This window comes from Bradyrhizobium sp. CCBAU 51627, from assembly GCF_028128765.1.
Lineage (GTDB): Bacteria > Pseudomonadota > Alphaproteobacteria > Rhizobiales > Xanthobacteraceae > Bradyrhizobium.
Genome location: NZ_LBJG01000024.1, coordinates 624670 through 682340, shown reverse-complemented (window position 1 = coordinate 682340; position 57671 = coordinate 624670). Strand labels below are relative to the sequence as shown.

Here is a 57671-nt window from a genome sequence, read left to right as displayed (position 1 = left end):
GCCCGACGTCACCGGCGCTTCACCGGACATAACGCTGAGCAATGTGGATTTGCCGGCGCCGTTGCTGCCGATGACGGTAACGAACTCTCCGGCAGCGATGCTTAGCGAGATATCGCGGAGTGCCCTCGTCTCTAGAACCGTGTCCCGGTTGAATGTGCATTGGACGTTGGAGAGCCGAATCACGCGCCGCTCCTTTGAGTAGCAACGGCCTTCTGATTGAAGCGCTGCATCAACTTCCTCGAAAGAGCTCGGAAGCGCGGTATTCTCAGCATCATCGCGACAGCCACCAGAACCGCGGTCACAAGGTTGAGATCGCCGGCGCTTAGTCCGATCCATTCCGATTCCAAGGCGATCGAGACCGCAAATCGATAGAGCACCGAGCCGATCACGGTTCCGACGATCACCCACACGATGTTGCCGGAGCGAACCAAGGCTTCTCCCAGGATGACGGCGGCAAGGCCGGCCACGATAGACCCCACGCCGACCGTGATATCCGCAAAGCTGTTGCTTTGAGCAAATAGACAGCCACCCAGCGCGATGAACCCGTTGGCAATCGCCAGCCCCACATAAATATGCAGGCTGGTCGAAGAACGCGCCATTCGCGGATTGGCACCTGTCGCGCGCATCGCGAGCCCAAACTCGCTCTTCATGAACCACGCAAACAAGGCGGTAAGCACGGATACGCCCACGAAAATCGCAATCGGATTGCCGAGCCAGGCCGGCCAGCCGAAGGTCGTGCCTAGAGGCGTGAAAATCGTGTTCTTGCCGAGCAGCGCAACGTTTGGCGCACCCATGATCCGCAAGTTAATCGAGAACAGCGCCGTCAGCGTCAGCATGCTGGCGATCAGGTTCACGATCCTAACGCGGATGCTGAGAAAGGCGGTGACAAGGCCTGCCGCAAAGCCAGCAAGCACAGCTACGACCGTCGCGGTCCACGGATTATAGCCAGCAACGATCATTGTTGCTGCAACGGCAGCGCCGAGAGAGAAGCTTCCATCCGCCGTCAGGTCCTGAAAGCTGAGGACCTGAAAAGCCAGGAAGATTCCAAGCGACACGAGCGAATAGATCAAACCGACTTCAACCGCACCCGCAACGGAGATAATGCTCATTTGAACCTGCGAGAGCAGTTAATTCATCACTTTGACGGCAGCGTTCTTGAGCAGGCCGTCCGGAATACCGATGCCCAGACGATCGGCAAGCTTCTTGTTGATGACCACAGCTGTTTCTTTGGTAGTCTCGGAATCGATCTTGCCGACGTTTTCTCCCTTGAGGATCCTCAAGACCATATCGCCGGTCTGACGGCCGATGCTCAGATAGCTAAATCCAAGCGCGGCGAGCGTGCCCTGATCGAAATTGGAATCGGCAGCGTTTCCAAACACTGGAATGTTGTGCTCACCGGCCACTTGCAAAAGTGTAGCTGACGCCGCCGTGACAGAATTGTCCGCAAGCGAGAAGATCGCGTCGACCTTACCAACAAGACTTTGAGTAGCGTTCTTTACAAAAGCAGTTCCGTTCGCGGGGGGCGCGACAATTTCAATCCCCATTTCTTCGCCATACTGCTTCAGGAGTTTTACGAGCACGACCGAATTAGCTTCGCCTGGATTGTACGGGGCTCCAACACGTTTCAGGTTTGGCATGATCTGCTTTGCCAGCTGGAGCTGCTCCTTGATGGGCGACATGTCCGAAACGCCGGCGATATTTCCCGTTCCCGACGCTTTGAAGGACTTGATCAGGCCTGCCGCCACGGGGTCTGTGACCGCGCTGAATACGATCGGAATGTCTTTCGTGGCCGAGGCGACCGCCTGCGCGGAGGGAGTGGAGATGGCGACAATTACATCGGGGCGATCGCCTGCGAACTTCCTCGCTATTTGCGCTGCGATGGCGGCTTGGCCTTGTGCAGACTCGTAGACGACCTGGAGGCGATCTTCGCCATAGCCAGCGGCTTTGAGCTTCTCGACGACACCGTCACGGACGGCATCGAGTTGCGGATGCTGCACAATGGCGGTGATGTAGACTTTAACTTTTTCTGCGGCGTGAACAGCCGGCGCCGTCGTTAAGGCCCACGCTCCGACGACGACTGCAAAAGCGCTTTTCTTCCAAGCGTAACCACCCATGATGTTTCTCTCCAGATGACTGCGCTCTGAGCACTCGAGGCCGGCACAATCTGCTCCTGGCGAGTAGATAGCTGAAGGCACTCGGGAGGGCTGTATCTGGCGATACAGGCAAGGGATGCTAGCGCGTTGTGCCCATGCTGCTTACCGTTAGGACACTGTGCTCTCGCTCCGCCGGAAGTATCCTCCCCTCGACCTCGCCAAACCCGACGCGATAGCCGTTGCCCTGGCACCAGCCGCGCATAACGAGGCTGTCGCCGTCTTCCAGGAACGAGCGCTTGGCGCCGCCGGGCAGTTCGACCGGCTCGGTGCCGTTCCAGCAGATCTCCAGCAAGCTGCCGCGCTGATTCTTCTCCGGGCCGGAGATGGTGCCGCTGCCGAGGAGATCGCCGACGTTCATCGCGCAACCACTCGACGCATGGTGCATCAATTGCTGCACCGAGGACCAATACATGTACTTGAAATTGGTACGGCTGATGTTGGCAGGCGCGTCGGCACCGGCGGCGCGCAAGGAGACATCGAGCTCGACATCGTAGTTCTGTGGCTTCGCCTGCTTGAGATAATCCAGCGGCACCGGCTCTTGCTCCGGCCCCTTCAGGCGGAACGGCTCCAGCGCCTCGCGCGTCACCACCCAGGGGCTGATCGAGGTCGCGAAAGCTTTCGCCAGGAACGGCCCGAGCGGCACATATTCCCATTGCTGGATGTCGCGCGCGCTCCAGTCGTTGAGCAGCACGAAGCCGAAGATCATCTCCTCGGCTTGGCTCTCGGTGAGCATGCCGCCCATCGGCGACGGCTGGCCGATCACGACGCCCATCTCCAGCTCGAAATCAAGCCGCTTGCATGGCCCAAAACTCGGCACGTCGACATTCGGCGGCTTCAATTGCCCGCGCGGCCGCTTCACCTTGGTGCCGGAGACCACAACGGTGGACGCACGGCCATTATAGGCGATCGGCATGTGCAGCCAGTTCGGCTGCAGCGCATTGTCCTTGCCACGGAACATCACGCCGACATTGGTGGCGTGCTCCTTCGACGAATAGAAATCGGTGTAGCCGGAGACCGCGAACGGCAGATGCAGTCTTGCCTCGCGCATCGGCACGAGCGCGCGGCTGCGCAGCTCCTCGTTATCGCGCAGCTCCGGATGATCCGCGCGCAGCAGCTCGCTGATCCGCGCCCTGGTCTTGCTCCAGACTTTTGGCCCGAGCGCCATGAAAGCATTGAGCAAGGGTCCGGAGAACACGCCGAGCGGTCCGACATCGAGCCGCGAGTCCTGCTCGAGCTCCCAGAGATCGAGCACGTAATTTCCGATCGCCACCCCGACCCGTGGCGTCGGATTCGCCGCGGTCGAGAACGCGCCGTAGGGCAGGTTCTGGATCGGGAAGTCGGAGGCGGGATCGACGTCGATGAAGGAGCGGAGGCTGGGGTCGTTGGGGTGGGGCATTGGTTTCCTGCCGGATGTTTTTGACAATCTATCCGCCGTCATTCCGGGATGCGCCGCGAGGCGCAGGCCCGGAATCCATACTCACGATCGTGGTTATGGATTCCGGGCTCGCCGCTATGCGGCGCCCCGGAATGACGAGCGGAGACACTACGGCTTGTTCGGATCGAACCGCTTCTCGAGCCCCTTCCAGCAATCCGCATAATCGTCCTGCAATGTCGACGACTTCGCGGCATGTGCCGTGACGCGCTGCGGGTAGCGGGTCTCAAACATGAAGGCCATGGTGCCCGTGAGCTTCACCGGCTTCAGCTCGCCATTGCTGGCGTGCTCGAAGGCGTCGCGGTCGGGGCCGTGCGGCAGCATGCAATTGTGCAAGGAGATGCCGCCCGGGACGAAGCCTTGCGGCTTGGCATCGTAGACGCCGTAGATCAGGCCCATGAACTCGCTCATGATGTTCATGTGGTACCAGGGCGGACGGAAGGTGTTGTCGGCCACCATCCAGCGCTCGGGGAAGATGACGAAGTCGATATTCGCGGTGCCCGCGGTCTCCGACGGCGAGGTCAGTACCGTGAAGATCGAGGGATCGGGATGGTCGAAGCCGATCGCACCGACCGGTGAGAAGGTGCGCAGATCGTATTTGTAGGGCGCGTAATTGCCGTGCCAGGCGACGACGTCGATCGGCGAATGGGTTAGCTGCGTCTTGAACAGCGAGCCGCCCCATTTCACGAACAGCTCAGTCGGCGTGTCCTTGTCCTCGTAGTTAGCGACCGGCGTCAGGAAGTCGCGCGCATTGGCGAGGCAGTTGGCACCGATCGGGCCGCGCTCCGGCAGCGTGAAGGCGCCGCCATAGTTTTCGCAGAGATAGCCGCGCGCCGGGCCATTTGGAATCTCGACCCGGAACTTGACGCCGCGCGGGATCACGATGATCTCGCCGGGCTCGGCGTCGATGCGGCCAAACTCGGTGACGAGGCGCAGATTGCCCTGCTGGAGCACGAACATCAGCTCACCGTCGGCATTGTAGAAGTGCTGGTCCACCATCGACTTGGTGATGAGGTAGACATGCGCCGCCATGCCGGCCTGCGTGTTGACGTCACCGGCCGTCGTCATGGTCTGCACGCCCTGCAGGAAGGTCACCTCCCCCTTCGGCAGCGGCGTCGGGTCCCAGCGCAATTGCGCGATCGGCAGCTCGTACTCATGGCACGGCGCCGAGCGCCACAGGCCGGCATCGACCTTCTCAAAGCGGCCGGAATGCTTCACCGAGGGCCGGATGCGATAGAGCCAGGAGCGCTCGTTAGTGCCGCGCGGCGCGGTGAAGGGCGAGCCGGAAAGCTGCTCGGCATAGAGCCCATAGGCGCAGCGCTGCGGCGAATTGCGCCCGATCGGCAGCGCGCCCGGCAACGCCTCGGTCTCGAAACTGTTGCCGAAGCCGGACATGTAGCCCGGCGTCACCTGGGCCGAGCTGCGGATGATCTGGTCAGGCGAGGTATTGATGTTCATGACTATCCTCCTCCTTGCAGGGCGGCCCACATTTCCTGGTCGCGCTTGTCGGTCCAGATCACGGGATCGTCGATCCCGGACGCTTCGTCATAGGCGCGCGACACGTTGAACGGCAGGCAGTGCTCGTAGATGGCGAAGCTCGAAAATTTGGGCTCCATCACCTCGCGGGTCGCGGCCATCGATTCCTTCAGCGTACGCCCTTTCGCGACCGAGATTTCGGCTGCGCCATAGAGCGAGGTGACGAAATCGCGCGTCATCGCGATGGCTTCGCGCACGGTGGCCGTGCCCTTCAGCGCGTCGCCGCGGCCCGGCGCAATCGCCTTGGGATTGAAGTTGCGGATCTCGTTCAGCGTCATTGGCCATTCGCGCAGATGCGCATCGCCGCAATAGCAGGCCGAATGGTATTCGATGAGGTCGCCGGAGAACATGACTTCGGCGTCCGGCACCCAGGCGACGATATCGCCGGAGGTGTGGCCGGCGCCAAGCTGCATCAGCCGGACCTCGCGCTTGCCGAGATAGATCGACATCTCGCCTTCGAAGGTGAGCGTCGGCCAGGTCAGGCCGGGGATGCTCTGCGCATCCTGGAACAGGCGCGGGAAACGGCCGTATTCGGAATCCCAATCCTGCTTGCCGCGCTCTTCAATGAGGCGATAGGTCTCCTGCGAGGCGACGATGCCTTGCGCCTTGTAGGCGGAAGCGCCGAGCACGCGCACGGCGTGATAGTGCGAAAGCACGACATATTTGATCGGCTTGTCGGTGACCGCGCGTACGCGCTCGATCACCTTGTTCGCCATCGCCGGCGTTGCCTGCGCGTCGAACACGAGACAGCCGTCGTCGCCGACGATCACGGCCGTGTTGGGATCGCCCTCGGCGGTGAAGGCGTAGAGATCGGTGCCGATCTCGGAGAAGGTGACTGTCTTCTCAGCGAGATCGCCGGTGGATGCGAAATTCTTCGCCATCGGGTCATCCTTTAATTCAGTGGTTTTTTTGCTGCCGAACGCTGAGCGACCGGTCGTTGACGCCCGCCCGGTTCGCCACGACCCAACTAGCGGCTCTATCGGTGTCCCCAGACAAATCTTTCTTGACCTTCTGCAATTTGCCAAGGGCTTACCAAGGCCTCTACCACCGCATTTGGCGTGTTTCTGTAGCACCGTATACCAGCGTCGCTTTTCGGTTGGTTCTAGTCTTCGGCGTCAATGAGCGACGATGTCCAACGGGGCATTGACGCCCGATTTGATCGGAGAGGGCCTTTGTATACGACGAGTACCGCGTTTCTGGATGCTTTGCAGGAAGCTGGCGTGTCATACATCTTCGCCAATTTCGGCAGCGATCACCCGGCCATTATTGAAGCCCTTGCGAACGCCAAGGCCCGAGGCCGTTCCCTTCCTCGCTTGGTGACCTGTCCCAACGAAATGGTAGCGCTGTCTGCCGCACATGGCTTCGCGCAGGTTACCGGGCGCGCCCAAGCTGTTGTGGTCCATGTCGAATGCGGCACCCAATCTCTCGGCGGCGCGGTCCACAATGCAGCCAACGGGCGGATACCTGCTCTGATTTTTGCTGGCGCATCGCCCTTCACGCAGCGTGGAGAGATGTTCGGAAGCCGCAACGAATACATCCACTGGATCCAGGACGTGCGTGATCAACGCGGGCTCGTTCGCGGCTATGTGAAGCACGACAATGAAATTCGGACCGGCCACAATGTGAAGCAAATTGTCCGGCGCGCGATGCAGGCGGCCCACAGCGATCCTCAAGGCCCAGTCTATCTTGTAGGGGCCAGAGAGGTGATGGAGCAGCCGCTGAACGAAGAGGAACGTGAATCTCACTCCATTCCGCTGTCGGCTTCGGCACTCGCCCCCGCGGACGCTGCATACGTGGCGAACATGCTTACCGACGCCAAGATGCCTGTCGTGGTCACCTCGTATCTAGGACGAAGGAAAGCCGCCGTTCCAGAACTGGTCGCGCTCTGCCAGCGTCTTGCCGTGGGCGTGATCGAGTCCGTGCCGTGCTGCATGAACTATCCGCAGAACGACCCCATGTACCAAGCCAATCAATGGAATGAGGCGTTGCAGAACCCCCTCCTCGCCGAGGCTGATGTCGTACTCATCATCGATAGCGATGTTCCTTGGATCCCGACCATCAATCAGCCTTCGCCGTCGGCTCGCATCGTTCACATCGACGTCGACCCGCTGAAAGAGCGTATGCCTCTGTGGTCGTTCCCGGTGGAGCGCAGTTATCGGGCCGATGCGGCGACCGCGCTTCGACAGATCAACGACATATTGCAAGCCATGCCCGTCAATCCGCAGGTGGATCGGCGACGATCCCGCCTCGTGACGGCACATAACGAGCGGCGTCGGCTTCTGCGCGCGAAGGAGCCCCTCGCCGATCCGGCCGGCGTCGTAACACCTGAGGCTTTGACCACCGCTGTTCGCGAACGGCTGGATTTGGATGCCCTCGTCGTGAACGAGGGCATCTCAAACTACAAGACCATCATCGATCATCTCGAGCTTTCTCGTCCCGGCAGCATGCTCTGCAGTGGAGCAGGCTCACTCGGCTATAATGGCGGAGCAGCGATCGGGGCGAAGCTCGCGCGGCCGGACCAATTCGTCGCGTGTCTGACGGGAGATGGGTCCTACATGTTTTCGGCGCCGTCAACCGTCCATTGGATGGCGAGGCACTATGAGACGCCCTTCCTTCAGGTCATCTACAACAATCGAGGTTGGAAGAGCCCGAAACTCTCGACGCAGGCGCTTCGGCCGAATGGGGCCGCCGGACGGCGCGACGGCATTGGTGTCGAATTCGATCCTCCGCCGGATTATGCGGGGATCGCTGCCGCCGCCGGGGGAGCGTTTGCGCGAACCATCAAGCGAGCTGGCGAACTTCATCAGGCACTTGATGAAGCATTTGACGTCGTTCGAACCGAGCGGCGATGTGCCGTTCTTGATGTTTGGCTGCAGGCACTTTGAGCACCACTCGGGCCGGCAGCAGCGGGATGAACCCATGCACGGGACAATCGATCTAGATTGCGACCAGGGATGGCAACGGCAACGCTATTTCCAATGGTGGACCGGCGCCAAGGCTGACATTGAGGTGCGTGAGCCTGGGAAGGGCAAGGTCGTCGCCGCAATCGGAATCGCCGGCCCCGATCTGCACTGCGAGCGGTAGGCTCCTGGTTCATCAGAAGCTCGCACAGGAGTTTGCGCGCGGAGCGTGGACCGGGCCTGCATGCCATCAACGCCGTGGGTCGCGATCAGGTCCCGGCCAACGTCGTTTGACTTCTTGCCCGCCAATTTGCCGAGAATCCTCTCTCGGCTCGACAAGCTGGCGCGCTGCTCGGTCGCGGAGAGGTCCGTCTTGCAACTGCCTTTGGCGAGTGCCAAGTTCTGCCCATGAGCCGAGAACTCACTGAAACCTGGCACCTGACGGAGGAGCTGGTTGCTCCATGGTTGCGCGTCGCCAACCGCGCCAAGAAAATCGATCTACGCAAAGGGCAACATCTTTACGATCAGGGAGAGGTTAGCCCCTACTTCTGGTTTCTGATCAAAGGCGAGATGAAGGTCTCTATGACTCGCCCGGACGGCGAAGAGATCGTGGTGGATGTCTTCGGTCCTACATCTCTCTGCGGCGATGGTCCGGCCTTGGATGGTAAGCCAAGATTTACCGCGGGACAGGCGACGCGCGATTCCAGCTTCTTGCGCTTCGACGCCCGTGACCTACCAAGCATTTTCAAACTGGATACTGATCTACCCCTTTCGCTCCTGCAAATTTCCAGCATTAAGCTGCGGGTCGTCGCGACTCGGCTTCAGTTCCTAGGAAGCTCATCAGTTCAGGATAGAATAGCGGAAACGTTGCTTCGTCTCGCGAACAATTTCGAGGACGGCGAACACAGCGATGGCCTGGTGCGAACGCGGCTCTCACATGCCAAGCTCGCTGCCATGACCGGAACAACGCGCGTATCCGTGACGCGTACGCTCAAGCGCCTGCGTGAGAGCGGCGTAATCGCGGTCGAGCCGGACGGCCTGTTGCGCATTGTAAATTCGGAAAAATTGCTAGCTCAGTGACCGTGTGTCAGGACGATCGTACGTTGCCCCTGCCGTTGTTCGTCCAAAGCGGCCGGGCTCGACAAGGTCTGTAACTCCGTATACCGGCGCCTGTCCCCCAATGTGCAAGCATCATTGCACTTACGTCAAAACGGGGGAAATCATGCGCAATTTTGCTTCAGAGCTGTGTTGTGCGAGCGCCGCGGCCGCAGCCATCTTCATCGTTCAGCCGGCTGTGGCCCAGGAAAAGCCGGAGCTTAGAATCACGGCAATCATCTCGTCGACGGGAGCTGCGTCTCCGATCGGTATCCCCGAACGCATGGCTGCCGACCTTTGGGAAAAAAAGTTCTCGGCCCGAACGGATTTACCTTACAGGCCCAAAGTGACGATCTACGACGACGCATCGGACCCAACGAAATCGTTGAGCATTGCGCGAAAAGCCATAGAAGAGGACCGCGCGCATGTCGTCATCTGCTGTACGACGACTCCTGCATCCTTGGCCATCATCGATACGGTAACCGCCGCGAAGGTTACGAACATCTCGATGGGCGCGGCGACAAGTGTCGCTTCACCGGCGTCCAGCAGACCGTTTACCTACAAGACGCCGATCTCGGACAACCTTCTGTTTCAGCAGATGCTCGGCTACATGAAGAGCCATGGCATCAAGCTGGTCGGCTTCTTCGGCGCCGAAGATTCTTACGGCGAAAACGGCCTCAAGGAGCTTCAGAATGTGGCCAAGGCGGATGGACTTGAGGTCGTCGCCACGGAGCGCTTCTCACGCCAAGATACGAACTTCACCCCGCAAGCCCTACGCTTGAAACAGACAAAGCTGGATGCGATCGTCGTCTATTCGACCCCTCCGTCCGCCAACCTCGCTCACGAGGCGCTCAGGCGCGTTGGGTACCAGGGGCCACTCTATCATGGTGGAGGCTCGGCAAATAACGCGTTTCTTGAACTAGGCAAGAGCTCAATCGAGAACGCCGTCGTCGCCGTCGGCGGCCTGAACGTTTACGATCAGATCTCCAAAGACAATCCGATGCGGAAGTCCTTGGAGGAATTTGCTGCGATTTACGATGGAGCCTATGGAAAAGGCAAGGTCGACTTGTTCGGTGGACAAGCCTGGGACGCAATGAACCTCGCCGCAACGGCGTTCCAGGACGCTTTGAAGACGCGGGTACAAAAGGACGATCTGCCGGCAATGCGGATCGCCGTTAATGACGCAATGCAGCGAATAAAGGAGTTTCCGGGCGTCGACGGCGTCTTCAATTTCACGTCCACGGATCACCTTGGTTTGGACGGAAGATCGAACTTCCTGGCCCAAGTCCGTGGTGGTCGATTCATCCTGTTAAGAGAAGGGACCGCCAAGCACTGACATGGCGCATGTTCTCTGCCTCTCGCGAGCTCGCGGTTTGCGAGAGGCGGCCGATATGGCACGTCCATTGGCTCACTCGGCAGGAACGCCGCATACTTTAATGTAATCCGACGCCGAGCAGCCGCTCGACCATCTTGGGGTCGTTGCGCAAGTCCGCGCATTCCCCACTCCAGACCGCCTTGCCCCGTTCAACCACCATGACCTGCTCGGCAAACCGTAGCGCTCGTTCGATCTGCTGCTCGACCAAAACGATGGTCATCTCGCCAGAGCTCGCTAACGCCGTGATGATGTCCATGATCTGATCGCAGATCACCGGGGCGAGGCCCTCAAGCGGTTCGTCCAAGAGGAGAACCGAGGGTCTCCCCAACAGCGTTCTGGCAAGCGAAAGCATCTGTTGCTCGCCGCCCGACAGTTGCATCCCGAAGTGGCGCCGGCGCTCAGCCAGCCTCGGGAACATCACGTAGACCTCTTCTAGCGCCTCTCGACCTCGATCTTTGAGACCTGCGACCAGGTTTTCTTCCACCGTCAGCGACCGAAAAATGTCGCGTGTCTGCGGTACGTAGCCGAGACCTCGCTGAGCGCGTGTAGATGCCTTGGAATCCGTGAGATCTGCTTCGCCCAGGAATACTTGCCCGCCATGATGGGTCGTCAGACCCATGAGCGATGCGAGCAAGGTCGTCTTGCCGACTCCGTTTCGACCAAGGACGCTGAGACGACCTCCGGGCAAGACCTCGAAAGACATGTCATCAACGACACGCGTGGGGCCATACCCAGCACTGAGACCTTTGACTTCAAGACGCGTGGCGGGCATCTGCGTAGCTACCTAGATAAGCTCGACGGACTTCCTGATGGTGCGTGACTTCTGCCGGATCGCCCTGGAAGATCAGCTTTCCGTTGGCGAGAACGAGCACACGGCGGGCAAATTTGAAGACCAGGTCCATGTCATGCTCGATCATCAAAACCGCGATATCAGATGGCAATCTGTCGATCGCCTCGATGATCTTGGAGGACTCCTCTGACGGCACCCCTGCCGCGGGCTCGTCCAGGAGCAGGACCTTCGGCTCGAGAGCAAGCCCGATTGCCAGGTCAAGAAGGCGCTGCTGGCCGTACGCCAATTTCGAGACCTGCCTGTCGGCCAGATGGGCGATACCGAGCGTTCCAAGGGCCCGCTCCCATTCCCGGCGAACGTCCGGCCGATCCATCGGCGAGGAAAAGATTTGTCTCGTGAGCCCCTTTCGTTGCATCACGGCGAGCGCGACGTTCTGTGCGACCGTCAGGCTCTTGAAGAGCCTCGTAATCTGAAATGTTCGAATCAAGCCAGCATCGACGCGATCGGAAATCGGTAGCCCGGTCACATCAACCCCGGCGAGCTGTACGGCGCCTTGTGAAGGGGTCAAGTCACCGGAGATGACGTTGACGAGCGTGGTTTTGCCCGCGCCGTTCGGGCCAATCAACGCGACCCTTTCTCCCTTCCCGATACTGAAGGAAATATCATCGTTGACCCTCATCCCGCCGAAGGACATCGAAACGTTTCGCAGTTCGAGCAGGGACTGGCTCACGGGCGCCTCCGCAGCACCGAGGCGGTGCGACCGGCAAGCAAGCCCCCCAGGGACACCAGGCCCTTCGGAGCGAACAACACGACCGCGATCAGCAAAGCACCGACCATCGTCATCCAGTGAAATGGATTCGCAGCCGACACATAGTGCTCAAACACTTGGAAGACGATGGATCCGATCAGCGCTCCCCAGAGACTTCCGGCGCCCCCCAGGACGAGCATGACAAGAGCTTCAGCCGAGCGTTCAAAGCCGACGCTATCCAGCCCCACGACGCCCGTGTTGATGGCGTTGAGAGCCCCGCCGATTCCGCCAACAACGCCCGACACGCCATACATCAGCACGAGCCGAGGATAAACGCGCGCGCCGATCATGCGTGCCCGAAGGCCATCATCCTTGATCGCCTGGCAAAGCAGGCCGAAAGGCGAGCGCACGATTCTAAGCAGCACCACGAAAACGATCAACAGAACCGCAACCGAAAATACGTAGCCGGTGCGGCCGTACATATCGAATGCATAGATACCGAATATCCGTCCTGGCGATATGCCGGACAATCCGTCGCTTCCACCGGTGAGGGTGGACAGTTTGTTGGCCAATGCTGCAACGAGCTGTCCGACGGCAATGGACAGCACGAGCTGGGGGAGGCCCTTGAACCTCGTGACAAGGGCCCCTGAGACCAGCCCCATCACGGCACCGGCCACTGCCCCCACGAGCAACAGCAGCAGGGGGTCGGAATGTCCGGCAAGGCAGGCGTTACCCACGACGTAGGCGCTCACACCGTAGATCGCCGCATGTCCAAGGCTGGCGACACCGCAATATCCCGTGACCAGATCGAGCGACAGCACCAGAAGTGCGATGCTGATCAGTCGCGTCAGAAACGCGAGGTCGTCCGGAAATAACGCGTACCCGAGCGCTCCGAGCGCCAGCGTGATTGCGACAGCGCGCAGCTCGAGCGGGAGGGTTAAACGAGGCGCGCTCATGCCATCGACCATGGTTCGATCGGTCACGTCAGTGTCTCCTGCCCAAAAGGCCGTTCGGGAACAGAAACACGACCAGGATGACCGCAAGATAGAAGAAGAACTCACCATATTCGGGCGCCAGGTATTTGCCGGTCGTGTCTGCAAGGCCAAGCAATATCGATGCCGCCACGGCGCCTGGTATCGATCCTGCCCCGCCGACCGAGACGACGACAAGGAAAGTCACCATATATCTGAGCGCGTAAAATGGTTCGACGGGCAAGAGCTCGGCGCCCACCACACCCCCGAACGCCGCCAAGCCGACCGCAAGCGCGAATGTCGCGGAAAAAAGGATCTGCGTCTTGATTCCGAGCGACTCGGCCATATCACCGTTGTCGACCGCGGCACGCAGCCGGATCCCGAACTCGGTGCGGTCGATCAGCAGCCAGAGCAAGCCTGCTGTGCACACTCCGCAAATCACCACGAAAATCCTATGAGCTGGGATCATTCGGAAGCCAAGGTCGACGGGACCGCTCAGCAGTGGAGGCAGCGGAATGGGTTTGGTTGTCGGACCAAGAACGTAGTTGGCAACGCCGATGATGACGAACGCAATTCCGATTGTGAGCAAAATCTGGGTCAGCTCATCGGACTTGCGATAAATCCGGCGGTAGAGAAGAAACTCAAGTGGAAAGGCGATCGCGATGGTGCCCAGGACTGTCAGGACAATCGCGAGCGGATATCCAACTCCTGCGTTCTTGAGCGCGAAAGACGCGAGATATCCCCCGATCATCGCAAACGCGCCATGAGCAAGGTTCACTACCCTCATCAGGCCCATCATGATGGACAGCCCGATGGAGATGATGAAGAGCACCATGCCGTACGAAAGGGCATCTAGCCCGATGCTGAGACCCGTCCACGCCATTAGTTGAATACTTCTGCAGCTTTGAAATGTTGCGATCCCAACACGTCATGCTGAATGGTCCCGCGGACTACCGTCATCAAGGTCTTGACCGACCGCAGGTCGACGGACGAGTCGAACGGGTCCTGGTCCAAGGCGATCAGGTCCGCGGCGCAGCCGGCGCGGAGAGTGCCCCGCCAGCTCTCCTGTCGCATCACATACGCGCCGCCCTGCGTGTAGCTCGCGATCGTCTGGCTGCGCGAGAGGGCCTCGTCCGCACCCATTGGCTTGCCCATCGCGGCACCTCGATCCAAGGCATTCGCCATCCCGACCCAAGGGGAAAAGTCGCCGGTCGGACAGTCTGAGCTGGAGACGTAGGGAACTCCCGCCTCCAGGACCGACCGAGCCGGGTATCTGGTCACGGCCCACGGACCGAACGCTTGGAAGGTCGAGCGATGCATCACCGAAAGAAAACTCGGTTGCGAAACCACGATCGCTCCAACATTCTTCATTCGCGCTAACCCGCCTTCCGGCGGACAGGTGTAGTGTTCTATACGATGACGCGCCTCAGGCCAGGGCTTGACCCTCTGGGCACGCTCATAGGCTCCGATGACCCGCGAGATCGCCCGATCGCCGACGGCATGAACGGCCACTTGCCACCCATCGAGATGCGCCTCGACGATCACCTGCTCGAGATCGTCCTCGTCGCGCACGAAGAAGCCTGTGCCGGCGGCATCGTGATATGGAACGCTGACGGCAGCCGTACGAGCACCAACGATGCCATCTGCGAAGAATTTCAAAGTGCTGGTTTGCCAGTCGGGACTGCGGTGTGGCACGAGCTTGCGCGCCATGGCCTCCTTTGGATCCAGCCGATACATGAAACCGAGACGCATCAGCGTCTTGTCGGATCGGAGCAGCTCCCAGGTTGCATGCTCCTCGTCGAAGCCGCTGGTGAAGCCGACGGCTGCCTCGACGGCCGCCGTCAGCCCAAGCTTCATTGCGTCAGCGATGGTCGTCCGAAGTGAGTTGGCGACCAAGGCCCGCTCCACGTTCGGCATTCTTCGAAATACAGCGTCCGCGGCACTTTCCTTGACGACGCCGTCCAGCCGCCCTTTCGCATCGCGACCGAACGAACCGCCGATCGGGTCCGGTGCGCCCTCCTCTATATCCAGTGCTCGCATGGCGGCGCTGTTGATGATCGCCGTGTGACCGCAAAATCTGCGGATCACGACCGGGTTCTCGGGAGCAGCAACGTCGAGCTCATCGCGGGTCGGATAGCGATGCTCCGGAAGACCGTTCTCGTCAAACCCAACACCCCGGATCCACTGCCCATTCGAGCCGCGGCGCGCTGCCGACGAAACGCTCTCGAGCAGCTTGGCATGCGATTTCACCGAGGCCGGATCGAGAGCGATCTGGAGCCGCTCGGCAGCGATCCCGAACAGATGGATGTGTGCGTCCGTCAAGCCGGGTATCACAGTTGCTCCGCGCAGTTCGACGGTGACGTCTGCGCAGGGGGCCTCGTCCTGAGCGCCGACAAAATGAATGGCGCCATTTTGCATCACCAGCGTATCGGCTGGAATCCGGTCGCTGGCATCGCGATAGATGCGACCGTTGACGAAGCGAATAGACTGCGACCGACCACTCATTCTGGGCCCTTCTCCGACACGATGAAGAGATTGCTCGCGAGATTTACTTCGCGAGCAATCCGCTCTAGTTCTTCGCCAGGCCCCAGTCCGGCTGCGCATCGAACGTTTGCAGTTCCTTGTTGAGGAGCTTCCCGTCCTGCTTCACGACTTCGCGCAGATAAACGTTCTGACGAATATGTCGGGTATCCGGGTCGATCGACACGGGTCCGCGCGGGCTGACCCATTTTATGCCCTTCACGGCCGCAAGGGCTTTGTCCGGATCCTTCTGACCGTTCGTGGCCTCAACCATCTTGTAAATGAGCCGAGCACCGTCATAGGCCGCGACCGACGCCATGGTGATTTCGTCAGGCTTGGCGCCAGCCTTGATCATATCGGCCAGGAAGGTTTTGTTCTCTGGAGAGTCGTGCGAGACCGCGTAGTGGTAAGTCGACAAGATGCCTTCGCCGCTGTCACCAATATTCGGAAGATCGGGCTCGGTCACGACATCACCCGTGGACAACAACTTCACCCCAGACGCCTTCAGTCCGTTGTCGATATAGGCCTTGACGAACCCCAGGGTTGGCGGACCGGCCGGCAAGAACGTGAAGATCATGTCTGCGCCGGAATCCTTGATCCTTTGCATGATTGGGCCGAAGTCGGTCGTATTGAGCGGCATCCTGATCGATTGGGCGATGGTGCCTCCATCTGCCTCGAACGTCTTTTTGAAGGCTGCTTCAGCATCGATGCCGGGGCCGTAATCGCTTACGGCGATCGCCACCTTCTTGGCCCCCTTGGCCTTCGCCACTTTTGCCGCGGGGACCGTGTTCTGCCACATCGTAAAGGACGTCCGTACAATGTAGGGGCTCTTCTCGACGATCGCGGACGTAGCGGCGTTCATGACGATCATAGGCACCTTCGCTTCCTCGAGAAGCGGAGCGACGGCCAGGGCGTCGGGAGTGAAGTACAGCCCCGCGATGTATTGAACCTTCTCCTTGACGATCAACTCCTGCGCCAATGATTTCGACTTGGCGGGGTTCGGCGATTCTTCGTCGCGATAGACGAACTCGATCTGATGATCGCCGACTTTCGATCCATGCTTGGCCACCCAGGTGTCAATGCCGTACTTGAAGTTCTGGCCGAACAACGCATACGGACCGGACATGGTGCCGATGATCCCCACCTTGATCGTGTCGCTCTGCGCCGGCGACATCCAGGCAGTAGCAATCGCGACGGCCCCAGCAAGTCCAAACCTCAAACTCATGTCTCTCTATCTCCCGCTTCGGTGATGCTGTTTCAGAACATTTCGAAATATTCTCGCTGCTCCCACTCGGTGACCGTCGATTGGAAGCGCTCGATTTCCGCGTTCTTGATGAAAACGTAGTAGTCGACGAATTTCTCTCCGAGAGCCTCGCGGAAGAAGGGGTCATCACGCAACGCGAACACCGCCTCGCGCAAGGAGGTCGGTAGGAGGTTTGCCTTGGTCTCATATGGGGTGTCCGCGGACGCACCGGGATCGAGTTGCCGATCAATGCCGTTGAGACCGGCCAAAATCTGGGACGCCATGTAGAGATAAGGGTTTGCGGCCGGCTCGCCGATCCTATTTTCGAGCCGAGTGGCCTTATCGTCGGGACCGCCGAGCACGCGGATCATGACGCCCCTGTTGTCGCGTCCCCAGATCGCCCGGTCCGGAGCCAGCGAATAGGAACGGTAGCGCTTGTAGCCATTGATCGTCGGCGTCGAGAAGACCGCGGATGCCCTGGCATGCTCCAGCAGCCCAGCCATATAGTGCTTGCCGAGTTTCGACAGACCGGCCGGCTCGCTCGTCATGAACGCGTTGACGCAGTCTTTTCGGGAGACCAGCGATTGGTGAAGGTGCCACCCCGATGACATCACATTCGGTATCCGCGGCCGGCACATGAAGGTCGCGTGATAGCCATGGCGGTTGCAGATCTGCTTCACTGCCGTACGAAACAGCACCATGGTGTCCGCCGGCTCAATGCCGACGGTGGGCTGAAACACGAACTCGCACTGGCTCGGCCCGTATTCCACCTCGATCGACCGAAGCGGCAAGCCCAGCGCCACGATGTTTTGCCTGATCAGCTCGAGCGCAGGCTCCATCTGGTCATAACGTTGCTCCGTCAGGTACTGATAGCCCTGCGAAAGCAGGCTGACCTCCGGAGGCTCACCCGGTTCGCCGGGACTGCCGGCGTCCCAAGGCGCCAGTCGGGCATTCTCGACTTTGAAGATGTGGCATTCGACCTCGAGGCCCGCTTTGAAATCATAGCCCCGGTCTTTGAGCTGCCCCAGCACGGATTGGTACAAGCCCCTGGAGGCAAAGGGCACGGGTCGTCCGTCTGAGAAGTAGAGATCGCAAAGCACCCACCCTGTTTTTGGTGCCCAGGGAAGAACCTTGAAGGTGGTGGGATCGGCGACCATCATGACGTCGCCTCCCCCCTGCATTTCGTTCATCCCAAACCCGCCGCCGGCGGTGAAGACGGGAAACACCGTGCGGTGAGAGGTATCTTTCGCGAGCAATGTCGTCGTTATCGAGCAGCCGCTCTCGATCGACGAGAGCGCCTCGGAAGCGACCAGCGCCTTGCCGCGCAAAATGCCGTGCTGGTCCGGAAAGGAGAGCCGGATCGTATGCAACTCCTGCTCCTCCGCCATCCGCCGCATGCGGATGGCAGCCTCTTTCTGTTCGGCCGACCAGAGACCGTGCTTTTCGACGAAACTCAACGACATCTCCTTTGCTGAGCTGGGCCGGCCCGGGTTACTCGGCGGCTGTCAGGTGAGGCACCTTCTTGGCGAGCTCGGCGGGCACCGGCGCGGCCCAGGGAGCGCCCCGACGACGCTTGACGTCCACTTCCATCCAGTAGGTTTCCCAGCCCTTCGTCGGACCGATGCCGTCCATTGTGGCCGGCCCTTGGATGCTGCGCGCGCTGGCAGCGTCGAGGAACAGCAGCGGCTTGCCCCCGGAAGCCACCTTCTCGATCTCCTGGCGAAGCAGCCGGCGGTACTGAATGATCGCCTTGTCGGATTGCCCGAGATGCTCACGCGTCCGGTCCTGAATAGCCCCCATCGACTCGACGGCCCATTGGTCGTGGACGTTGATATCCGCGCCCATGCCGGTGTAAGTCTCGGTCGCCTGCTCGTGCGGGTCGAAGCCGTAGTCATTCGACTTGTTCTTTCGCGAGCGGTATTCCGGCAACTCATAAAGCTCGAGGCGCTGCGCGCGCATTTTCGCCTTGTCGACGGGCGCGGCGTAGCTGGTAAAAATCGCGTACCAATAGCAATTCTCGTCATCGACCGGCACATGCCACTGAGTAATCGTCATCTCCGTGCTCATCGGAATGACGAACGCATGCGGGAACAGCTGGTTGGTGACGCGAACGTGGGTGCGCTGCTCGTCAATCTCTCGCAAGGCGATGAGCCGCAGGCCGTATTCGGTGTGCTCGACGTTGATGATCGGCCGGTCGTACTCGCGCAGGACTTTCGTCATGGGCATTTCCGAATCTGCCGACGCACCACGAAACTGCTTGCCGTAGGCCGCCGATGTATCCTCATCCTCGAAGAACCGGTGAAGGAACGACGCATGAGCCGGATCGATTCCGACTTCCAGGGCCTGTAGCCAATTGCATTCGATCAGGCCCTTGAAGGCGAAGGTGTATTCGCCCGGCGCCGCGAAGCAGTCGATCTCCGGAAACGCCGGCGGCTCGCCTTCACCCAAATACGCCCACAGGATCCCGCCCTTCTCCAGGACGGGGTAGGACCGCTGCTTGATGTTTTTGCAGAGCGATGAGTTTGCGGGCTCGGCGGGCGTCTCAAGGCACTGCCCCGAGGTGTCGAACAGCCACCCGTGGAAGGCGCAACGCAGGCCACCGTTCTCGAGCCGACCAAACGCAAGATCGGCGCCCCGATGCGGGCAATCGCGATCGAGCAGGCCATAGCGACCCGTTTCGTCCTTGAAGAGAACGAAGTTCTCACCGAGAAGCTTAACCGCCTTGATGGGGCGTCCCTCCTCGAGTTCGTCGACAAGCGCAGCTGGCTGCCAATACATCCGCATCAGCTTTCCTGCGGGCGCCTTTGGTCCGACACGGGTAATGAGGTCGTTCTGCTCTTGGCTCATCATGACTTGGATTTCCTCTCTCCGGCTTCGAGATGCGTCCTCGGGCAATCTGGACGCGGACTAACGCTGAAACACGATCTTGCCGCCGACAATCGTCAGGTCGGCTCTGATGTCTTTGATCTGCTCCTCGGGGACCGTCATGAGGTCAGCCGACAACACGGTCAGATCCGCGACTTTTCCGACCTCAATCGTCCCCTTCTCGTTCTCTTCAAACATGTAGTGCGATGCCGCGCTGGTGTAGAGGCGCAGCGCCTGCTCGCGGCTGACGGCTTCGTTCGCTCCATAAACGTGTCCGGTGGGATCCTTGCGGGTCACCATGATGTACATGTTGATGAAGGGATTGATCGTGTTCACCGGGAAGTCTGTGCCTGCGCCGAGGCTGTTTAACCCCACCTTCTCGATGAGAGTTTTCGTGGGCACAGCCCGATTGGCGACCGCCGCACCTAGGAAGCGCTCAACGGTGGCAGCCTTGTCCCACATGAACACGTTCTGAAAGTCGACCCTGACACCGAGGCGCTTCGCGCGCTCCATTTGCTCGGGCAAGATCAAGCTTCCATGGATCAGGACGAAGCGCCGATCTTTGATCGATTTTTCCTTATCGGCCGCCTCGAATGCGTCGAGGACTTGATCGATGCCCTTGTCACCGACAACATGGACACCCACGCGCCAATTGTATCGATTGCAAATGGACACGAGCTCCTTGAGGCGTTCCGGCGATTGCTGGGCGATGCCGTGGTAGCCATCATGCGAGTCCGGATAGGCGTCGCGCATCAGAGCCGTCTTGAGCGTCATGCCGCCATCGTAAAGGATCTTGATCCCGGCGAACTTCAGCCAGTCATCACCAAAGCCCGACGAAGCACCGTTGCCTCGCATAGTTGCCTCCCAGGCCGAATTCTCGGCGGGCGGCTCGGGTCGCCACATGAGACCGACCCGCAACGTTGCTTCGCCGGCCTGAGCTACTCGCTGAAGGGCCGCAATGTCCCTGGCCGGCGTTGCACCTTCCACGGCGCTGGTGATCCCGAACGAGTTCAGAACTCCTTCTGCGAGCTTGAATTGGCGGAACTCGTCGTCCGCTGTCCACTCCGGAACGGCCTTCTCAACCTTGTCGATCGCCGTCTCCACAAGAACGCCCGTCAGGTCGCCAGCACCATCACGCTCGAACGATCCACCGCTTGGGTTCGGAGTGTCCTTCGCTACCCCGGCCCTCTCGAGAGCCATCGAATTGGCCATCGAGAAATGGCCAACGGTGCGGAGATAGACCGGATTGTTCGGCGCGACGCTATCGATTTCCTGGCGTGTCAGATAGCGCTTTTCCGCGAGTTGTGACGGGGGATGCCAGGCACTTCCGATAATCCACTCGCCGGGCTTCTTCTTCGCCACAAACTGCTTGATGCTTGCGAGAGCGTCCGCGACAGTCTTGGCGCCGCTCATGTTGACGACATAGTCGGACAGACCGGCAGCCTTGAAATGAGCGTGCGTGTCGATCAGTCCGGGAACGACAGTCTTGCCCTGCAAGTCGATTGTACGCGTGCGATTTCCGGCCAACGCCTTGATCGTCGCCGTGTCCGCGACGGCCAAGATCCTTCCGTCGCGGACGGCAAGCGCCTCAGCAACCGTCGACTGACCATCCAATGTGAGAAACTTGCCGTTGATCAAGGCAAGCGAGGGAGCGTTGGGCTCAGCCTGCTGGGCGAACGCCGCGCTCGACGTCAGAACTAGTCCTACGATTGCTGTTGTCAGCCTCATAAACGCGCCGCTCCCTGATGTTCGGTAGACGAACAATCGTCCGATTTTCTAAGAATGACTCCAATTTGACATGCAGGCAAGCAAAATATTTCCGCATAATCACCGCGCATGGAACCAATCGGCACCAAACCAACAAGCATATTGAGGGATTAAAGGAGCTGTTGTAACCGTTAAGCGAACTAATGTTCTTTGAGCGAACAGACGAGGGAGGCGCGCGGATGGCGCAAGTGAGATTTGTGCAACATGACGGCAGCGAAAAATGCGTCGAGGTCCAGCGCGATGTCAGCGTGATGCTTGCGGCCGTTCGAAGCGGGATCCGTGGCATCGATGGTGAATGCGGCGGCTGCCTCGATTGCGCGACCTGTCACGTCTATGTTGATGAAGGGCAAGCGAGTTCAGTCCCTCCACCGAGCGAGGAAGAGCTTGAGTTGCTGTCCGCCGTATCGGGAGAGCGGAAGCCGAACAGTCGGCTGAGTTGCCAGCTGAAGGTGCTGGCCCCACTCAAGGAGCTGGTGGTCCGTGTGCCGGCGAGGCAGTCATGACGGGGCTGGTCGTCATCGGCGCCTCGTACGCCGGGGTTCAAGCCGCACTCGCTGCTCGTGACGCCGGCTACTCTCAGCCCATTACCATTGTGTGCGATGAAGACTGGTTGCCGTATCAGAGGCCGCCCCTATCGAAGGATTTCCTTCTCGGACGCATCAGCGAGCAAAACCTGATCTTACGCGACGAGACCTTTTTCGAAAGCAAACAGATCAACCTCGTTCTTGGGCACCGAGCCACCGCGATCGATTTGCGGGCGCGACGTGTCACCCTGCCCGGTGACAACGCTTTGAGGTTTGAAAAACTAGTCATCGGCACAGGCTCGCGCGCGCGGCGAATCGCGGTTCCAGGCGCTGACCTGGACGGAATTTGCTATCTCCGTTCCGTGACCGACGCGATCGATTTGAAGGTCCGTCTGGCCGATGCGGCGGAGATTGTGATCGTCGGGGGCGGCTTCATAGGACTGGAAGTTGCGGCATCCGCAGCAAAGCTGGGCAAGAAGGTCACCGTCGTGGAAGCGAGCAAGCGCCTGCTTGAGCGCGCCGTCTCGCCGATGGTGTCGACCTTCCTTCTCGATACGCACTTGCAGGCTGGCGTCAACGTGTTGCTCAATGAAGCGGTTACTTCCTTCAAAGGCGATGATCGAACAGTGGCCTCCGTTGTGCTGGGCAACGGTGCCAGCGTCCGCGCCGACCTAGTGCTGGTCGGAATCGGCGGTATCGCCAATGATGAGCTCGCCAGCTCAGCAGGGCTCAAGTGCACGAATGGAATTGTTGTTGACGAGCACGGACAATCCGAGACATCGGGCATTTTCGCGGCCGGCGACTGCGCCAACCACTTCAACCGCTTTTGCGAAAGCTGGATCAGATTAGAATCGGTGCAAAACGCCCAGGATCAAGCGAAGGCCGCTGGGCTGGCCATCGCCGGCGCTCGAGGGCCCTATGAGAGTGTGCCCAGGTTCTGGTCCGACCAATATGACGTCAAGCTGCAGATTGTCGGGTTGGCCGGACAGTATGATCGGCACGCAGTCCGAGGTTCAATCGACGACGGAAGATTCTCGGTGTTCTACTATCGCCAGGGGCGATTGGTCGCCGTAGACAGCGTCAACCGGCCAGGCGAGCAAATGGCGGCTCGACGCCTCATTGCCGGAGGGGTTTCCCCCACACCGGAGGAGGCCGCAGACCCTTCTTTTGACCTCAAATCCCTGGTGACAGCCGGAGACAAGGCTGGCGCCTAACCCACGGATTTGTGATGGTTCTCACTTTCGAGAGGCCGCCGACAGGGACCGCCCAATAGAATGCCGAGACTAAAACGTACGGAAGAAGAGGAAAAGGCACGAGAAGGAGGCGAGTTCATCGAGACCCTGGATCGGGGTCTTCGCGTGATACAGTCTTTCGGCATCGAGCGCCGTCCAATGACCCTCAGCGACCTGTCGAAAAGCGCAAACCTTCCGCGAGCAACGGTGCGCCGGATCCTGATGACCTTGGTGAAATCTGGATTCGTCGTGGGCGACGAGCGGTTGTTTTCACTAACGCCCAGGGTGCTGCTTTTGGCTTCGGCCTATTTGACGTCGAACCAAATCAGCACCGTCATGCAGCCGTTGATGGACGAGGTCGCCGGCAAGGCCAAGGAGGTCTGCTCCCTTGCGATCCTGGATGGCGAAGAGGTCGTTTTTATCGCCCGTTCGAGTCCGGCGCGGGTATTTTCGACCGGACTGGACATAGGATATCGGCTGCCGGCTTTCTGCACGTCAGTGGGACGGGTTCTGCTGGGCAGGTTGGCAAACGACGAGTTGACGAGAACGATCGACGGCATGAAGCTGGCGGCTCAGACCCAGTCGACGCTGGTCGACAAATCGGCAGTGATTGCGACAATCATTGCCGACCGCACCAAAGGGTATAGCCTTGTCGATCAGGAAGCCGAAGAGGGCTTTCGATCAATATCGGTGCCAATTCGCCGCTACGATGGCGTCGTCATCGCAGCCGCAAATATTGGCGCTCATGTTGATCGCATCACGACCGGTGAGATGATCGATCGCTTCCTGCCTCTCCTCAAAGAGATGTCCCTCGCCGCGCAGCCCCTGCTCGTCTGAGAAGCTGCCCAGCTGCCCCCTTTTGGCAAGCACCGGTCATTTTAGCCGTTTCTTGTAGGCGACCGGGTCCATGTCACGGACATCCACGCTTATGCTGACCACATCCGGGCATCGCTCTGTCATCGTCCGTCGAAGGCTCGCACTCAGCTCAACCTTCTGGTCGGGCGATCGACCTTCCAGCAAATAGACCGACAGATGCACGAAGCTGTCACGCTTGCCGGCAACCAGGAAATCGTTGTAGACGCACGCCCGAACCTTGACGTCCTCGGCCTTCATAATCCCCGTTCGCCAAGCGGCTTCAAAGAGCGCTTCCATCAGGCCTGTTACGTCGTCGCGAGCGAGCGCCCCTTCCGAATATTCGATCACCAAATGCGGCATGACGTTATTCTCGTTTTTGGGTCGCGTTCATGAGATGACGTCTCCGTCGTAGACCGTTCGCCCCTCAACGATGGTCCGTACAGCCGTGATGTCTTTTATGCTTTCTTCCGGAATCGTCATGATATCGTCGGACAGAACAACCATATCGGCATACTTGCCCGGTTCTATTGATCCGACTTTGTCCTCCGAAAACGAATATCGAGATGCTGCGCTCGTGTAGAGCTGGATAGCTTCTTTCCGACTGATCCGTTCGCCTTCTCCATACACGTCGCCATGCTTGTCGCGGCGGGTCACCATGACGTACATATTGACGAACGGATTTAGGAGGTTGATGGGATAGTCTGTCCCCTGCCCGATCAAATTCAGGCCCATGATGTCGATCATGGTTCGCATGGGGAACGCTCGGTCGGCGGTGTCTTTCCCGAGAAATTTCGCTACGACGGCCGCCTTGTCCCAGAGGAACGAGGTCTGCGCGTCGACGCGCACATCCAGCTTCCGTGCGCGCTGCATTTGGTCCGGTCGCATAAGGCTGCCATGGATGACGATAAAGCGCCTTCCCTTGATAGATCTCTCAGCATCCGCCAGCTCGTAGGCATCCAAGACGCGGTCGACGGCGGCGTCCCCGACGGCATGGACACCGACGCGCCAACCATAACGGTTGGCCGTTGCCACCAAGGCATTGAATCTGGATGGCTCGATAACGATGGTCCCTTTGTAATCGCGATCGTCGGGGTAGCCGTCCCGCATCGCGGCAGTTCGCAATGTCATCCCGCCGTCGATCTGCAGCTTGACGCCGGAATAGCTGAGCCAGTCGTCGCCAAACTCTGACGCTGCTCCGATGCGAGAAAAGAACAGCTCCCATTCTTCGATTGTCATACTGGGATTCAGTCCACCCGTCGGCGCGTACATGGCGCTGATGCGCAGTGACGCCTGCCCGCCGCGCCGGACCCGTTGGTGGGCGCGGAAGATTGCGGGATCGACCGCCGCGCTAATTGCAGAGGTCAGCCCAAACTGATTGAAGTATCCCATTGCGAACTTCAGTTGCTCATCCCGCTCCTCATCTGACCATTCGGGCAGAAGGTTGTGAACAAGGTCCTCAGCCGCCTCCTCCAATGTACCGTTTGGCTCCCCGGTGGACTTGTGGCGATGGATGATCCCACCATCCGGATCAGGAGTTTCCTTTGTTATCCCCGCAAGTGCCAGTGCCTCCGAGTTGACGAGGGTGAAGTGGCCAATCGGCAAGCAGACCGGATTGTTGGGGGCGGCGCGGTCGAGTTCCTCGCGCGTCAGTAAGCGTTTCTCGGCCAGTTGCGAGACGGGGTGCCATTGTGCGCCACGCACCCATCGACCTTTCGGCAACTTGCCGGCGTGCTCCGCTATGCGGGCCAACGCCTGCTCGACCGTGGCGACGTCGTTTAGCTGCACTGTGTACTTGATCAGTCCCGCGCGCTCGACATGAGCATGGGTATCGATAAGACCCGGAAGGACAGTTCGGCCGTCCAAATCAACGACGGTCGTATTGGGGCCTGCGAGCGCCGAGATTTCATCGATCTTACCAACAGCGATAAAACGACCGTCTCGCACGGCTACGGCGCTCGCCACGCCAAACAGCGGGTCAACTTTGAGAAATTTGCCGTTGGTGTAAATCGTGTCGGGCGCGCCGATGGAGTCGGTACGGTTCGCGCCGCGGGTCCTATGGCCACGAGCCTCCACCATCTTCCCTCTCTCGTTTGTTCGACTACCGAACAATAGTTCGTATCATCGCGCGATTTTTATGCTTCCGGTCCGAAATTGTCAAAAAGACAATGCTCCAGCGATGTTTTGGAACGACAGATTGCATCCGCACTGTGTGGCTCGCGCGGAGCGGAACACTTCGTTTAAGCGTTAGGGCTTTGTTCGCATTGCACCTGCTGGACGGGTTTTGCTGTCCCAGCAAGTGGGCGAGTGTCCGGAGAGCACGTCACTCGTTCCAAGGCGACGTCGAGGACATACGATCATGCACAACGTGACCGTCTACCATGGTGAGGAGCACCTTGGTTTCGCGAACGTCCTTGGGCGTTGACGTAGTCACATCTCGGTCGAGGACGATCATGTCTGCAGCCATTCCCGGCAGCAACCGTCCGCGCCAGGTTTCTTGTCCCATCACAAATGCGCCGCCTTCGGCATAGCCGGCAAGTACGGTACGTGCAGGAAGCGCCTCGTTCGGCCCGATAGGCTCACCTGTCGTGGCTCCCCTGTCCATCGCATCGGCGACACCGTCCCAGGGCGACAGAGATCCCGTCGGAGCGTCCGAGCTCGGCACGTAGCGGACGCCAGCCTCGATGATTGTTCGGGCCTGATAGTACCCGTGCACGCGATCGCCGAAAGCCGCGCGCTTTGAGCGATTCATGCGTGAGAGAAAGCTTGGCTGGGTGACAATCGAGACGCCAAGCTTTCGCATGTTCATGTAGTCCTGCGCACTGGAGCACGACGCATGCTCAATGCGATGGCGCGCATCCGGACGGGGAGCGATTCGTTGTCCTTCGATGTAGGCATCGACCACAAGAGAGATGGCTCTGTCGCCCACAGCGTGCACCGCGATCTGCCAACCTGCGCAGTGCGCGTCGATTAGAGCCTTACTCAGCTCGGCTTCGTCCCGCATGAAGAGACCGTATCCCGTCCCGTCAGCATATTGATGACTAACAGCGGCGGTGCGGGCGCCCATAATTCCGTCCGCAAAGAATTTCAACGTTGCTGTTTGGAAACTGGGATCACGCCTCGGCTCGAGCTTGCGTCGCTTCGCGTCCTTTGCATCCAGCCTGCACATGAAACCGAGCCGGATCGGCAACTTCTCATTATTCTGTCGCAGCGCATTCCAGACCGCGAGCTCATCGTCAAATCGATCGCTGTCCCCACCGCCGCCGCCAACGGCAGCCTCGACGCCCGCAACAATTCCCATTCCGGACACATCGCGAAGCACGTCTCCAAGCACTGATACGCGCGTACCGATAGCGGCTCGCGGCATCACTCTCATGATCATGCCAGAGGCCGCCTCGCGAGCGCTGCCATCGAGCCGGCCAGATGGATCACGCCCAAAGACGCCTCCCACCGGATCGGATACAGAGTCGTCGATGCCGAGGGCCGCGAGCGCCGCCGAGTTCGCGATCGTGACGTGGCCACAAAACCTGCGAATGAGAACTGGACGGTCTGGAAACACCGCATCGATCTCTTTCCGGCTTGGATAGCGCAATTCCTGAAGCCGATTTTCGTCAAAGCCCGCGGCTACCGCCCATTCGCCCGAGGATCGACCCTTGATGCCTCGGCGCAGCCGCTCCAGGACGTCATTGATCGATTTGACGTCCGCCTGATCGACCGCGATCTCGAGCCGTGAGTTGGCGACATGCAGGTAGTGCGCGTGCGCATCGGTCAGACCGGGACCGAGCACGGCACCTTTGAGATCCACGATCCTGTCGACACTCGGCATCGCGGAACGCTCACCCGACCATGCCACGCGATCGCCCTTGATCACGAGAGCTTCGACGGGAATGCCTTCGCCCCAAGATTGGTAGATCGTTCCATTCACGAAGCCAGTTGTACGCATAGGGGGTTTCCGTAAGGACCTTATGGTCTGCTTCTAACCTACAGCGGTCGGTGGACGTCGATGCGACCAGGGCACGGCCACCTCGAGTTGGCCCGCAAGTCGAAACAGAACGTCATCGCGCCCCCACGCCCCGCCGAATTGCAGGCCCAAAGGAAGTCCTTCAGATGTCCAGAACAGCGGAACGCTCATGGCAGGTGCACCCGCCCAATTGAAAATCGAGGTGAAGGGATGTGACTGGCGCTGATAGTCGTGTATGGACTGAAGATCCGGCAACATCCCGATGGTTCCAAGTTTCATGGCGCTGCGACAAGCCGTAGGCGCCGCGATGACGTCATAGTTCCCGAAGCTTTGGTTGAACCGCCGAGTTAACGACTGCATGGCCGCCAAGGCCTGCAGCAACGCCGCAGCCGTCACGCTCTTGCCGGCCTGATAGCTGAACCATGTCCAGCGATCCAAATCTCCTTCCACCACAGTGCGCTTGGTCTGAGCTTCAAAGGAAGCGATGCGGAAATGTGTATCGCTGGCCGACACAACCCGTTGGCTTTGCCACCATTGCTCCAGTGGCACAGGCCACTTCACATATTCAACGTAATGTCCGAGCTTTTCGCACAGCTTTGCTGTCTGATCGATTGCCGCACGGGCGTCCGCACTCATTTCGACGCCTTCCGCGTCTTTGACGAAGCCAATCCGCAGTCGACCGGGCGCGATTCCGACCTCCTCCAGGAGCGGACGGGAAGGTTGTCGAACGTGATAAGATGCACCGGAATCGTTGGACGTGATTGCATCCAGTAGCGCGGCATTGTCCCGTACCGAGACGCTCAGTGCGTGATGCATGAAGTTTCCAAGACCCTCGCCCTTACCCGGGCCGTTTGGCACCAACCCGCGGGACGGCTTCAAACCAAAGACACCGCACCACCCGGCCGGGACTCTGATCGAACCACCAGCATCGCTGCCGTGTGCCGCTGGCAGAATTCGCGCAGCCACCACGGCACCGGCTCCTCCCGACGATCCTCCAGCGCTATACCCGGCCTTCCACGGATTTTGGGTCGGACCGTCCAATTGCGTTTCGGTGTAGCCGCCGAGCCCCATTTCCGAGCTAGTCGTCCTTCCGACGATAACCAGGCCCGACCGAACGTAGCGATCAACCACGGCACTCGAAAACGTGGAGACGTAGCCCTTGAATATTTGGCTGCCGTTCGTGATCGGGGTGCCGGCGTAATCCGATCCCAGATCCTTGAGGAGAAAGGGCACGCCCTGGAAGGGACCGGCGGCGGTCCCATGCTTTATCTGGATCCGGGCCCTGTCGTAGAACTTGTGATTGACGGCGTTGAGCTTCGGATTGAACTCCTCGATCCTTTCGATCACAAACTCCAGGAGCTCCTCTTCCCCGATCTGCCTTGTTCTGATCAGGTTGGCGAGCCCGATCATATCGTAGCCTACGTAATCTGATCCAAGCATCGGTGACATCCTGAGACATTGGGGTTCGTCGGAGGATCCAAACTATGCTGACGATCTCTGCTGGCGCTTGTATCGGAGGATACAGATCAGGCCTTAAATGCAACTCGCCTTCACCGATCAGTCGACAGGCAGCCTCACATGACGGCCGGCCCTCTCGGGCGGCTTCTGGTCGCAGCTCTTTTGACAAATCATGCGCGATGGCAGCGCTTACGCCGATTTTTCGAGTCCCCAGTAGACCGTGACGGGAGCTGCAAGGAGTGGCGACACGTTCGAGCGCCTGATCGAAAAATTGTTGTACATGCCAAGCGGGATGTAATGGACCTGCTCATAGGCACGTTTCTGGATCTTCTCGGCGATGGCCTTTTGATCAGCCGGATCCGATGCCTTCGCAAACGTCTCTTTGAGGGCCTCCATTTCGGAATCGGAAGACCATCCGGAATAGCCCGACTTTCCGCGGCCATCCAAGTTCACGTTGCTTAACGGGAAATACAGATCCAGCGTGCTGTTGATCGTCGCCATGATATTCCAGCCACCTTCAGCAGGCGGCGTCTGTCGATTTCGCCGAGCAAGCAAGGTGGCGAAGTCCATCGTCTGGAAGTCGACGTTGAAGCCGGCCGCTTTCAACATTTCCGACGTCACCGAGCTTACGGCCGACCAGACGGTAAGGTCTCCGGGGTTGATGAACACGACAGGCTCCCCTTTGTAGCCCGCTTCCTTGAGAAGCGCCTTCGCTTTCGCAGGATCGGCCTTCTCCACACCCACGGACGCGGCATTCGTCTCAAGAGGAGAGCCGCAACCGAACAAGGCGCCGCAAACCTCGTAGGCTTTTTGATCACCGACAACCGCATCCATGACGTCGCGTTGCGAAACGGCAAGCTGGGCGGCCTGGCGAATCTTCACGTTGTCGAAAGGTGGATAGAGCCAGTTCATCCTTAGGAACGGGCAATTTGCGCTGGCGAGCTTCTGGATTTCGAGGCCCGGCGCGCCGCGCAATAGCGTCAATGTATCCGCGGTTACCCATTCGACAAGATCGATATCTCCCTTCTTGATCGCGTTCACGACCGTCTGGATGTCGGGAAATGTCAGCCATTCGATGCGATCAAGCTTTGCGATCTTGCCGCCCGCGAGATAACTGGCCGGCTCCGAACGAGGCACATAGTCTGCGTTGCGCTCGTAGACGACCTTGATGCCGGGACGAAATTCCGAGGCAACGAACTTGAACGGACCCGAGCCGGTCGTATCCGTGATACCAGCCCCCTTGTCAGCGGCCTCGACAACTCGCTTCGGCATGATGAATGGCACGTTTGTGCTTGGCTTGGCCAGAGCCTCAAGCATCGAGGCAAAAGACGCGCTAAGGACGATTTTGAACGTTTTTGTGTCGACCGCCACCATCTCCTTCACCGACCGCGCCAGGCGTTCGCCGGTCATGTCGCTCTTCATCCAGCGTGAGAGCGAAGCAATGCAGTCGTCCGATGTCACCGGGGCTCCGTCGTGGAAACGCAGACCGTCGCGAAGTGTGAAGGTGTAAACCAGCCCGTCCCCGCTGACGTTCCAGTTTCCAACCATCTGGGGCTGGGGCCTAAATTTCTCGTCAAACCCGAAGAGCGTATCGTAGATCAGATAGCCGTGATTTCGGGTGATGTATGCGCTCGTCCCCACCGGATCCAAAAGGCGCAGGACAGCATGGGGCACCATCTTCAGCGTCCGGCTCGCCTGGCCGGTGCCACCTTGCGCAAAGGCTGGTCCAGATGCAAGGACGCTCGCCAACATCAATCCAGCCTCGCGGCGGTTCAGCAACATGACGGCACCTTTCTCTTGCGCGCAATTGACCCAGTCGAGCCAAACCGCTCCTACCGTCCGTAAGACTGCCGGTGGATCAAAGGCTATGTCGGTATACGGCGATACTGCCGGCCCCCGGACAAATTGCCTCCTCGGCCGGACGAGGCGGCTAATCGCGAGGAACGGCAAGTCAGAGCAATGGTGCAACCTCTTCCGATCCGAAACTAGCGTCTCGCGCACCGTTTCGCTGATATCGGACCTCGTTCCCTCGGTTGCTCTGGAGCAGTTGCTGCGATGCCAAAGACTGTAATTACGTCAAACAGCGCGCCGGTGACTGGCTTCACCGACCAGTCGACTCCCTCGCCCATCGTTCAGGCGATCCGGTTCGGCGATATGCTGTTCGTGTCGGGACAAGGACCTCTCGATCCGACGACTAAGCAAGTGGTTGGACCAGATATTGAGGTTCAGACACAGCGAACCTTGTCCAACTTGCGCAGCGTCCTGGAGGCAGCTGGGGCTGACTTCTCAAATGTCGTCAATATGCGCGTCATTTTGCGGGACGTACGTGATTTCAAGAAGTTTAACGAGGTCTTTCGTCGCGAGATTGGCGACGAACGGGTCACCCGAACCTGCGTCGGCGGAACGCCACATCGGGATGGCGTGAATGTCGAAATCGACTGCGTCGCCATGTTCGATGGCCCGAAATGACGGTCATCGACCCACACCCAACCTTGACTATTCGACTGGAAACGCTCGGATTCGCCGACGCGCAGCCACGAACCGCCGTCTTTTTGCGAACTAAGTCCGCCGTCGATCTAGTGGTTCGTAGAAACCCATTAAGCATTGCGGCGCGCGAGCGCATGTTCCCCCGAGCCGGCCCCACCGTGATTGCAGCGTACCTGCTGCCACCGGCAGCAGGCCAGACTGCTCCGTCAACCACACGGCTAACACCGCCAGAGCACTGCTCTCTTATGGCTTTGGCATCAAATTGCCGCAGGCCTTGCAGGTGCGCGCCTTCTCGCTCTCGAAGAAGTTCTTGTAAGCTTGCGACACCGGATCGGCGCGGTAATCAGAAACGACAAATTCCTCTTCGTGCAGTAGATGGTCGCACTTCGGGCAAAACCACTGGAATTTGTCGATCTCGCCTTGCCGACGGCCACGTTCAACGATCAGGGCGAACGCATCGGGCGGAAATCGAGGCGAATGCGGCGTACCTGCCGGCATGAAGTTCACGGATCCTTCGGGAATCACGATGACCTCCTCCTTGCCTTCCGGCGTTCTGTAGTGAAGGTTCATCGAACCGCGGATCATGTAGGTGAATTCATCGCTGTCATTGATGTGAAATTCACTCCTGTACTCCCGTCCTCGGGCCACGAACGCAAGCGATTCGGGCTCTTGCCACAACACCTCGACACGCTTTTGCGTCTCGCGAAGCCGGGTGGTGACCTCTTCAAGCTTCACTAGCGGTGGTGGAAACATGCATACCTCCTCTGGCTCCGGCGCTCATGGACACATATTTTCAGATCGCGGGTCGACCGAAAACTGCGGCGAATGCGCCTAAGCAGGCGATTGGGCCGGAGGCTCGAAATCGTACGAGATGCGGCCGGCGGGAAGATAAAACAGCGCGATGAGCGCTCCGCCCTTGACCTCCGGATAGTGCCGGCTGCCGGGATCGGGGGCGGTCCAACCCGGCCCCTGCCAGCCCTGCAGGCCCTTCAGTTCGGCCCCTTCGTCGAGAGGAACGACGAGATTGATCTCACCGTAAGGGTGTCCATGATATTGTCCTCGAATGACTTCATTGTCGTCCTCGTCATTGAAGCGACGGGGATGTTTGCTGTTCATGTACACAGCCGTGATGCTGAAGTGGAATGTCTCCGGCGAGGGCTCGAGAATTCGACTGCGTCTGTAGTCTGGTCCATCTACTTCCTGGTTCGCAGCCCACCCTTCCTGAACGCCGATCCTGATCAGGCGCGACAGCTCCTTGTAGAAGTCGCTGTCCCGACCGTAGGTTTGGTTCAGCCAGGCTTCCATCGCCGCTCCCGGAGTCATGTCCCTAACCTCACGGAGAAACGGAATGCTACACCGGATGAGTTCTTCGCGATGTCCCATTGTCATTTTCCTTTCGCTATTCCTCAAATCCCGAGAATGACGCGAACGCCTTGACGGGATCGCGAGGCATCAAGCGCTGTTCGCCAGGGCTTCTGGCGCGGCCGATCGAGATGCCGCAGACGACGATTTGCTCCTGCGGAATGGACAGGAGCGGCCGGATGATCCGATGATATTTGGCAAAGGTCTCCTGCGGACAGGACTGCAGGCCGCGCCCCGCCGCGGCCAAGAGTATATTTTGTACGAACATCCCGAGATCCAGCCAGCTGCCGATTTCTAATCGCCGATCGATTGTGACGATCAGTCCAACCGGCGCGCCGAAAAAGCCGTAATTTTTCGCGGTCTGTTTCGCTCGCGCCTCGATATCCGCCTGCTCGATTCCAAGCGATCCATAAAACAGCCCTCCGAACTCCTTCCGTCGGGCGGCGTGGAGAGATGGGAGCTCATCGGCATAGTACTTGTACTCGGACAAATGTTCGTCCCGCGCCGTTCGGTGGGCGTCAAGCAGCCGAGCCGACAGGTTTCGCTTTGCCTCGCCGGCCAGCGCGTAGACATGCCAGGGCTGAATGTTGGCCCCGCTCGGGGCAAACCTCGCAACCTCGAGTATCTCCTCGATCGTGTCCCGCGATACCGCATCGTTGCTGAAATCGCGGCAGGCATAGCGGCCCCCGATCGTGCGGTCGATGATGACCGCGGCAGAATCGTCCGGTATCCGAGCCATCTCTACTGCTTCTTCAAGAGTGGACATCCCCCCTCCTCCATGGGCCTGAATGCCTCTTCGCCGGGCATCGTGGCGAGCAGCTGGTAATAGTCGAACTTGTACTTGGATTCCTGCGGCGACTTGACACGGAAGAGATACATGTCGCGGACCAGGCGACCGTCTTCGCGGATCTTGCCATTTTCCGTCATGAAGTCGTTCACCGGCATTTCGCGCATTTTGGCCGCGACAATAGGGCCGTCGAGCGTACCGGCGGCTTGAACCGCTTTCAGGTAGTGGATGACCGCACCGTAGGTGCCGGCGTGGATCATCGTCGGCACCTTCTGGGTCTTTTCGATGAAGCGCTTGGACCAGGCTCGCGTCTTGTCATTCAGATCCCAGTAAAACGCTGAACTGAGGAGCAAGCCCTGAGCGCTCTGAAGGCCGAGACTGTGAATATCAGCGATAAAAACGATCAGGCCCGCAAGCTTCTGCTCCTTTGTGATGCCGAATTCGCTAGCCTGCTTCACGGCGTTGATGAAATCGCCTCCCGCGTTTGCGAGAGCGATCACTTCGGCCTTCGATGACTGTGCCTGCAATAGGAACGAAGAAAAGTCAGGCGTGTTGATCGGATGCTTCACCGCACCGACCACGCGCGCGCCCGTCGATTCGATAACCTTACGACTATCCGCCTCAAGTTGCGCACCGAGAGAGTAGTCGGCCGAGAGGAAAAACCAGGTCTTGGAGCCGAGCTTCGCGATCGCCTTTGTGGTGCCTTGGGAAAGAGCGTAAGTATCGTAGGTCCAATGAATTCCAGTCCCTGAGCATTCGTCGCCCGTCAGCCGAGATGTTGCCGCACCGGTTGCCAGGAAGACCTTCTTCTTCTCACGGGTGATGCCCTGCACGGCCAGGGCGACTGCCGAATTCGGCACATCGAGAATAACCTCGACGCTCTCGCTGTCTAGCCAGCGTCGAGATATCGTTGCTCCCGCGTCGGCCTTGTTCTGGTGGTCGGCAGAGACCACCTGAACATCTCGGCCCAAGACTTTACCGCCGAAGTCATCGACTGCCATTTGCGCCGCGACAACCGATCCCTGCCCGCCATTGTCCGCATAGAGCGAAGACATGTCGCTCAGAACGCCAAGCTTAACTGGTCCATTTTCAGCGGTGGCAGGCGCAGCCAGCAAAACAAGTCCGATCAACCCACCTAGCGAACGTCTTACCAAATACATCGCTTCCATTTGATCGCCCCCAGAAAACGCCAAAGGATACTGACGGGACTATTCGTGGCGGAAGTGAAACTCTCGCAACATCAAAATGAATGGTGTTCAGATTGGTAAGACACGCGGCTCAGGCTGCTCGGTTTCATCCGAGCGCGGCTCGAAGTGGTCTGACAGCGCGCATTCAACCACCGGAACGGCAGCGTATTCATTACTCGAAACCTTGAACGATACGCCCCATCCGGTCAGTATAGCGGGATACCAGCGTTTCCCACGCGTGCGCCCTGCGAGTCGCTCCAGCGTTGAGCTGAGGCGCGGGTTTGGCTCCGCCAGGTAGACATTCTGCAAAGCGATGAGATCGTGCTCGTGTCCATTCCATTCAACACGCTGGATTTGAACCTCCTCAGGGTCTTTGATGCGGTCATGGAGGAGCGAAGCGTCCTCCGAGCCAGCCACCGGGTCGCCCTAAGCCAGTCCGCAGTCAGCCATTCGCTTGCCCGGCTTCGCGAGATGCTGGACGATGAGCTGTTTGTCCGCACGGTGTCGGGCATGCAGCCAACGGCGCGGGCGCTTGCGATGGCCCCACGGATTCGCGAAGCCCTCCGGTCTCTCGAGGCCGCTGTCGAACTGCCAACCTTCGACCCCGGTCAATCGACCAAGCAATTCACCCTTGCGGCCAACGACTTCACCACAATGGTACTGGCCTCACCATTACTGAGAATTCTCGGCCAAGAAGCTCCCTCTATCGATCTCAAGATCAAGCCGGTCACTCGCATAGATCTTGCAGAACAGATCGACCTCGGAAGAATTGACGCGGCGCTTGGCGTGTTCTCGAGCCCGCCAAGCCGTTTCAAGTCCAGCCTTCTGTTCGAATATGACGACGTGCTGATGGTCAGCCGAAAGCGCAAGCTCGGCCGCCTGGACGCGATGCGGCTTGCCGAGCTTCCGTTGGTCGTTGTCTCATTTGGAGGCGAGCAGGAAGGCGCAATAGACGGATTCATCTCGGAACGAGGCTTGGCTAGACGATCGGAAATGTTCGACAGGGCAAGCCTTGAACGCGCCCTGTCCGACAGCTCGCATCCGCCGCGCATCGCAGTCTCGCTGCCTCATTTTTTGGCCCTTCCGGCGCTTCTCGAGGACACTGGACTGGCAGCGATCGTTCCTCGCCCGTTGGCCAAGGTTCTTCAAAAAACCTATGCACTTGGGATTTGCGAATTGCCCTATGCGACCACGGCTCTCGAAGTGAGGCTCCTTTGGCACGAAAGAGTATCGGGTGATCCCTCACACGAGTGGTTCCACGATCTGCTTCGTCGAGCGACTGAACAACTCCGAAACGCCTCGGATCGCGCCTAGTAGAAGCGTTCAGTACCGTCGCGGATATGACCCGAGCACGCGAATCTCAGGACGCTTGCGGAGCAGCCCGGCAAGGTTCTCCGTCGTCTCATGCCCCGCGACTTCAATCAGATATCGATGTCGGTCGAGCGCCGTTTTGGCTGGTCGCTCGTAAATCGTCAGGATCTGGACTCCCGCGCCCGCGAATGAAGCAAGCAAGGGAGCAAGATCCGCATCACCAACAGTCGCGACCAACGACGTCTTGTCTTTCTCGGTTGGCGCGGGGCTGTCCTTGCCGAGCACCCACCAACGCGTGACATTGTGCGGACCTTCTTCGATCCCATCGACGAGTGAATCCAGCCCATAAATCACAGAGCCAATTTTTGGGCCAATAGATGCCTTGTCTAGGGCTTCGCTGTTGGCAACGGCCTGCGCCGCGGCGCCACTACTTGCCGCCGCGGTACGACGAACCTGCGGCAATTGGTGGTCCAGCCAAGGCTTGACCTCGTCAAAGGCGACCGGATGCCCGAAAACCTCTCTGATATCCCCCAGTCGCGTTCCATGACGCGCAAGCAGGCTATAGCCGAGCATTTTTGGATACTCGGCCACGATCCTTACCTGGGGCAGGTCCAGGATCGGATCTAGATACGGGGTCGCTCCCACCAGCGAGGTCGTAACCGGCAAGCAAGCGCGGTCGATCTTCCCGCTCTGATATGCTGAAAGCAGATCGTCTTGGGATAGCGGGACCAGGTCAGAGGGACCGAACAGCTCAAGGCACGCCTGGTGCGTCCATGATCCGGCCGGCCCAAGATAGCCGATCTGACCCGCCGTCGCAGCTGCCAAGGTGAGCATATGGAGTGCGGCACTTGCCGCTGCGATGAGGCGGAGCGTCCTTAAGAATAACCGCGCGATCCTTGACAACATAGTCGTGGGCCCTCCTTCCCGGATGTCACGATCCCAACTCATGCGATGGTGCCGCCGCCTCGACCAAGACAACTGGTCTAAACGGCGTTCTGGCGAGAAAAATGTACTGCATTAGCCATGTCTTCGAGCTGTCCCACTGCAAGGGCTGATCGTCGCGTCCGCTCAGATCAGATTTCAAGAAGATCTCGCCCGACGATGACCTCGCCAGAGAACGACTGCGGCGCGGTCTCAAGCCACGCGTGTTCTGGAACGGTAGCATCTCCCGGCACGAAATGATTGATGACATCGACTTCATCTTCGACTTCGCCACCTTGCTGCACGCTCAGTGATACGTGATGAAGATCGAGTTGAGATCCTCTAGGGCGAAGCCCGCTCGCACGATTTGTCGCGCGACACCATTGCCACAACCCACGACATAGAGGCGACCACCGGCCACGACCATGCTGGCCGGCGCAGAACGAGATACTTTCGGACTGGGGCCCCCAGCTGTCCCCAGAAGGACCACACGAGCGCGATCCGTCCCCGAGGTGTTCGTCGCCTTGGGTGCGTCCTGCGCGGATGCTGACATATTCCAACCGATCAGCGAAGCTGTGGCGCCGGCGAGAACTTTTCTACGATCTGGGACCATTATTTTTTCCTCTTGACCAGCTATCGGGCTCGGACTCCTTGCCTCATGCCTAGGCGGCGTCTGTAATGGCAGGTCGCGCCCCACCAAGGAATTCTGCGCGCAGAGCCTGAATGCGAGGCTCGACTCGCGCCATCGAGTCCGCCTTCAAAGGTCCGTAGCCGCGGATCTCGCCAGGGTATGAGGCGAAAGCAACCGCCGCCTCGATATTCGACGCATCAAGTCGCGCGGCGAGTTCCTCCGCGAATGCCAAATATTGGTCGCGCAACCGACGCTCCATCCGCCTTTCGTGCATCCAACCGAAGGGATCAAACGCCGAACCTCGTAAGCCCTTCAACCGAGCGAGCAATCTCAGGGCCGGCAGCATATAGCGTGCAGAGAACGCCATCTTCCGCGGGCGGCCGGTCGCGGTATCCCGTGTTGCTAAAATTGGCGGCGCCAAATGTAGCTTTAGTGATCCGCCTTCGAACCTTTCGTCCACGCTCCGCCAGAACGACGGTTCGGTCAACAGCCTGGCCACCTCGTACTCGTCCTTGTATGCCATCAGCTTGAAGGCATTCTCGACCACAACCTCGGTCAAGCGTGTCGATCCGGAGCAAACCTTCTCCTCCGCCGTCCGGACAAGATCCACCACCTGTTGGAAACGATCCGCATAGGCGTCATCCTGATAGGCACGGAGAGCTCCGATCCGAAGCGCGATTTTCTCATCTATGGTCGCCACCGGTCTGGGAGACGTCGCGATCGGCGTATCGACGTCGACGAGCAAATTCGCGACCGTCTCGGGCTCGGCAATCGCAAGCCTGCCGAGATGAAATGCGCGAAGCGTCGCGGCGACATCAGCGCCGTTCAGGCGAATGGCTTGCTCGATCGATTCCAGCGACAGCGGCAACGCACCCATCTGGAAGGCGGAGCCGAGCAGGATCATGTTTGCGACAATGGGATCGCCGTTGGCGCGCTCGGCCAACTGCTTCGCTGCAATGCGGGTAGGCTGATGACCGGACCTTTGTTCGAGCCGCCGAATGAGGCGCTCCGCGTCGAGATTGATATTTGCATTCTCGTGGAAGGATTGCGTCGCGACAACCTGATCGTCGACCACTACGGTCGTGGACGCACCAACTGTTTTCAACGCCTCAATTTGGCTCGCCGCGACGAGGTCCGAGCCGACTAGAAGATCGGCATCTTCGAACCCCAAACGCAGGGGTGCCAAGCTCGCCGGAGTGGGAAGAATGCGCAAGTGGCTATAGACCGTGCCGCCCTTCTGGGCGAGCCCGGTCATGTCATAAATGCCGACCCCCCGTCCTTCCAGGTGAGCGGCCATCCCGATCACGGCGGTGGCGGTGACGACGCCTGTCCCGCCAATCCCGGCAAGCATAATGCCGAACGCTTTCTGGTGCTCGAATTTGGACACAGGGACGGTGAGGCGAGCTACCGCGTCATCCAACTTGGGTGGTGCCGGCTTCTTCAGACGCGCTCCCTCGAGCGAAACGAAAGATGGACAGAACCCCTCCAGGCACGACAGATCGCTGTTGCAGCTGGCCTGATCGATACGTCGCTTGCGGCCAAATTCGGTTTCAAGCGGTTGAACCGACATGCAATTCGAGGCCCGCGAGCAGTCACCGCATCCCTCACACACCGCGGGATTGATGACGACACGCTTTGACGCGGCGGCCAGCTGGCCCTTTTTGCGCCTCTTGCGTTTTTCCGTGGCGCAGATCTGGACGTAAACGATGACGGTCGTCCCCGGGGTCTCACGCAGTTCCTTCTGCACGTTCTCCATCTCGGTGCGATGGAGAACTTCTACGCCGGAAGGCAGTGACTGCCCGGCACGGACGGCATCCGGGTCTTCGGCGACGACGATAACGCGCCTGACCCCTTCCAAGAGCACCTGACGGACCATGGCGCCAACGGACAGGCCGCTCTCTACAGTCTGGCCTCCGGTCATCGCGACCACGTCATTCGCAAGGATCTTGAACGTGACGTTCGCGTTGGACGCCGCCGCCGCGCGGATTGCCAAGGAGCCCGAATGAGAAAAAGTCCCGTCTCCGAGGTTGACGAAGACATGTTTGGTGCTGGTGAAATGCGACAGCCCGATCCAGTTGACTCCTTCGGCGCCCATGTGAGTGCATGGCAACGGACTGCGATCCATGAATTGCACGAGCCCGTGGCAGCCAATTCCAGCGACCCCGAACGAGCCCTCGGGCAATTTTGTCGAGCGATTGTGCGGGCACCCCGAGCAAAAGACCGGTCGTCGCGCGAGCGGGCCGGGAGCGACCTGCTTCCATGCTAAACTGCGACGTTCGAGCTCCTCGAGCGCCGCTCGGACCCCATTGAGCTCGCGATCTTGCGGTGATCTTGCCAGGAGGCGCCGCGCGACAACATGTCCGACCATGGCCGGATCGAGCGGCTCATCCAACGGAAGGAGAGCAGCTCCGTCGGGCGTGTGTTTACCGGAAATGTCCGGCCGGCGGGCCGCATGGTACATCAGGGCGGCCGCCTGAAGCTCCATGTGCGGACGCTTTTCCTCGACGAACAGCAATTCTCCGACTTCACTCGCGAATTCCGTCAGTGGCAAAGGGTCGAGCGGATAGATCAATCCGACCTTTAACACTCCGATGCCAAGCCGCTGCGCCTCGGCGTGGTCGATCCCCAGCCACCTCAGTCCATCGATGACATCCTGGAACGCCTTGCCTGCTGTGACGATGCCGAGACGGGTGGGCTTCGCCGCGCCGAAGGCGGCTCGGTCTATGGCATTGCGGCGGGTAAATTCGTGGATTCTGGGCAGCTTGTTCCGGACCATCCGCTGGTCCTGAGCGGCAACCGCAAGCATTTCGACGCGAATACTGACGTCGGCGCTCGGGGCGCCCTTGGCCAGCAACGGGACAAGTTCATCCAGAGAGAAGTCGACTGCCTGGGTGCAGTCCGCGGTCTCGTTGACAAGCTTTAATCCCGCAAGAAGTCCGCACTCGCGAGATAGCGCGAAGCCTGCCAAGCCGAACCGAAAGATGTCGTTCACGTCCGAGGGATACAGGATCGGCACTTCGTGCGCCGCCAGAGCTAGATCGCTTTGGTGCGCAAGCGAGGAGGACTTGCCGGCATGGTCGTCGCCGAACACGAGCAGCACTCCCCCGTTGGGATGAGTGCCCGACATGTTGGCGTGCTTGATGGCATCGCCAGACCGATCGACGCCCGGTCCTTTGCCATACCACATCGCAAAGACGCCGTCGTACTTGCGGCCAGGCACGAAATCGAGCTGCTGACTGCCCCAGACTGCCGTCATGGCAAGATCTTCGTTCAAGCCAGGCTGAAAGACGATGTCGGACGCACTGAGGCGATCCTTGATCTTCAGAAGCTCGTTGTCCACAGTCCCAAGTGGAGAGCCTCGGTACCCCGAGATATACCCGGCCGTTCGCAGCCCTCGCTGACGATCAAGCTCTCGTTGCAGGAGAGGAACCCTAGCAAGGGCTTGTTTGCCCGTGATGTAGATGGTCCCTTGTGTCAGGTCGAACTTGTCCGCAAGGGTGACCTCGCGAAGGACAGTCTTGCTCGTCATTGTCTTACTCATGCTTCGGGAATGGCCGCCACGCATTCGATCTCGACGCGCACTTCAGGCCGAACGAATTTCGATACTTCCACGAGCGTACTCGCCGGCGCATCGATCCCTTCGAAAAATTCCTCGCGAACTTTGTTCGTTGCCGGATAGTCGCGGATGTCGAGCAGGAACACATTCATCTTCATGACATGCTGAAATCCGCCACCCTCGGCTTCCAGCGCTGCTCCGATACGTTCATAGATCACCCGTGTCTGGGCCTCGGTGTCCTGCGCACCAGATTCTCGCGCGGTCACCCCCGAAACGAAAACGAGCTTTGCGCCGGCGAGCTTGAGAACGCTTGCGTGTGCGAATTTGCCGAATGGCGGAGGCAATGCTGCATAGGTACGAGAGCTCGCTATTGACTTCATGACGGTCCTCCGTGGCAGCAAAACGGCTCTGCAATGTCCAGATGAACAAGCGCACGCGCCCGGAATGCATCGCTGGCAAGTGCCGACGCGTGGTTTGCGTTTGGTATCGTGGCAGCAATTCCCGCCGGAAAGAGAGAAGCCACCCGGTAGGGAGCTCCTGCGAGCCTGTCGTCTTCTCCGACCATCACCAGAGTCGGCGCCGCAATCTGCGCCAATTTGGCAAGATCAAAGACGGCAGTCTGCCCACGGAGACATGCCGCAAGTACGGCGAGATCGTTATGCGGCTTCAGTGCTGCGTGCTGGCAAAATCGCACTGCGTATGGCGGAAATGCACTTGTATCCAGGCTCTGTTCGGCCGCGGCGTCGAGCGCATCTGCGAATTCGGGCGCCAGGCCGACGGTGGCGGCGATCCGCTCACCCATACCGCCGAGAACGAGGTGCGCAATCCGTTTCGGGCTCGCGAGCGAGAGCGTCATCGCGATATGCGCGCCCATCGAATAGCCAACAACACTAAAGCTCGAATCGCCCCAGCAGGCCTTACTGATCGCAAGGCTATCGGCCGCGAAGGCCTCTAGCTGATAGTCGCGCGGATTTTGAGACTTGGTGCTAAGCCCATGGCCGCGAAGGTCCGGAGCTACGACATCATAGCCCGCGGCGACCAACGCTTCGAACCAGCCTGTCTCGATCCAGTCATCGTTGGCGTCCGAGGCAAATCCGTGCAGCAGCAAGGCGCGACGGCGTTCACGGCCGCCTCGCAGAACGGATAGATGAGCGGGTTGACCATCCGCCAGACCATCGACCTCGATAGAAAAGCGTCGCGGTCGTTCAGTTGCCATGGCTTGAGGCTCTGGACTGAAGGGCGCGATCTTGACCGGCCACGCTCTCGATCATCGTTGCCGCTGCAATGGCGACATCATCCCTTCCAGGGGCGGCGCCAATCTGCAGACCGATTGGCAGAATGCTCCTGTCCTGCGCTGGCCACGGCACCGAAATCGCCGGGCCACGTGTAAGGTTGAACAGTGGCGTGAATGGACACCATTTGAACCAGTCGACCTCTTGGGCATCCGCCGCATCCGCGCGTAGCGGGAGACAAGGCATGGTCGGGGTCAGCAGGACATCGACATCATCAGCCAAAACCACTGCTGCCCGGCTGGCAATTTCCTCACGGCGGCGCTGCAGGCCGATCAAGGCCTCCGCGGACAAGTTGCGGACAGGCTCAATGAATTCCAGTATCCCCGGGTCAAGATCAGAGCGCTTGTCTTCCGGAACAAGGGAGACAGCAAACGCGCATCCGAGCCGATAGAACGTTGCGACGATGTCTCGAGCCTCATCAAGCGGAAGCTCGACCGGCTTGATTTCAGCCCGCGATCCCAGGGCCTTGACCGCCTCTTCCCACCCTCTCTTCACAGCGGGATCGAGGTAGCGGTTCAAATCATTGGGGATGCCGATACGCGTGCGCGACGTCAGATTCCTCTCCAGGCGCTGCGATAGCGGGGTCTGGACCAGCGACATCCAATCCGACGCAGCTGGTCCACTCATCGCTGCCGCCGCCAGCGCAGCATCTGCGACGCTTCTGGTTATTGGCCCGATATGGGGAAGCTGCCAGAAGGCCGCCGGGAACGGATCAAGCGGGATTGCGCCGAACGTGGCCTTGTACCCCACCACGCCGCAGAAAGCGGCCGGAATCCGGACCGACCCAGCTGCGTCGGTGCCCACACCGATGATACCGATCCCGAGTGCTGTCGCCGCAGCAGCGCCTCCGCTACTCCCGCCGGCATGACGGGATTTGTCCAATGGTGTCAGAGTTTGCCCATTGAGCAGGCTTTGGGTGAGCCCCTTCCAGGCGAATTCCGGCGTCGTCGTTTTGCCCAGGAACACGGCGCCGGCGCTCCGAAGCCGCGCCATCGAGACTGCGTCGACCGTCGCGGGCGCTTTGGACGTCGTCCTCGATCCGCGTCTGGTCGGCCAACCAGCGACGTTCAGTGTATCCTTGATCGTGGTCGGAATACCATCCAGAGGGCCGATCGACTCGCCACGGCGGTATCGTGCTTCGGACGCGCGCGCCATCTCGAGCGCAACCGCCTCGTCGACCAATGTGAATGCGTTCACCTCCGAATTGGTCGTCGAACTGGCGTCGTCAAGCTGAGCGCGAGCGACCTCGACGGGAGAGAGCTCGCCTTTCGAGAAACTCTGGTGAAGCCGAAGTATTTCGCCATCAATCGACATAGACTTGATCCCGCGCAGCAGCGTAGTCCGCAGCACCTCCCAGATAGGCCTGGCTCAACCTGGGGTCAGTTGAGAGTGAAGTGCTGGGGCCTTCCAAAACAATTTTTCCAACCTCGAGCACGTATCCACGATCCGCCACGGAGAGCGCCAGCCGGGCATTCTGCTCGACCAGAATGATGGTCAGTCCGTCGGCCTTGAGCTGACCAATGACACGAAGGATTTCCTGAACGATCAGCGGAGCAAGTCCGATCGACGGCTCGTCCAACATGAGCAATCGAGGACCGGCCATCAAAGCGCGCCCGACTGCGAGCATCTGCTGTTCGCCGCCCGATAGCGTCGCAGCCTTCTGTTTGCGACGCTCAGCAAGAATCGGGAATAGGCTGTAAATGCGATCGAGCGACTTCGAGGACGCATCAGTTCGATAGCCGCCCAGGCGCAGATTCACCTCTACCGTCAGGTTTCCGAACAACTCGCGACGTTCCGGCACCAGCACGACACCCCGGGCCACCAACTGCTCGGGACGAAGGCCGACAAGTTCTTCATTCTCCAAGAGGATGGATCCCGCGCGCGGGGGCGCCAGCCCCATAATGCCGTTCAGCAGCGTCGTTTTTCCGGCGCCATTGGCGCCGAGCACTGTAACCAGTTCGCCGGGCGAGACCGAGAGATCCAGGTCCTCAAGGACCGTTGCTCGGCCATAACCAACCTTCAAGCCGCTGATCCGCAGATTTGGCATTGTCAGGTCCCCAAATAGGCGGCGATCACTCGCTCGTCCTGCCGCACTTCGTCTGGAAGGCCGGTCATAAGGCTCTGCCCCCGATCCAGAACGACCACCCGATCCACACAGTTCATGACAAGATCCATGTCATGCTCAACCAACAAGACGGACATCCCCGCGCGCTTCAGCCGGTGCAACAAGGTTACCAGCTTCAGCTTTTCACCAGTTCGTAGCCCGGCAGCAGGCTCGTCCAAGAGCAGTAATCTGGGCCGGCTCACCAAGGCGCGAGCGACTTCTACGAGGCGCGCCTGTCCCATTGCCATTCGCGATGCAGGCTCGTGCGCGAGGCCGTCCAGTTCTACGATCTCAAGAGCGCGCCAGGCTTTCGCAAAGGTCGCTGCCTCTTCCTTTCGATCGAAGCCGAACATCCCAGACATCATGCCCGCGCGACCTTGCGCATAGGCGCCGAAGGCCACATTTTCCAGTACGGTTCGCTCGGGGATTATTCGTACGTGCTGGAACGTCCGAGACACGCCACGATGCACGAGCTCGGACACTCGCTTGGGCGGTGTTTCGCCCATGAGAAGAACAGCGCCCTCCGACGGTGCGAGAAGTCCCGTGGCGATGTTGAACGTCGTGGATTTGCCCGCACCATTGGGCCCTATCAAACCAACGATCTGATCGGGTCCCACGCTGAACGAGATCCCCTGGAGCGCCTTCAGCCCCCCGAAGTTTTTCGAAATACCGGTGACGGTCAGAAGGTCCTCACCGGCTGTGCTGCGCTTGGATGGCGTCAGTTCGATATTGCGACCCGGTCGCACCGCAGAGAACCGCGGCCAGACGCGCTGCAGTGCCGACCAAATTCCTCCCGGCCAGCGCAGCAGCACGCAGATGAGGACAAGCCCAAAGACGATCAGCTCCACGTTCCCCGAAAGACCCAGCATACGAGCAACCGTATTCTGTAGAAGCATCTCAAGAACGGTGATGGCCGTCGCACCGAGGACCGCGCCGAAGGGATGCGCCATCCCACCGAAAATGCACGCGATCAAGAGGTTTATGCTGGCGGTCAGGCCGAAGGGCGCTGGGCTGAGAAATTTGAAATAGTAAGCATAAAGCGTTCCAGAAAGTCCGGCCAGCGTCGCCGCCACAACGAAAACGATCAGGCGCAAACGCGTGGCATCAACTCCAAAGATTTCTGCCATCTCCGCGTCGGTCTTGAGCGCCGCGATCGCCCGTCCCGCGCGAGAATACAGCAGGCGGGAGAACCCGCCACCGAGCACTGCGACAAGCAGCCAGACGACAACGGCAAAGCCCCGATCCTCGGTCAGTGCCAAGGGACCGATCGCAAGTGGCGGGATCTGCCCGAGCCCTGAGGCTCCCCCGGTAAGTCCGCCCGCAGCGACAATCGCGGCACTCGTGGCAATTCCGATCGCGAGCGTGGCAAGTGGAAGGAAGTGCCCTTTTAGTCGCAGTGTGATGGCCCCGACTATGACACCGGAGAGAGCCGAGGCGGCCACGCCCAGAACAAGCGCTATAAAGGGAGGAATGCCGAAATCCCGCGCCAAGATCGCCGAAACATAGGCCCCAATCGCCATGAACGCTGCCTGACCGAGGGAGACCTGCCCAGCGATCAACAAGAGCGTCAGCCCCATCCCAGCGATCGACGTCAGCCCGACCGTGACGAGCAACGTGACGTCGTATTGAGGACCAATGGCCGCGACGACGCAAGCCAGCGCGAACATTGCAAAGGCGACAATGATCGATGCAGTCGCGGGTGATCGCCGCGATGACGAAATGGCACTCTTGGTCATGATCAATGCTCGTGTGCTTCTGGCGGACGAACAGCGTTTCGCCAAAGAAGGATCGGTATCACCATCAGAAAGACAATGACGTCTCTGAACGCGCTGATCTGAAATGCTGAGAAGGACTCGGTAAGCCCAACCAGCGCCACTCCCACCAGCGCTGTTGGGTACTCAACGATGCCCCCGAGTGCTGCGGCGACAAATCCCTTCAGGCCGATCGGAAACCCCATGTCATAATTTGCTGTGATGAGCGGCGCCAGCAGTAGCCCTGAAAGAGCACTAAATCCGGCCCCAATCGAAAAACTAAGCTGCCCTGCGACCCGCACAGGGATGCCGCAAAGCTGCGCCCCTACTCTATTGACGGCCGTCGCCTGAAGGGCCTGACCAATCAGCGTTCTCTCCGAAAATGTGTACAGGCCGGCCATCGCCAAGACAGCAAAGCAGCAGATCCAGAGGCTTTGGTAGGTGATGAATACCGGCCCGAGCGACACTCCGCCGTCGACGACCGGCGGCACCGATTGCGGCTCAGCGCCCCAGATCAGGACCGCCGCGCCGTGAAACACCATGTACACACCAACACTGACGATAAGCAGCACGATAGGAGACGCACCCGATACTGGCTCCACTGTCAAGCGGTAGGTCAGCGCTCCAAGGGATGCGGTGGCAGCAAGCGCGGCCAGCACAGCGAACCAATATGATCCTGGAAACTTGTTCGCCGCGAACGCTGTGGCGAGCACACCAGCGATCCAAATCGAGCGGATCAGCAGCATGCGAATCCTCGCCGAATTCGACAGACGTCGATCGGCCACGTCCAGCACAGCGAAGGCCGCGAGGCCGCCGGCAACAAGCCAGCTGAACGGACTGAAGTATCCCGAAAGCGCGCTCGCGAACGACAGCGCTCCCAACGTCACGTATTCGCCCTGGGCGATATTGACGACCCGCGTCACCGTATAAATCACGATGAGACTAAGCGCGACGAGACCGTAAACGGCACCGTTGGTGATGCCATCCACGAGTAGGAATAGGAGCGTGTCGATCAACGTTCTATTCCTCAATCAGGACGAAACGTCCGCCCTTGATTTGCGACAAGAAGGTGGATCGCTTATCCAGTCCGAGATGGTCGGTCGGCGTAATGTTGTAGACGCCGTTCACGCCGGGCCACTCGCGCGTTTGCTCCATCGCATTCTTGATCGCGATGCGGGTTGCGGCGAGATCGTCGCTCTTGGCTTCCGCCATATGCTGATAGGCATTCACGGTGAGCAGCATCGCATCCCAAGACTGACCGGCGAACAGATCGACCTTTCCCTTGCCGTAGGCTGCGTCATAGAGCTCGGCGAACTTGGCAAGGACTGGACGAAGCGGATTATCCTTCGCGATCTGGTCGTAGACGTTGAGCGCACCCACACCGACTATCGCGCCCTCGACGTTCGCCTTTCCAATGTCGACGAACGCGTTGATCGACGAGCCGGCGCCATGATAAATCGGGCCCGTGAACCCAACCCGCTTGAGCGCCTCGTGCGCAAGATCCGCGGACGGCGGGATGGCATGAATGTAGACTGCATCAAGGCCCGCTTGCTTGAGGCGCAGCGCCTGTGGCGTAAAATTCGTGTCTTGCCGCGCAAAGCGTTCGGTTCCGGCGAGATCGATCCCGACTTCTTTGGCGACAGGCTGCAACTCCTTCAGGCCACCCTCGCCGTAGGCATCTTCAAGCCCGAAGAACCCGATCTTCTTGATGCCCTGGCGCTTCATGTAATTGAGGGTGCGCTGAAGCATCAACTTGTCGGACGTCGGCGTCTTGAACGTGAATGGGCGCTCGCTGGCGGGCTCAACGATCGCCGCGTTCGAGGCCATCGAGATCATGGTAATCTTCGCGGCCTTCACGGTGTCCAGGATCGCCATCGAACTTGGCGTGGTGGTGCAGCAAACGACGACATGAGCCTTGTCTTCTTCGATCGCTTTCCGCGTCAGGCTGACCGCCTTCGTTGGATCGGATCCATCATCGTACGAGATGACCTTGACCTTGAAGGGCAGATCGGTACGGGTCGACCAGGTCTTGTCGAACAATTCGACTGCGTTGCGCTCAGGAGCTCCCAGCGCAGAGGCTGCTCCCGTCACCGAGACGATTGCTGCAATACGCAGCTCCGGCTTGTCCTCGGCAAACCCGGGCTGGACACTTGCAAGAGCGATAGCGCCAGCGGAAATGAACCCGCACAAGCTTGTTGCGATGCGGTCACGCGTCACGGTCTTGGTCATGAAATCCCTCGGGGTTGCTGCTACCGTCACAAAGTGACACCGGCAGCTCCCGGGGGCTGTATCTGCGGATACATCCGCAATCGATAGATCTACGACTATGTGCTGCCAGATACAGCCGCGCGGTTTTTCAACGGGTAGTCGTGCTCTCCTGTCACCTCACCAAACCGAAGAGCCGCACAAATGAATGGCATCAAGGCTGAAGATTTTCGCAAGTTGTTCCGACGCCTGACAACCGGTGTCACCCTGATCGCGGTCGATGGCGAAAACGGCCCCGCAGGCATGACTGTCAATTCACTCACGCCGGTAAGCTTGGATCCACCGCTGCTGCTGTTTTGTGCGTCTGCCTCGAGCGCCACGGCGAAGCGCATAGCGACGATCGGCGCCTTTTCTGTAAATATATTAGCTGGTCACCAACAAGACGTCTCCATGCATCATGCTGGCCGGCCTCTTGCGACGCCTACCTGGTGCTGGCGCGAAAGTCACGGCGTGCCCTGGATCGACGGCGCAAATGCCGTCTTTCGTTGCCGTTTCGTCGAGGAATACCCTGGAGGCGACCACCGGATCCTTATCGGCCAGATCGAGGAGATGTTCGGACCTGAGACCGCCGCGACGCCTCTGCTTTATCACGGAGGACAGTATGCCCGCTTGCCGTACGAGGACGGGGACGTCGCTAACGTTCCGCGAACAGAGGATCTCTGGTGGACCGGTTAGTTTTCCTCGCTGTCCTCGTCGTTGGCGAGAATTGTAAATCCGTCTTCGATGAACAGCATCCCCTTTTCCCGGAGCCTGCCCATCGTTCGTGTGACGGTGACGCGAGACGTGCCAGTCATCGAAGCGATCTGTTCATGGGTCAGGTGCGTGATGATCTTGCGCCCCCGTTCATGATCGATCGCAAACATCTGGCTCAGCCGGCGGAGCAGCTCCAGGATCCGGTCCTCAGGGTCATTCGACACCAAGTGCTCAAGTCGCAAAGCGAGAATACGCTGCTTGAGACTGGTGAGCCGCAGCATGGCCAAGGCCAATTCAGGATCGGCTCGCAACAAGGATTCGATACGAGTCGTGTCGAACTCAAGCGCTTCCGTAGGTTCGACGGCCACCGCCGTAGAGAATCGAGGCAGCCCATCGAACGCTGAGCCTTCTCCACATAGCGCGTTCGGGCCCATGTTCTCGAGAACCACTTCGGTGCCGTCTCGCCTGAATATCGACACCTGCACCAAACCTGACTTGATGAAATAGAAGCAGGTATTGATCTCGTCCTGCCGATAAAGTTGTTCTCCTTCGGCAAATCGACGAGTCCGCACTTTACCCTCGAAGGATACAAGTTTGGCTGCGAGGGCATCCGTCATCCGCCAAGTGGCGGCGGCTTTTTTTGTCATTCTCACCGCTCATTTTTCGAAGGAATGACCCGGTCGTATCCGGCGATACAGCGCTCAACGAGCAGTGCACGGTACGCCAAGGTCGATGATAGCGCCAGAGGAGGCAATCGCAATGGGTTTAGCTCAACGGACCGCCGACGAGGTGGATTCGGACGTGCGTGGGGCGGAAATGGCCGTCGAAAGGACGGCCGCCCTCGTGCCGTGGCTCAGCGAGCAGGCGAGCCGGGTTGAAGAGGCGCGGCGCATTCCCGAAGATGTCGCTGAACGTCTGTTCGACACTAGGCTTTTCGACCTAATGCGCCCCTCACGTTTTGGCGGATTTGGCGTCTCCCCTCGCTTCGCATGGGAAGCGACCTTTCACGTCGCCAAGGGCTGCTCATCCAGCGCCTGGCTCGCCGGACTGACGAGCGCGAACATTATCATGCTTGGCAAGTTCTCGGCCGAAGCCCAGAAGGAAATCTTTGCGCCGGGCGTATCGCCGATTGTTCCCATGCTGACGGGCGGTGTGGGCCAGGACATCAAGATCCAACCGGCGGAAGGCGGCATCGTCCTGAGCGGACGATGGAGATATGCCTCTGGCGTCGACGTCTCGGATTGGTTGGGCCTTCTCATCAATATTCCCGCCCAGGGCGATGCGCCCGCTCCGCATGTGGTGCTCGTCCCGCAATCCGAGTTCTCCATCGATCACCAAAGCTGGCGCGTTATGGGGATGCGCGGCACCGGCAGCAAGAACATCACGCTCGGCAAGACCTTCGTTCCGTCTCATCGGTTCATGAACTGGGCCGAACTACAGGCGGGCAAGAAGCACCCCACATGTCCTAACACCGAACCGGTTTACGACTTCCCATTGAATACGGCTAACGCGATGTCGGTGCTGGCGCCGACGCTCGGCGTGGCAACCGCATGCAGCGAAGAGAGCATCAAGATCATTCGCGCTCGCGTCAGTTCGGGCAACCAGCAGGCGCAGATCAACGACAAGATCGCACAAGTCGACGCAGGTACGAGCGCCGCCACAATGAGCTTCTTGCGTGACTTCCTGCTCTCCGAGACCGCAGCAATCGAAGAGCAGATTCTCCGGAGCGGAACTCTTTCGCTGGAAGAACGAGGCCTGAGCCGTACGAAAGTCGCGATCGCGTCTCGCCAGGCTTTGACCTCCGCGCAGCGCCTTTTTGCGGCACTTGGCGGGTCCATGCTCCCGGAAGGAACTCGGATTGAACGCCTATTCCGCGATATTCACGCCATGAGCTCGCATTTCCTGCTGCAGCCCGAGCCGATCGCTGAGGCATATGGACGATTGCTGCTTGGACTCGAACTCTCACCAGGAACGCGTCTCTGATTGACGTCAACGAGGAAAGGATCCCTGATGACAAAGACGACCTACAGCTCGAAGAATTCCATGTTCGCTGCAGCGGGCGGCGGCTCGATTTTCGACAAGTTTCAGTATTCCTCGGCCGTGAAGGCCGGCGGCCTGATCTTCATCGCAGGACAAATTGGCCTCAATCCCGATGGATCGATGCCGGACAAACCCGAGCAGCAGTTCGTCAACGCGTTTGAACGGCTCAAGCTCGTTCTCGAAGAGGCCGGCGGCCAGATGAGCGACTTGGTCGAACTCGTCTCCTATCACGTCGGTCTGAGCTCCCACCTGGCGGACTTCATGAAGGTCAAGGAGAAGTATGTCCCGGCCCCATTTCCGACCTGGACCATCCTCGACATCGCCGGCCTAGCCCGTCCTGGTCTCATCATCGAGATCAAGGCGGTTGCCGTTGCGCGCAACTAGGCAAGACCGTCTACGTTTCCTCCCAGACTGGGTCGGGGCCTGACGGCCCCGACCATTTTTCTGAGTGAGACTTTCCTTTAAATTCGGGAAGCTCGTGCCTCCGGAATCCGATGCCTAGGACGCGGTCTTCGAACACTTGCTCAAAAGCCGGCCGGTCCGAGGTCAGCGAGACGTTGCGCGTACCTCGATCGATGCTGGAGCGCCTGATCGAAATTGCGCCCTCCCTATCCCGCCGGAGAATCACCAAAGGGCAATCCGTCTACCGTCAGGGCGAAGCGGCGACGCATGCCTATGTGGTTGTGTCCGGCCGCCTCGGTATCACAATGATCGGACAGGCGGGGCAGGAGTTGCTGATCGATATCGTTGGTCCCGGCGCGCTCTGTGGCGAGGGAGCCGCATTCGATGGCCTACCGCGCTTCTCCAGCGCAAGCGCCATCGAAGCGACCGAAGTCCTCCCGATTCCAGGGAAGGAGTTTCTCAAATTGATTTCGGCCGACGCCAAGCTTGCATCTCTGCTTGCGCACGCCACCGCGCTGAAGCAGCGCACACTCGCCGGTCGCCTCGTCCAGCTCGCGCAGAGCTCTCCCGAAGATCGCATTACGGAGCTCCTCTCGCAGATCGCCCGGCCTGAGCTGCCCGACGTTTTGCTCACTCATCAGCAGATCGCCAATCTGATCGGCGCATCGCGGATCACAGTGACGCGGGCAATGCAAAAGCTTCGCCGCACCGGCGCCATCACCTGCCAGCGTGGTCGCTACCGGCTGACACGAGCCCCGGCATGATCGCGGAACTGACCTGCCCCCTGTGACTGGCGGGATCATCCTCCTTTGTAGCGGTTGATACAGACGATTTCAGGTCCATCGCTAAGTTCACGCCCGTCTCACCCGAAGACGGAGCCACCCCATGAACAGTAGACGAATTAGGGATATCGCCGACATCCGAAAGCTCGGCCATATCGAGTTCCGCACGACGGATCTGGAGCGCGCAAGGGATTTCTACGTCAATCTGATCGGATTGCACGAGACAGAACGCGACGACAACCGCATCTATCTTCGCTGCACGGAGGACAAGCAGCATCACACGTTCATACTCCGCAAGGCGGAGTCCGCCGGTGTCGGGCATATCGGATTCGTGGTTGCAAGAGACGACCAGCTCGACAACATGAAAGCGCGCTTCGATGAGCTGGCCCTGCCAACCCGGTGGACCGACAACGACATGAAGGGGCAAGGCAGAACGCTGCGCGTCCAGGATCCCTTCGGCTTCCTCATCGACTACTACGCCGACATCAGAAGCGTGCCATGGCTCGTACAGCAGTATCATCTCCACAGAGGGGTCTCGCCAACACGTGTCGACCACGTCAATGTCCTCACGCCCGATGCCCAAGCCGGGTATGACTGGTACACGCAAGAACTTGGCTTTGGTTGCGCAGAATTGACCGAATCCGATCCCCCCGAGAAGCGGATTTGGGCAAGCTGGCTGTTCCGAAAGTCTACGGTACATGACATCGCCGTGATGACAGGCGCGGGTCCGGCTGCACATCACGTTGGCTTTTCGCTGGGCGATCCGCTTTCAATTATCCGCGCCTGCGACCTGCTCGCGGGCGCCGGCTACGCCGGCAATATCGAGCGCGGTCCCGCGCGGCACGGAATTTCGAACGCGTTATTTGTCTATGTTCGCGACCCCGATGGAAACCGATTTGAGCTCTACACCGGCGACTATCTGACCGGAAATACCTCTGCTCAACCGATCCGTTGGAATCTCAACAATCCCGTTCGCCAAACGCTTTGGGGAGCACCTCCGCCGCGCCGATGGTTCGAAGAATCCATGGCCGTGGAGACGTTCGACGGTGCCTCCACGAAAGAAACGAGGCCGGCCCTGATGCAATCCATCCCTAGTTATGTAGCCGACTGAAGCACGATCGCCCCTTGATCATGCCACCATCGACTCACCCTTAATCTTCAAGGTTACCATGCCACGTATAGTCATCATTCCCCCGACCGGTTTGCGCCCCGGCATTCCTTATTCGCCCGCCATACGCTGGGACAGGCTCCTCTTTATTTCCGGACAGACGGGCTCCCACCCTGTGACCCGCGAATTTCCCGAAGACATCCAGGCTCAGACTAGGATCGCCCTCGACAACATCAAGGCCTTGGCCGAGGCCGGGGGAGCCTCGCTTGAGACCGCGCTCAAGATGACGATCCACATGACCGACATGCTCAACGAATTCGCCCCGATGAACGAGGTATTCCGCGAGTATTTCCCCAAGGATCCACCTTCGCGAACAACGGTGGGGGTCGCTCATCTCGCTCGCGTCGGCCTGAAAATCGAAATCGACATGATCGCGGTCGTGAAAGATGCCGTTTAGGTGAGATCGAAAGACCGCTGCCCTCACCACGAACGCATCCAATCACATGGTGATGCCATGAACCAACTACCCACGAGCGCGCTTCTCTCGGACAATATGAATAAAGCGCGCGAATATTTGCGGCGATTTCGATCACAGGTCGTGCCACACCGAATTGGCGGACATCCAGGGTTGAGCGATCAAACCTTCGAAAATCTTGATCCATCCGACAATTCGGTTCTGTGCATGGTCGCGTCAGGCGGCGAAGCCGAAATCGATCGTGCTGCCCGCGCTGCCGAAGACGGTTTTAGGATCTGGAAAGACGTTCCCGGAGATCGGCGGCGCGCGCTGCTTCATCAGATAGCGGACCAGATCGAAGCTCGAGCTGAGGAAATCGCGCTCGTTGAGAGCATCGATAGCGGTCAGCCCATTCGCTACATGGCCAAGGCTGCGCTGCGTGGGGCTGAGAATTTTCGATTTTATGCGGATAAGGCACCGGAGGTCTCCGACGGCAAATCGCTCCCGACCCGGACGCACCTGAATTACACGTTACGTCAACCTATCGGACCTATCGGAATCATAACGCCGTGGAATACCCCCTTCATGCTATCCACGTGGAAGATCGCGCCGGCGTTGGCAGCAGGCTGCTCGATCGTTCACAAGCCGGCGGAATGGAGTCCCTTGTCCGCGGTCATTCTTTCGGAGATCATGACCGAGGTGTTCGAGAAGGCTGATTTGCCACCTGGCATCGCCAACCTTGTGCACGGCTTTGGCGAAACAGCCGGAAAGCTCCTGACCGAGCATCCATCCATCCGGGCAATCGCGTTCGTGGGCGAGTCGGTCACCGGCAGTCATATCATGGCGCAGGGCGCGCCAACCCTGAAGCGCGTTCACTTCGAGCTGGGCGGCAAGAACCCGGTCATCGTGTTTGACGATGCGGATCTCGAACGGGCGCGCGATGCGGTTCTCTTCATGATTTATAGCTTGAACGGACAACGCTGTACGTCATCAAGCCGTGCTCTCATTCAACGTTCCGTCTACGATCGATTCGTTTCAGACCTCGCCGCACGCGTTAAGTCGATCAAGGTAGGGCAGCCCCTAGACCCTTCGACTGAGATCGGGCCGCTCATCCATCCACGTCACGCCGAAAAGGTCTTGAGCTACGCCAAGTGTGCCGCGCAAGATGGCGCGCAGATCGCCACCGGCGGTGGTCGCGCACTGAACGGTAAGGGTAATTTTGTCGAGCCGACATTGTTCGTCGACGCTCAGAACACGATGAGGATTGCGCAGGAAGAGATCTTCGGTCCGGTATTAACGGTCATACCGTTCGATGACGAGGCCGATGCAATCCGCATCGCCAACGACGTCAAGTACGGCCTCGCCGCCTATATCTGGACCGGCGATGTCGGACGAGCTCACCGAGTGGCTCGAGATGTTGAAGCCGGCATGGTCTGGGTGAATTCCGAGAATGTGCGACATTTGCCGACCCCGTTCGGTGGCGTCAAAGCGAGTGGCATCGGACGCGACGGAGGCGACTATGCTTTTGACACCTACATGGAGCAGAAGAACATCGCCATCGGGCTGGACAGGCACCGGCCGCCAGCTATTGGCGTACGATGAGGGTACTGACCTCGCCGATTACGGAGCGACCCGCGCAAAGCTCCGTTTGCCCGCTCCGGCTAAGCCGCCGCAGACAAGCTACGATGAGCCGATGCCGACCGCGACCGATTGTACGCTCACGGGCTTTCCCGAAACGGTACGAAAGACGAAACTGCCCCGGCCGCCCCCCGAATTGGAAGTAGTCACCTCATTCTGCGTCAGGCTGCCGGCCGGGCTCGGACCGTGCAAAAGCTTCCATTTTCGATGCCGAGGTCTCTATGGCAAGAATCCTGGGATAAGGCGAAAGATCCACCCCAAATCTACGCGCATTGAAGATCTGCGGAACGATGCAGATGTCCGCGAGCGTCGGCTCCTCGCCAAACGAGAACGGGCCGGCGCCAAGCTGCTCCAATCGTCTCTCGATGGCCTCGAAGCCAGCTTCGATCCAATATTGGGACCATCTCGCGCGAAGCGTTTCGTCAACCCCCATCTCTGTCAAACGATTGAGCACCCTCAGGTTCCCGATCGGATGAATATCGCAGCAGACAACGAGAGAAATCTCACGCGCGATGGCGCGTCCGGCCGGCGTCTTCGGCAAGAGCGGTGGCTGGGGATGCATCTCGTCGAGATACTCTATGATGGCGAGTGACTGGGCGAGATGCAAATCGCCTTCGATCCAGTATGGTACCAGACCTGCGGGGTTGATGGTCCGGTAGGCGGGCTCGGACTGCTCTCCCTTCCGCAGATGTACGAAGCGGCTGACTGGATCAAATCCCTTGAGGCCAAGGGCAATTCGAACGCGATAGGCAGCGGTCGAACGGAAATAACCGTAGAGGACGGCATCAAGACGATTGGTCATTCTCATCTATCCAAGGCCCCAAAAGCGCGGCTCGAGAAATTGCTAGAGTCTTCGCAGTTGGCTCACGTTTTGATTGCGGGTTGCGAGCGGAGATTTCGACAATGATATCCCCGCTCTTCGATATCCTTTCGAATCTGGTCGCTCACGGAATGCGTCCGTCTCTTCCGTCGCCAGATCCCGACGAATTGAGATGGAATAGACGCGGCACCAGGAAGGACCAGCAGCTCCTTCCGGCCATTTACGTATACAGCGTACATGCGCTCAAGCCCCTGCACTCCCGACGACGGTTATGGGCCAACCATCGCCAAACCAGGCTTCTGGCCGCCCGTCCGGTCATCTCCTCTCCGCAGCGAACTTATTGTCGGTTCTCGCAGCCTGTACCGTGAGCTCGAGGCCACCTGGAACCGCGGCGAGGAGCGAGACGGTGTAGTCATCTTGAGGGTTGCGAAAAACGGTCTCCGTCTCACCAATTTCGACGATCCGCCCCCGGCTCATTACGGCCACTCGATCACAGATATTGGAGGCGACGCGCAGATCATGCGTAATGAAGAGCATCGAGAAGTTCAGCTTTTTGCGCAGACTTTCAAATAGGTCCAGCACCTGGGCCTGCACCGAAACGTCTAGCGCCGAGACCGGCTCGTCAGCGACAATTATCTCTGGCTCCATGGCCAGCGCT

The 57671-nt window shown here is 59.4% G+C and carries 54 protein-coding genes (2 of these 54 only partly in view); 16 read left to right on the top strand and 38 right to left on the bottom strand.

Features of this window, described 5'->3' with window-relative positions; all coding sequences use genetic code 11:
- From XH88_RS18135 to XH88_RS18110, 6 genes are all read right to left on the bottom strand, one after another.
- Nucleotides 1-183, bottom strand: partial view of an ABC transporter ATP-binding protein gene (locus tag XH88_RS18135; RefSeq protein ID WP_271669622.1) — the beginning only. 612 nt of this gene lie to the left of the window's left edge; only the first 183 of its 795 coding nucleotides appear in the window; the start codon lies at nt 181-183; its stop codon lies beyond the left edge, outside the window.
- Nucleotides 180-1109: an ABC transporter permease gene (locus XH88_RS18130; protein WP_271669621.1), complete on the bottom strand. Its 930-nt coding sequence runs from the start codon at nt 1107-1109 to the stop codon at nt 180-182. The genes XH88_RS18135 and XH88_RS18130 overlap by 4 nt, the downstream gene beginning before the upstream one ends.
- Nucleotides 1110-1127: 18 nt before the next feature.
- Nucleotides 1128-2114 (bottom strand): ABC transporter substrate-binding protein, encoded by a 987-nt coding sequence (locus XH88_RS18125; RefSeq protein WP_271669620.1) that lies wholly within the window; start codon nt 2112-2114, stop codon nt 1128-1130.
- Between the two features lie 118 nt (nt 2115-2232).
- Entirely contained in the window at nt 2233-3549 is a 1317-nt protein-coding gene (gene fahA, locus XH88_RS18120; RefSeq protein ID WP_271669619.1) for a fumarylacetoacetase, read from the bottom strand.
- A 147-nt stretch (nt 3550-3696) separates the two neighbouring features.
- Entirely contained in the window at nt 3697-5043 is a 1347-nt protein-coding gene (gene hmgA / locus XH88_RS18115; protein ID WP_271669618.1) for a homogentisate 1,2-dioxygenase, read from the bottom strand.
- 2 nt (nt 5044-5045) lie between these two features.
- Entirely contained in the window at nt 5046-6002 is a 957-nt protein-coding gene (locus tag XH88_RS18110; protein ID WP_271669617.1) for an MBL fold metallo-hydrolase, read from the bottom strand.
- Between the two features lie 291 nt (nt 6003-6293).
- On the opposite strand from XH88_RS18110, the gene XH88_RS18105 reads away from it, so the two are divergent.
- The 4 genes from XH88_RS18105 to XH88_RS18090 all read left to right on the top strand — a co-directional run bounded on the left by XH88_RS18105 (nt 6294) and on the right by XH88_RS18090 (nt 10452).
- Entirely contained in the window at nt 6294-8006 is a 1713-nt protein-coding gene (locus tag XH88_RS18105) for a thiamine pyrophosphate-requiring protein (RefSeq protein ID WP_271669616.1), read from the top strand.
- 34 nt (nt 8007-8040) lie between these two features.
- Complete coding sequence (locus XH88_RS18100) at nt 8041-8205, top strand: hypothetical protein (RefSeq protein ID WP_271669615.1); 165 nt, start codon at nt 8041-8043, stop codon at nt 8203-8205.
- Between the two features lie 224 nt (nt 8206-8429).
- Complete coding sequence (locus XH88_RS18095; protein ID WP_271669614.1) at nt 8430-9101, top strand: Crp/Fnr family transcriptional regulator; 672 nt, start codon at nt 8430-8432, stop codon at nt 9099-9101.
- Between the two features lie 142 nt (nt 9102-9243).
- Nucleotides 9244-10452, top strand: a complete 1209-nt coding sequence (locus tag XH88_RS18090) for an ABC transporter substrate-binding protein (protein WP_271669613.1) — start codon at nt 9244-9246, stop codon at nt 10450-10452.
- Between the two features lie 97 nt (nt 10453-10549).
- Here the strand turns inward: XH88_RS18090 and XH88_RS18085 are convergent, their stop codons facing one another.
- From XH88_RS18085 to XH88_RS18045, 9 genes are all read right to left on the bottom strand, one after another.
- A complete protein-coding gene (locus XH88_RS18085) occupies nt 10550-11263 on the bottom strand; it encodes an ABC transporter ATP-binding protein (protein ID WP_271669612.1) in 714 nt (237 codons plus the stop codon).
- Nucleotides 11244-11975 (bottom strand): ABC transporter ATP-binding protein, encoded by a 732-nt coding sequence (locus XH88_RS18080; RefSeq protein WP_271670376.1) that lies wholly within the window; start codon nt 11973-11975, stop codon nt 11244-11246. Before XH88_RS18080 ends, XH88_RS18085 begins: the two co-directional genes overlap by 20 nt.
- 32 nt (nt 11976-12007) lie before the next feature.
- On the bottom strand, nt 12008-12985 hold the full coding sequence (locus XH88_RS18075; RefSeq protein ID WP_271670375.1) for a branched-chain amino acid ABC transporter permease: 978 nt from the start codon (nt 12983-12985) through the stop codon (nt 12008-12010).
- Between the two features lie 28 nt (nt 12986-13013).
- Complete coding sequence (locus tag XH88_RS18070; protein WP_271669611.1) at nt 13014-13883, bottom strand: branched-chain amino acid ABC transporter permease; 870 nt, start codon at nt 13881-13883, stop codon at nt 13014-13016.
- Nucleotides 13883-15418, bottom strand: a complete 1536-nt coding sequence (locus XH88_RS18065) for an amidohydrolase (protein WP_271669610.1) — start codon at nt 15416-15418, stop codon at nt 13883-13885. Before XH88_RS18065 ends, XH88_RS18070 begins: the two co-directional genes overlap by 1 nt.
- 151 nt (nt 15419-15569) lie before the next feature.
- Complete coding sequence (locus XH88_RS18060) at nt 15570-16745, bottom strand: ABC transporter substrate-binding protein (RefSeq protein ID WP_442868446.1); 1176 nt, start codon at nt 16743-16745, stop codon at nt 15570-15572.
- 32 nt (nt 16746-16777) lie between these two features.
- Nucleotides 16778-18220, bottom strand: coding sequence for a glutamine synthetase family protein (locus XH88_RS18055; protein ID WP_271669609.1), 1443 nt, complete (start codon nt 18218-18220; stop codon nt 16778-16780).
- A gap of 34 nt (nt 18221-18254) precedes the next feature.
- Nucleotides 18255-19613 carry an aromatic ring-hydroxylating dioxygenase subunit alpha gene (locus tag XH88_RS18050; RefSeq protein WP_271669608.1) on the bottom strand — a complete coding sequence of 453 codons (1359 nt, stop codon included), beginning with the start codon at nt 19611-19613 and terminating at the stop codon, nt 18255-18257.
- Between the two features lie 57 nt (nt 19614-19670).
- Nucleotides 19671-21392, bottom strand: a complete 1722-nt coding sequence (locus tag XH88_RS18045) for an amidohydrolase (protein WP_271669607.1) — start codon at nt 21390-21392, stop codon at nt 19671-19673.
- A gap of 182 nt (nt 21393-21574) precedes the next feature.
- Between XH88_RS18045 and XH88_RS18040 the strand changes: the two genes are divergently transcribed.
- Genes XH88_RS18040 through XH88_RS18030 form a run of 3 tightly spaced genes read left to right on the top strand, consistent with a single transcriptional unit; the run spans nt 21575 to nt 23988 of the window.
- On the top strand, nt 21575-21898 hold the full coding sequence (locus XH88_RS18040; RefSeq protein ID WP_271669606.1) for a 2Fe-2S iron-sulfur cluster-binding protein: 324 nt from the start codon (nt 21575-21577) through the stop codon (nt 21896-21898).
- Complete coding sequence (locus tag XH88_RS18035; RefSeq protein WP_271669605.1) at nt 21895-23133, top strand: NAD(P)/FAD-dependent oxidoreductase; 1239 nt, start codon at nt 21895-21897, stop codon at nt 23131-23133. The genes XH88_RS18040 and XH88_RS18035 overlap by 4 nt, the downstream gene beginning before the upstream one ends.
- 60 nt (nt 23134-23193) lie before the next feature.
- Nucleotides 23194-23988 carry an IclR family transcriptional regulator domain-containing protein gene (locus XH88_RS18030; protein WP_271669604.1) on the top strand — a complete coding sequence of 265 codons (795 nt, stop codon included), beginning with the start codon at nt 23194-23196 and terminating at the stop codon, nt 23986-23988.
- Nucleotides 23989-24024: 36 nt separating this feature from the next.
- Here XH88_RS18030 and XH88_RS18025 read toward each other — a convergent pair whose 3' ends face one another.
- The 5 genes from XH88_RS18025 to XH88_RS18005 form a co-directional block, all read right to left on the bottom strand.
- On the bottom strand, nt 24025-24366 hold the full coding sequence (locus XH88_RS18025; protein WP_271669603.1) for a 5-carboxymethyl-2-hydroxymuconate Delta-isomerase: 342 nt from the start codon (nt 24364-24366) through the stop codon (nt 24025-24027).
- 27 nt (nt 24367-24393) lie between these two features.
- A complete protein-coding gene (locus XH88_RS18020; protein ID WP_271669602.1) occupies nt 24394-26082 on the bottom strand; it encodes an amidohydrolase in 1689 nt (562 codons plus the stop codon).
- A 244-nt stretch (nt 26083-26326) separates the two neighbouring features.
- Nucleotides 26327-27928, bottom strand: a complete 1602-nt coding sequence (locus XH88_RS18015) for an amidohydrolase (RefSeq protein ID WP_271669601.1) — start codon at nt 27926-27928, stop codon at nt 26327-26329.
- A 51-nt stretch (nt 27929-27979) separates the two neighbouring features.
- The gene (locus tag XH88_RS18010; protein WP_271669600.1) at nt 27980-29404 is read right to left on the bottom strand and encodes an amidase; all 1425 of its coding nucleotides are present in this window, start codon (nt 29402-29404) and stop codon (nt 27980-27982) included.
- A gap of 207 nt (nt 29405-29611) precedes the next feature.
- Entirely contained in the window at nt 29612-31204 is a 1593-nt protein-coding gene (locus XH88_RS18005) for an ABC transporter substrate-binding protein (RefSeq protein WP_271669599.1), read from the bottom strand.
- A 273-nt stretch (nt 31205-31477) separates the two neighbouring features.
- Between XH88_RS18005 and XH88_RS18000 the strand changes: the two genes are divergently transcribed.
- Nucleotides 31478-31891 carry a RidA family protein gene (locus XH88_RS18000; RefSeq protein ID WP_271669598.1) on the top strand — a complete coding sequence of 138 codons (414 nt, stop codon included), beginning with the start codon at nt 31478-31480 and terminating at the stop codon, nt 31889-31891.
- A 261-nt stretch (nt 31892-32152) separates the two neighbouring features.
- On the opposite strand, the gene XH88_RS17995 is transcribed toward XH88_RS18000, so the two are convergent.
- The 5 genes from XH88_RS17995 to XH88_RS39240 form a co-directional block, all read right to left on the bottom strand.
- Nucleotides 32153-32662, bottom strand: coding sequence for a 3-hydroxyanthranilate 3,4-dioxygenase (locus XH88_RS17995; protein WP_271669597.1), 510 nt, complete (start codon nt 32660-32662; stop codon nt 32153-32155).
- A gap of 78 nt (nt 32663-32740) precedes the next feature.
- On the bottom strand, nt 32741-33292 hold the full coding sequence (locus XH88_RS17990; protein ID WP_271669596.1) for a 4-hydroxylaminobenzoate lyase: 552 nt from the start codon (nt 33290-33292) through the stop codon (nt 32741-32743).
- A gap of 16 nt (nt 33293-33308) precedes the next feature.
- Complete coding sequence (locus XH88_RS17985; protein WP_271669595.1) at nt 33309-34037, bottom strand: nitroreductase; 729 nt, start codon at nt 34035-34037, stop codon at nt 33309-33311.
- Nucleotides 34013-35227, bottom strand: a complete 1215-nt coding sequence (locus XH88_RS17980) for an ABC transporter substrate-binding protein (RefSeq protein WP_271669594.1) — start codon at nt 35225-35227, stop codon at nt 34013-34015. The genes XH88_RS17985 and XH88_RS17980 overlap by 25 nt, the downstream gene beginning before the upstream one ends.
- 87 nt (nt 35228-35314) lie before the next feature.
- On the bottom strand, nt 35315-35662 hold the full coding sequence (locus tag XH88_RS39240) for a CYTH domain-containing protein (RefSeq protein ID WP_442868445.1): 348 nt from the start codon (nt 35660-35662) through the stop codon (nt 35315-35317).
- Between XH88_RS39240 and XH88_RS17975 the strand changes: the two genes are divergently transcribed.
- The gene (locus XH88_RS17975) at nt 35573-36559 is read left to right on the top strand and encodes a LysR family transcriptional regulator (RefSeq protein WP_271669593.1); all 987 of its coding nucleotides are present in this window, start codon (nt 35573-35575) and stop codon (nt 36557-36559) included. The genes XH88_RS39240 and XH88_RS17975 overlap by 90 nt on opposite strands.
- Nucleotides 36560-36568: 9 nt before the next feature.
- Here XH88_RS17975 and XH88_RS17970 read toward each other — a convergent pair whose 3' ends face one another.
- The 10 genes from XH88_RS17970 to XH88_RS17925 all read right to left on the bottom strand — a co-directional run bounded on the left by XH88_RS17970 (nt 36569) and on the right by XH88_RS17925 (nt 49040).
- A complete protein-coding gene (locus XH88_RS17970) occupies nt 36569-37462 on the bottom strand; it encodes a prephenate dehydratase (RefSeq protein WP_271669592.1) in 894 nt (297 codons plus the stop codon).
- A 167-nt stretch (nt 37463-37629) separates the two neighbouring features.
- Nucleotides 37630-37782 (bottom strand): hypothetical protein, encoded by a 153-nt coding sequence (locus XH88_RS17965; protein ID WP_271669591.1) that lies wholly within the window; start codon nt 37780-37782, stop codon nt 37630-37632.
- A 357-nt stretch (nt 37783-38139) separates the two neighbouring features.
- Nucleotides 38140-41637 carry an indolepyruvate ferredoxin oxidoreductase family protein gene (locus tag XH88_RS17960; RefSeq protein WP_271669590.1) on the bottom strand — a complete coding sequence of 1166 codons (3498 nt, stop codon included), beginning with the start codon at nt 41635-41637 and terminating at the stop codon, nt 38140-38142.
- An 8-nt stretch (nt 41638-41645) separates the two neighbouring features.
- Entirely contained in the window at nt 41646-42044 is a 399-nt protein-coding gene (locus tag XH88_RS17955) for a RidA family protein (protein ID WP_271669589.1), read from the bottom strand.
- A complete protein-coding gene (locus XH88_RS17950; protein ID WP_271669588.1) occupies nt 42041-42880 on the bottom strand; it encodes an alpha/beta fold hydrolase in 840 nt (279 codons plus the stop codon). Before XH88_RS17950 ends, XH88_RS17955 begins: the two co-directional genes overlap by 4 nt.
- The gene (locus XH88_RS17945) at nt 42870-44270 is read right to left on the bottom strand and encodes an amidase family protein (RefSeq protein WP_271669587.1); all 1401 of its coding nucleotides are present in this window, start codon (nt 44268-44270) and stop codon (nt 42870-42872) included. The genes XH88_RS17950 and XH88_RS17945 overlap by 11 nt, the downstream gene beginning before the upstream one ends.
- Nucleotides 44260-45003 (bottom strand): ABC transporter ATP-binding protein, encoded by a 744-nt coding sequence (locus tag XH88_RS17940; RefSeq protein ID WP_271669586.1) that lies wholly within the window; start codon nt 45001-45003, stop codon nt 44260-44262. The genes XH88_RS17945 and XH88_RS17940 overlap by 11 nt, the downstream gene beginning before the upstream one ends.
- Before the next feature lie 2 nt (nt 45004-45005).
- Nucleotides 45006-46796, bottom strand: a complete 1791-nt coding sequence (locus XH88_RS17935) for a branched-chain amino acid ABC transporter ATP-binding protein/permease (protein ID WP_271669585.1) — start codon at nt 46794-46796, stop codon at nt 45006-45008.
- A 2-nt stretch (nt 46797-46798) separates the two neighbouring features.
- Complete coding sequence (locus XH88_RS17930; RefSeq protein WP_271669584.1) at nt 46799-47827, bottom strand: branched-chain amino acid ABC transporter permease; 1029 nt, start codon at nt 47825-47827, stop codon at nt 46799-46801.
- 4 nt (nt 47828-47831) lie between these two features.
- Nucleotides 47832-49040 (bottom strand): ABC transporter substrate-binding protein, encoded by a 1209-nt coding sequence (locus XH88_RS17925; RefSeq protein WP_271669583.1) that lies wholly within the window; start codon nt 49038-49040, stop codon nt 47832-47834.
- Between the two features lie 180 nt (nt 49041-49220).
- Here XH88_RS17925 and XH88_RS17920 point away from each other — a divergent pair, with 180 nt between their 5' ends.
- Entirely contained in the window at nt 49221-49751 is a 531-nt protein-coding gene (locus XH88_RS17920; protein ID WP_271669582.1) for a flavin reductase family protein, read from the top strand.
- On the opposite strand, the gene XH88_RS17915 is transcribed toward XH88_RS17920, so the two are convergent.
- Nucleotides 49748-50416 (bottom strand): Crp/Fnr family transcriptional regulator, encoded by a 669-nt coding sequence (locus tag XH88_RS17915; protein WP_271669581.1) that lies wholly within the window; start codon nt 50414-50416, stop codon nt 49748-49750. The two genes, XH88_RS17920 and XH88_RS17915, sit on opposite strands and share 4 nt — an antisense overlap.
- A gap of 112 nt (nt 50417-50528) precedes the next feature.
- Between XH88_RS17915 and XH88_RS17910 the strand changes: the two genes are divergently transcribed.
- The 6 genes from XH88_RS17910 (at nt 50529) to hpaE (ending at nt 56157) form a co-directional block, all read left to right on the top strand.
- Nucleotides 50529-51752, top strand: coding sequence for an acyl-CoA dehydrogenase family protein (locus XH88_RS17910; protein ID WP_271669580.1), 1224 nt, complete (start codon nt 50529-50531; stop codon nt 51750-51752).
- 27 nt (nt 51753-51779) lie between these two features.
- A complete protein-coding gene (locus XH88_RS17905; protein WP_271669579.1) occupies nt 51780-52193 on the top strand; it encodes a RidA family protein in 414 nt (137 codons plus the stop codon).
- 191 nt (nt 52194-52384) lie between these two features.
- Nucleotides 52385-52975 (top strand): Crp/Fnr family transcriptional regulator, encoded by a 591-nt coding sequence (locus XH88_RS17900; RefSeq protein WP_271669578.1) that lies wholly within the window; start codon nt 52385-52387, stop codon nt 52973-52975.
- Between the two features lie 121 nt (nt 52976-53096).
- The gene (gene hpaD / locus XH88_RS17895) at nt 53097-54104 is read left to right on the top strand and encodes a 3,4-dihydroxyphenylacetate 2,3-dioxygenase (protein WP_271669577.1); all 1008 of its coding nucleotides are present in this window, start codon (nt 53097-53099) and stop codon (nt 54102-54104) included.
- Nucleotides 54105-54195: 91 nt separating this feature from the next.
- On the top strand, nt 54196-54558 hold the full coding sequence (locus XH88_RS17890; RefSeq protein ID WP_271669576.1) for a RidA family protein: 363 nt from the start codon (nt 54196-54198) through the stop codon (nt 54556-54558).
- Between the two features lie 57 nt (nt 54559-54615).
- Nucleotides 54616-56157, top strand: a complete 1542-nt coding sequence (gene hpaE, locus XH88_RS17885; protein WP_271669575.1) for a 5-carboxymethyl-2-hydroxymuconate semialdehyde dehydrogenase — start codon at nt 54616-54618, stop codon at nt 56155-56157.
- Nucleotides 56158-56344: 187 nt separating this feature from the next.
- On the opposite strand, the gene maiA is transcribed toward hpaE, so the two are convergent.
- Both maiA and XH88_RS17875 read right to left on the bottom strand, forming a co-directional pair.
- Entirely contained in the window at nt 56345-56995 is a 651-nt protein-coding gene (gene maiA / locus XH88_RS17880) for a maleylacetoacetate isomerase (protein WP_271669574.1), read from the bottom strand.
- 333 nt (nt 56996-57328) lie between these two features.
- On the bottom strand, nt 57329-57671 hold the end of the coding sequence (locus tag XH88_RS17875; RefSeq protein WP_271669573.1) for a dipeptide ABC transporter ATP-binding protein. 1316 nt of this gene lie beyond the right edge of the window; only the last 343 of its 1659 coding nucleotides appear in the window; its start codon lies beyond the right edge, outside the window; its stop codon occupies nt 57329-57331.

Bases quoted from the DNA above. Each gene is read 5' to 3' on its own strand.
- XH88_RS18130 (WP_271669621.1), bottom strand. From the start codon at position 1,109: ATGAGCATTATCTCCGTTGCGGGTGCGGTTGAAGTCGGTTTGATCTAT.
- XH88_RS18125 (WP_271669620.1), bottom strand. From the start codon at position 2,114: ATGGGTGGTTACGCTTGGAAGAAAAGCGCTTTTGCAGTCGTCGTCGGA.
- fahA (WP_271669619.1), bottom strand. From the start codon at position 3,549: ATGCCCCACCCCAACGACCCCAGCCTCCGCTCCTTCATCGACGTCGAT.
- hmgA (WP_271669618.1), bottom strand. From the start codon at position 5,043: ATGAACATCAATACCTCGCCTGACCAGATCATCCGCAGCTCGGCCCAG.
- XH88_RS18110 (WP_271669617.1), bottom strand. From the start codon at position 6,002: ATGGCGAAGAATTTCGCATCCACCGGCGATCTCGCTGAGAAGACAGTC.
- XH88_RS18100 (WP_271669615.1), top strand. From the start codon at position 8,041: ATGCACGGGACAATCGATCTAGATTGCGACCAGGGATGGCAACGGCAA.
- XH88_RS18095 (WP_271669614.1), top strand. From the start codon at position 8,430: ATGAGCCGAGAACTCACTGAAACCTGGCACCTGACGGAGGAGCTGGTT.
- XH88_RS18090 (WP_271669613.1), top strand. From the start codon at position 9,244: ATGCGCAATTTTGCTTCAGAGCTGTGTTGTGCGAGCGCCGCGGCCGCA.
- XH88_RS18085 (WP_271669612.1), bottom strand. From the start codon at position 11,263: ATGCCCGCCACGCGTCTTGAAGTCAAAGGTCTCAGTGCTGGGTATGGC.
- XH88_RS18080 (WP_271670376.1), bottom strand. From the start codon at position 11,975: ATGTCCTTCGGCGGGATGAGGGTCAACGATGATATTTCCTTCAGTATC.
- XH88_RS18075 (WP_271670375.1), bottom strand. From the start codon at position 12,985: ATGAGCGCGCCTCGTTTAACCCTCCCGCTCGAGCTGCGCGCTGTCGCA.
- XH88_RS18070 (WP_271669611.1), bottom strand. From the start codon at position 13,883: ATGGCGTGGACGGGTCTCAGCATCGGGCTAGATGCCCTTTCGTACGGC.
- XH88_RS18065 (WP_271669610.1), bottom strand. From the start codon at position 15,418: ATGCAAAATGGCGCCATTCATTTTGTCGGCGCTCAGGACGAGGCCCCC.
- XH88_RS18060 (WP_442868446.1), bottom strand. From the start codon at position 16,745: ATGAGTTTGAGGTTTGGACTTGCTGGGGCCGTCGCGATTGCTACTGCC.
- XH88_RS18050 (WP_271669608.1), bottom strand. From the start codon at position 19,613: ATGATGAGCCAAGAGCAGAACGACCTCATTACCCGTGTCGGACCAAAG.
- XH88_RS18040 (WP_271669606.1), top strand. From the start codon at position 21,575: ATGGCGCAAGTGAGATTTGTGCAACATGACGGCAGCGAAAAATGCGTC.
- XH88_RS18035 (WP_271669605.1), top strand. From the start codon at position 21,895: ATGACGGGGCTGGTCGTCATCGGCGCCTCGTACGCCGGGGTTCAAGCC.
- XH88_RS18030 (WP_271669604.1), top strand. From the start codon at position 23,194: ATGCCGAGACTAAAACGTACGGAAGAAGAGGAAAAGGCACGAGAAGGA.
- XH88_RS18025 (WP_271669603.1), bottom strand. From the start codon at position 24,366: ATGCCGCATTTGGTGATCGAATATTCGGAAGGGGCGCTCGCTCGCGAC.
- XH88_RS18020 (WP_271669602.1), bottom strand. From the start codon at position 26,082: ATGGTGGAGGCTCGTGGCCATAGGACCCGCGGCGCGAACCGTACCGAC.
- XH88_RS18010 (WP_271669600.1), bottom strand. From the start codon at position 29,404: ATGCTTGGATCAGATTACGTAGGCTACGATATGATCGGGCTCGCCAAC.
- XH88_RS18005 (WP_271669599.1), bottom strand. From the start codon at position 31,204: ATGTTGCTGAACCGCCGCGAGGCTGGATTGATGTTGGCGAGCGTCCTT.
- XH88_RS18000 (WP_271669598.1), top strand. From the start codon at position 31,478: ATGCCAAAGACTGTAATTACGTCAAACAGCGCGCCGGTGACTGGCTTC.
- XH88_RS17995 (WP_271669597.1), bottom strand. From the start codon at position 32,662: ATGTTTCCACCACCGCTAGTGAAGCTTGAAGAGGTCACCACCCGGCTT.
- XH88_RS17990 (WP_271669596.1), bottom strand. From the start codon at position 33,292: ATGGGACATCGCGAAGAACTCATCCGGTGTAGCATTCCGTTTCTCCGT.
- XH88_RS17985 (WP_271669595.1), bottom strand. From the start codon at position 34,037: ATGTCCACTCTTGAAGAAGCAGTAGAGATGGCTCGGATACCGGACGAT.
- XH88_RS17980 (WP_271669594.1), bottom strand. From the start codon at position 35,227: ATGGAAGCGATGTATTTGGTAAGACGTTCGCTAGGTGGGTTGATCGGA.
- XH88_RS17970 (WP_271669592.1), bottom strand. From the start codon at position 37,462: ATGTTGTCAAGGATCGCGCGGTTATTCTTAAGGACGCTCCGCCTCATC.
- XH88_RS17960 (WP_271669590.1), bottom strand. From the start codon at position 41,637: ATGACGAGCAAGACTGTCCTTCGCGAGGTCACCCTTGCGGACAAGTTC.
- XH88_RS17955 (WP_271669589.1), bottom strand. From the start codon at position 42,044: ATGAAGTCAATAGCGAGCTCTCGTACCTATGCAGCATTGCCTCCGCCA.
- XH88_RS17950 (WP_271669588.1), bottom strand. From the start codon at position 42,880: ATGGCAACTGAACGACCGCGACGCTTTTCTATCGAGGTCGATGGTCTG.
- XH88_RS17945 (WP_271669587.1), bottom strand. From the start codon at position 44,270: ATGTCGATTGATGGCGAAATACTTCGGCTTCACCAGAGTTTCTCGAAA.
- XH88_RS17940 (WP_271669586.1), bottom strand. From the start codon at position 45,003: ATGCCAAATCTGCGGATCAGCGGCTTGAAGGTTGGTTATGGCCGAGCA.
- XH88_RS17935 (WP_271669585.1), bottom strand. From the start codon at position 46,796: ATGACCAAGAGTGCCATTTCGTCATCGCGGCGATCACCCGCGACTGCA.
- XH88_RS17925 (WP_271669583.1), bottom strand. From the start codon at position 49,040: ATGACCAAGACCGTGACGCGTGACCGCATCGCAACAAGCTTGTGCGGG.
- XH88_RS17920 (WP_271669582.1), top strand. From the start codon at position 49,221: ATGAATGGCATCAAGGCTGAAGATTTTCGCAAGTTGTTCCGACGCCTG.
- XH88_RS17915 (WP_271669581.1), bottom strand. From the start codon at position 50,416: ATGACAAAAAAAGCCGCCGCCACTTGGCGGATGACGGATGCCCTCGCA.
- XH88_RS17910 (WP_271669580.1), top strand. From the start codon at position 50,529: ATGGGTTTAGCTCAACGGACCGCCGACGAGGTGGATTCGGACGTGCGT.
- XH88_RS17905 (WP_271669579.1), top strand. From the start codon at position 51,780: ATGACAAAGACGACCTACAGCTCGAAGAATTCCATGTTCGCTGCAGCG.
- XH88_RS17900 (WP_271669578.1), top strand. From the start codon at position 52,385: ATGCTGGAGCGCCTGATCGAAATTGCGCCCTCCCTATCCCGCCGGAGA.
- hpaD (WP_271669577.1), top strand. From the start codon at position 53,097: ATGAACAGTAGACGAATTAGGGATATCGCCGACATCCGAAAGCTCGGC.
- hpaE (WP_271669575.1), top strand. From the start codon at position 54,616: ATGAACCAACTACCCACGAGCGCGCTTCTCTCGGACAATATGAATAAA.
- maiA (WP_271669574.1), bottom strand. From the start codon at position 56,995: ATGACCAATCGTCTTGATGCCGTCCTCTACGGTTATTTCCGTTCGACC.